The 56,024-nt window shown below is 69.0% G+C and carries 56 protein-coding genes and 1 tRNA gene (1 of these 57 running past the window's edge); 27 read left to right on the top strand and 30 right to left on the bottom strand.

The features are described 5' to 3' along the window. Nucleotides 1–428: 428 nt before the first annotated feature. The 4 genes from ACGFJ2_RS33475 (at nucleotide 429) to ACGFJ2_RS33490 (ending at nucleotide 2,540) form a co-directional block, all read left to right on the top strand. Nucleotides 429–833, top strand: a complete 405-nt coding sequence (locus ACGFJ2_RS33475; RefSeq protein ID WP_357944555.1) for a hypothetical protein — start codon at nucleotides 429–431, stop codon at nucleotides 831–833. Nucleotides 834–1,213: 380 nt separating this feature from the next. Next, nucleotides 1,214–2,041 (top strand): putative protein N(5)-glutamine methyltransferase, encoded by an 828-nt coding sequence (locus tag ACGFJ2_RS33480; protein WP_393476261.1) that lies wholly within the window; start codon nucleotides 1,214–1,216, stop codon nucleotides 2,039–2,041. Nucleotides 2,042–2,187: 146 nt separating this feature from the next. Continuing rightward, nucleotides 2,188–2,313 (top strand): hypothetical protein, encoded by a 126-nt coding sequence (locus tag ACGFJ2_RS33485; protein ID WP_357944552.1) that lies wholly within the window; start codon nucleotides 2,188–2,190, stop codon nucleotides 2,311–2,313. Between the two features lie 5 nt (nucleotides 2,314–2,318). Next, the gene (locus ACGFJ2_RS33490; RefSeq protein WP_357944550.1) at nucleotides 2,319–2,540 is read left to right on the top strand and encodes a hypothetical protein; all 222 of its coding nucleotides are present in this window, start codon (nucleotides 2,319–2,321) and stop codon (nucleotides 2,538–2,540) included. A 3-nt stretch (nucleotides 2,541–2,543) separates the two neighbouring features. Here the strand turns inward: ACGFJ2_RS33490 and ACGFJ2_RS33495 are convergent, their stop codons facing one another. From ACGFJ2_RS33495 to ACGFJ2_RS33505, 3 genes are all read right to left on the bottom strand, one after another. Then, complete coding sequence (locus ACGFJ2_RS33495) at nucleotides 2,544–3,212, bottom strand: response regulator (RefSeq protein WP_357944547.1); 669 nt, start codon at nucleotides 3,210–3,212, stop codon at nucleotides 2,544–2,546. Then, the gene (locus ACGFJ2_RS33500; protein ID WP_393475126.1) at nucleotides 3,209–5,701 is read right to left on the bottom strand and encodes a DUF4118 domain-containing protein; all 2,493 of its coding nucleotides are present in this window, start codon (nucleotides 5,699–5,701) and stop codon (nucleotides 3,209–3,211) included. Before ACGFJ2_RS33500 ends, ACGFJ2_RS33495 begins: the two co-directional genes overlap by 4 nt. 62 nt (nucleotides 5,702–5,763) lie before the next feature. After that, nucleotides 5,764–6,231, bottom strand: a complete 468-nt coding sequence (locus tag ACGFJ2_RS33505; protein WP_358179421.1) for a group II truncated hemoglobin — start codon at nucleotides 6,229–6,231, stop codon at nucleotides 5,764–5,766. 193 nt (nucleotides 6,232–6,424) lie between these two features. Here ACGFJ2_RS33505 and ACGFJ2_RS33510 point away from each other — a divergent pair, with 193 nt between their 5' ends. Then, a complete protein-coding gene (locus tag ACGFJ2_RS33510; protein WP_358179419.1) occupies nucleotides 6,425–6,667 on the top strand; it encodes a hypothetical protein in 243 nt (80 codons plus the stop codon). Next, nucleotides 6,628–7,017 carry a cellulose binding domain-containing protein gene (locus tag ACGFJ2_RS33515; protein ID WP_393475129.1) on the top strand — a complete coding sequence of 130 codons (390 nt, stop codon included), beginning with the start codon at nucleotides 6,628–6,630 and terminating at the stop codon, nucleotides 7,015–7,017. The genes ACGFJ2_RS33510 and ACGFJ2_RS33515 overlap by 40 nt, the downstream gene beginning before the upstream one ends. A gap of 10 nt (nucleotides 7,018–7,027) precedes the next feature. On the opposite strand, the gene ACGFJ2_RS33520 is transcribed toward ACGFJ2_RS33515, so the two are convergent. After that, nucleotides 7,028–7,675, bottom strand: a complete 648-nt coding sequence (locus ACGFJ2_RS33520) for a class I SAM-dependent methyltransferase (protein WP_393475132.1) — start codon at nucleotides 7,673–7,675, stop codon at nucleotides 7,028–7,030. A 40-nt stretch (nucleotides 7,676–7,715) separates the two neighbouring features. Next, the gene (locus tag ACGFJ2_RS33525; protein ID WP_393475135.1) at nucleotides 7,716–7,907 is read right to left on the bottom strand and encodes a hypothetical protein; all 192 of its coding nucleotides are present in this window, start codon (nucleotides 7,905–7,907) and stop codon (nucleotides 7,716–7,718) included. Between the two features lie 254 nt (nucleotides 7,908–8,161). On the opposite strand from ACGFJ2_RS33525, the gene ACGFJ2_RS33530 reads away from it, so the two are divergent. From ACGFJ2_RS33530 to ACGFJ2_RS33540, 3 genes are all read left to right on the top strand, one after another. Further along, complete coding sequence (locus tag ACGFJ2_RS33530; protein WP_357944528.1) at nucleotides 8,162–8,737, top strand: XRE family transcriptional regulator; 576 nt, start codon at nucleotides 8,162–8,164, stop codon at nucleotides 8,735–8,737. Between the two features lie 68 nt (nucleotides 8,738–8,805). Then, nucleotides 8,806–10,221, top strand: a complete 1,416-nt coding sequence (locus tag ACGFJ2_RS33535; RefSeq protein WP_393475138.1) for an NAD(P)/FAD-dependent oxidoreductase — start codon at nucleotides 8,806–8,808, stop codon at nucleotides 10,219–10,221. A 138-nt stretch (nucleotides 10,222–10,359) separates the two neighbouring features. Continuing rightward, nucleotides 10,360–10,836, top strand: a complete 477-nt coding sequence (locus ACGFJ2_RS33540) for a hypothetical protein (RefSeq protein WP_393475141.1) — start codon at nucleotides 10,360–10,362, stop codon at nucleotides 10,834–10,836. Between the two features lie 11 nt (nucleotides 10,837–10,847). On the opposite strand, the gene ACGFJ2_RS33545 is transcribed toward ACGFJ2_RS33540, so the two are convergent. The 9 genes from ACGFJ2_RS33545 to ACGFJ2_RS33585 all read right to left on the bottom strand — a co-directional run bounded on the left by ACGFJ2_RS33545 (nucleotide 10,848) and on the right by ACGFJ2_RS33585 (nucleotide 19,749). Further along, the gene (locus tag ACGFJ2_RS33545; protein WP_393475144.1) at nucleotides 10,848–11,543 is read right to left on the bottom strand and encodes a hypothetical protein; all 696 of its coding nucleotides are present in this window, start codon (nucleotides 11,541–11,543) and stop codon (nucleotides 10,848–10,850) included. A gap of 381 nt (nucleotides 11,544–11,924) precedes the next feature. Then, the gene (locus ACGFJ2_RS33550; protein WP_357944518.1) at nucleotides 11,925–12,470 is read right to left on the bottom strand and encodes a hypothetical protein; all 546 of its coding nucleotides are present in this window, start codon (nucleotides 12,468–12,470) and stop codon (nucleotides 11,925–11,927) included. Nucleotides 12,471–12,620: 150 nt separating this feature from the next. Next, the gene (locus ACGFJ2_RS33555; RefSeq protein ID WP_357944515.1) at nucleotides 12,621–13,076 is read right to left on the bottom strand and encodes a hypothetical protein; all 456 of its coding nucleotides are present in this window, start codon (nucleotides 13,074–13,076) and stop codon (nucleotides 12,621–12,623) included. A gap of 300 nt (nucleotides 13,077–13,376) precedes the next feature. Further along, nucleotides 13,377–13,613, bottom strand: a complete 237-nt coding sequence (locus tag ACGFJ2_RS33560) for a hypothetical protein (protein WP_357944513.1) — start codon at nucleotides 13,611–13,613, stop codon at nucleotides 13,377–13,379. Between the two features lie 335 nt (nucleotides 13,614–13,948). Further along, nucleotides 13,949–14,025 (bottom strand) — tRNA-Met (locus ACGFJ2_RS33565). A 54-nt stretch (nucleotides 14,026–14,079) separates the two neighbouring features. Continuing rightward, entirely contained in the window at nucleotides 14,080–17,043 is a 2,964-nt protein-coding gene (locus ACGFJ2_RS33570) for a UPF0182 family protein (RefSeq protein WP_393475148.1), read from the bottom strand. A gap of 132 nt (nucleotides 17,044–17,175) precedes the next feature. Continuing rightward, nucleotides 17,176–18,222 carry a PDZ domain-containing protein gene (locus ACGFJ2_RS33575; RefSeq protein WP_357944507.1) on the bottom strand — a complete coding sequence of 349 codons (1,047 nt, stop codon included), beginning with the start codon at nucleotides 18,220–18,222 and terminating at the stop codon, nucleotides 17,176–17,178. A 10-nt stretch (nucleotides 18,223–18,232) separates the two neighbouring features. Continuing rightward, entirely contained in the window at nucleotides 18,233–18,658 is a 426-nt protein-coding gene (locus ACGFJ2_RS33580) for a molybdenum cofactor biosynthesis protein MoaE (protein ID WP_393475151.1), read from the bottom strand. Nucleotides 18,659–18,675: 17 nt separating this feature from the next. Then, nucleotides 18,676–19,749, bottom strand: a complete 1,074-nt coding sequence (locus ACGFJ2_RS33585) for an NAD-dependent epimerase/dehydratase family protein (protein ID WP_357944621.1) — start codon at nucleotides 19,747–19,749, stop codon at nucleotides 18,676–18,678. Between the two features lie 79 nt (nucleotides 19,750–19,828). Between ACGFJ2_RS33585 and ACGFJ2_RS33590 the strand changes: the two genes are divergently transcribed. From ACGFJ2_RS33590 to ACGFJ2_RS33600, 3 genes are read left to right on the top strand one after another with little or no spacing between them, the layout of a single operon-like run. Next, nucleotides 19,829–21,082: a zinc-dependent metalloprotease gene (locus tag ACGFJ2_RS33590; RefSeq protein WP_357944503.1), complete on the top strand. Its 1,254-nt coding sequence runs from the start codon at nucleotides 19,829–19,831 to the stop codon at nucleotides 21,080–21,082. Further along, the gene (locus ACGFJ2_RS33595; RefSeq protein WP_357944500.1) at nucleotides 21,079–21,639 is read left to right on the top strand and encodes an NUDIX domain-containing protein; all 561 of its coding nucleotides are present in this window, start codon (nucleotides 21,079–21,081) and stop codon (nucleotides 21,637–21,639) included. Before ACGFJ2_RS33590 ends, ACGFJ2_RS33595 begins: the two co-directional genes overlap by 4 nt. A gap of 35 nt (nucleotides 21,640–21,674) precedes the next feature. Continuing rightward, nucleotides 21,675–22,664, top strand: coding sequence for an endonuclease/exonuclease/phosphatase family protein (locus tag ACGFJ2_RS33600; RefSeq protein ID WP_357944498.1), 990 nt, complete (start codon nucleotides 21,675–21,677; stop codon nucleotides 22,662–22,664). A gap of 30 nt (nucleotides 22,665–22,694) precedes the next feature. Here ACGFJ2_RS33600 and ACGFJ2_RS33605 read toward each other — a convergent pair whose 3' ends face one another. The 3 genes from ACGFJ2_RS33605 to ACGFJ2_RS33615 form a co-directional block, all read right to left on the bottom strand. Continuing rightward, nucleotides 22,695–23,279 (bottom strand): DUF2064 domain-containing protein, encoded by a 585-nt coding sequence (locus ACGFJ2_RS33605; protein WP_358179409.1) that lies wholly within the window; start codon nucleotides 23,277–23,279, stop codon nucleotides 22,695–22,697. Next, complete coding sequence (locus ACGFJ2_RS33610; protein ID WP_225300554.1) at nucleotides 23,276–23,791, bottom strand: M48 family metallopeptidase; 516 nt, start codon at nucleotides 23,789–23,791, stop codon at nucleotides 23,276–23,278. The genes ACGFJ2_RS33605 and ACGFJ2_RS33610 overlap by 4 nt, the downstream gene beginning before the upstream one ends. Nucleotides 23,792–23,859: 68 nt before the next feature. Next, nucleotides 23,860–24,666, bottom strand: a complete 807-nt coding sequence (locus ACGFJ2_RS33615; protein WP_393475156.1) for an enoyl-CoA hydratase/isomerase family protein — start codon at nucleotides 24,664–24,666, stop codon at nucleotides 23,860–23,862. Between the two features lie 137 nt (nucleotides 24,667–24,803). Here ACGFJ2_RS33615 and ACGFJ2_RS33620 point away from each other — a divergent pair, with 137 nt between their 5' ends. Together ACGFJ2_RS33620 and ACGFJ2_RS33625 are read left to right on the top strand one after the other, a co-directional pair. After that, nucleotides 24,804–26,372: a hypothetical protein gene (locus ACGFJ2_RS33620; protein ID WP_393475159.1), complete on the top strand. Its 1,569-nt coding sequence runs from the start codon at nucleotides 24,804–24,806 to the stop codon at nucleotides 26,370–26,372. A gap of 61 nt (nucleotides 26,373–26,433) precedes the next feature. Then, the gene (locus tag ACGFJ2_RS33625; protein WP_393475162.1) at nucleotides 26,434–27,768 is read left to right on the top strand and encodes an ABC1 kinase family protein; all 1,335 of its coding nucleotides are present in this window, start codon (nucleotides 26,434–26,436) and stop codon (nucleotides 27,766–27,768) included. 177 nt (nucleotides 27,769–27,945) lie between these two features. Here the strand turns inward: ACGFJ2_RS33625 and ACGFJ2_RS33630 are convergent, their stop codons facing one another. The 4 genes from ACGFJ2_RS33630 to ACGFJ2_RS33645 all read right to left on the bottom strand — a co-directional run bounded on the left by ACGFJ2_RS33630 (nucleotide 27,946) and on the right by ACGFJ2_RS33645 (nucleotide 31,314). Beyond that, nucleotides 27,946–28,395, bottom strand: coding sequence for an enolase C-terminal domain-like protein (locus tag ACGFJ2_RS33630; RefSeq protein ID WP_393476265.1), 450 nt, complete (start codon nucleotides 28,393–28,395; stop codon nucleotides 27,946–27,948). A 247-nt stretch (nucleotides 28,396–28,642) separates the two neighbouring features. Next, nucleotides 28,643–29,068 (bottom strand): hypothetical protein, encoded by a 426-nt coding sequence (locus ACGFJ2_RS33635; RefSeq protein ID WP_393475165.1) that lies wholly within the window; start codon nucleotides 29,066–29,068, stop codon nucleotides 28,643–28,645. Continuing rightward, entirely contained in the window at nucleotides 29,065–29,967 is a 903-nt protein-coding gene (locus tag ACGFJ2_RS33640; protein WP_393475168.1) for a dihydrodipicolinate synthase family protein, read from the bottom strand. The genes ACGFJ2_RS33635 and ACGFJ2_RS33640 overlap by 4 nt, the downstream gene beginning before the upstream one ends. A 3-nt stretch (nucleotides 29,968–29,970) precedes the next feature. Then, nucleotides 29,971–31,314: an MFS transporter gene (locus tag ACGFJ2_RS33645; protein WP_357944478.1), complete on the bottom strand. Its 1,344-nt coding sequence runs from the start codon at nucleotides 31,312–31,314 to the stop codon at nucleotides 29,971–29,973. Between the two features lie 285 nt (nucleotides 31,315–31,599). Here ACGFJ2_RS33645 and ACGFJ2_RS33650 point away from each other — a divergent pair, with 285 nt between their 5' ends. Continuing rightward, nucleotides 31,600–31,842, top strand: a complete 243-nt coding sequence (locus ACGFJ2_RS33650; protein ID WP_393475171.1) for a hypothetical protein — start codon at nucleotides 31,600–31,602, stop codon at nucleotides 31,840–31,842. On the opposite strand, the gene ACGFJ2_RS33655 is transcribed toward ACGFJ2_RS33650, so the two are convergent. Beyond that, nucleotides 31,799–32,431, bottom strand: coding sequence for a TetR/AcrR family transcriptional regulator (locus tag ACGFJ2_RS33655; protein ID WP_393475174.1), 633 nt, complete (start codon nucleotides 32,429–32,431; stop codon nucleotides 31,799–31,801). The genes ACGFJ2_RS33650 and ACGFJ2_RS33655 overlap by 44 nt on opposite strands. Nucleotides 32,432–32,502: 71 nt before the next feature. Here ACGFJ2_RS33655 and ACGFJ2_RS33660 point away from each other — a divergent pair, with 71 nt between their 5' ends. The 4 genes from ACGFJ2_RS33660 to ACGFJ2_RS33675 all read left to right on the top strand — a co-directional run bounded on the left by ACGFJ2_RS33660 (nucleotide 32,503) and on the right by ACGFJ2_RS33675 (nucleotide 35,360). Then, on the top strand, nucleotides 32,503–33,102 hold the full coding sequence (locus ACGFJ2_RS33660) for a hypothetical protein (RefSeq protein ID WP_393475177.1): 600 nt from the start codon (nucleotides 32,503–32,505) through the stop codon (nucleotides 33,100–33,102). Nucleotides 33,103–33,362: 260 nt separating this feature from the next. Continuing rightward, nucleotides 33,363–34,550, top strand: a complete 1,188-nt coding sequence (locus ACGFJ2_RS33665; protein ID WP_393475180.1) for a sensor histidine kinase — start codon at nucleotides 33,363–33,365, stop codon at nucleotides 34,548–34,550. Then, entirely contained in the window at nucleotides 34,514–35,170 is a 657-nt protein-coding gene (locus ACGFJ2_RS33670; RefSeq protein WP_357944467.1) for a response regulator transcription factor, read from the top strand. The genes ACGFJ2_RS33665 and ACGFJ2_RS33670 overlap by 37 nt, the downstream gene beginning before the upstream one ends. A 7-nt stretch (nucleotides 35,171–35,177) precedes the next feature. Further along, on the top strand, nucleotides 35,178–35,360 hold the full coding sequence (locus ACGFJ2_RS33675; protein WP_358179401.1) for a hypothetical protein: 183 nt from the start codon (nucleotides 35,178–35,180) through the stop codon (nucleotides 35,358–35,360). A 198-nt stretch (nucleotides 35,361–35,558) separates the two neighbouring features. On the opposite strand, the gene ACGFJ2_RS33680 is transcribed toward ACGFJ2_RS33675, so the two are convergent. The 5 genes from ACGFJ2_RS33680 to ACGFJ2_RS33700 form a co-directional block, all read right to left on the bottom strand. After that, nucleotides 35,559–35,753, bottom strand: coding sequence for a hypothetical protein (locus ACGFJ2_RS33680; RefSeq protein ID WP_357944464.1), 195 nt, complete (start codon nucleotides 35,751–35,753; stop codon nucleotides 35,559–35,561). Between the two features lie 44 nt (nucleotides 35,754–35,797). Next, nucleotides 35,798–36,067 (bottom strand): WhiB family transcriptional regulator, encoded by a 270-nt coding sequence (locus tag ACGFJ2_RS33685; protein ID WP_185068409.1) that lies wholly within the window; start codon nucleotides 36,065–36,067, stop codon nucleotides 35,798–35,800. Between the two features lie 125 nt (nucleotides 36,068–36,192). Further along, nucleotides 36,193–36,459, bottom strand: coding sequence for a hypothetical protein (locus ACGFJ2_RS33690; protein WP_357944461.1), 267 nt, complete (start codon nucleotides 36,457–36,459; stop codon nucleotides 36,193–36,195). 96 nt (nucleotides 36,460–36,555) lie between these two features. After that, nucleotides 36,556–37,440 carry an acyl-CoA thioesterase II gene (locus tag ACGFJ2_RS33695; protein WP_364004828.1) on the bottom strand — a complete coding sequence of 295 codons (885 nt, stop codon included), beginning with the start codon at nucleotides 37,438–37,440 and terminating at the stop codon, nucleotides 36,556–36,558. Between the two features lie 281 nt (nucleotides 37,441–37,721). Further along, nucleotides 37,722–39,785: an ATP-dependent DNA helicase UvrD2 gene (locus ACGFJ2_RS33700; protein ID WP_393476268.1), complete on the bottom strand. Its 2,064-nt coding sequence runs from the start codon at nucleotides 39,783–39,785 to the stop codon at nucleotides 37,722–37,724. Nucleotides 39,786–40,033: 248 nt separating this feature from the next. Here ACGFJ2_RS33700 and ACGFJ2_RS33705 point away from each other — a divergent pair, with 248 nt between their 5' ends. Then, entirely contained in the window at nucleotides 40,034–40,840 is an 807-nt protein-coding gene (locus ACGFJ2_RS33705) for an alpha/beta hydrolase (protein WP_357944457.1), read from the top strand. A 65-nt stretch (nucleotides 40,841–40,905) separates the two neighbouring features. Next, nucleotides 40,906–41,154 carry a glutaredoxin domain-containing protein gene (locus ACGFJ2_RS33710; RefSeq protein WP_357944454.1) on the top strand — a complete coding sequence of 83 codons (249 nt, stop codon included), beginning with the start codon at nucleotides 40,906–40,908 and terminating at the stop codon, nucleotides 41,152–41,154. Between the two features lie 198 nt (nucleotides 41,155–41,352). Here ACGFJ2_RS33710 and nudC read toward each other — a convergent pair whose 3' ends face one another. After that, on the bottom strand, nucleotides 41,353–42,327 hold the full coding sequence (gene nudC, locus ACGFJ2_RS33715; protein WP_393475188.1) for an NAD(+) diphosphatase: 975 nt from the start codon (nucleotides 42,325–42,327) through the stop codon (nucleotides 41,353–41,355). Nucleotides 42,328–42,463: 136 nt separating this feature from the next. Between nudC and ACGFJ2_RS33720 the strand changes: the two genes are divergently transcribed. The 4 genes from ACGFJ2_RS33720 to ACGFJ2_RS33735 are packed head-to-tail and all read left to right on the top strand — an operon-like array spanning nucleotide 42,464 to nucleotide 47,948. Further along, nucleotides 42,464–43,603 (top strand): siderophore biosynthesis protein, encoded by a 1,140-nt coding sequence (locus tag ACGFJ2_RS33720; protein ID WP_393475191.1) that lies wholly within the window; start codon nucleotides 42,464–42,466, stop codon nucleotides 43,601–43,603. Continuing rightward, complete coding sequence (locus tag ACGFJ2_RS33725) at nucleotides 43,600–45,180, top strand: IucA/IucC family protein (RefSeq protein WP_393475194.1); 1,581 nt, start codon at nucleotides 43,600–43,602, stop codon at nucleotides 45,178–45,180. The genes ACGFJ2_RS33720 and ACGFJ2_RS33725 overlap by 4 nt, the downstream gene beginning before the upstream one ends. Beyond that, the gene (locus tag ACGFJ2_RS33730; RefSeq protein WP_393475196.1) at nucleotides 45,181–46,851 is read left to right on the top strand and encodes an IucA/IucC family protein; all 1,671 of its coding nucleotides are present in this window, start codon (nucleotides 45,181–45,183) and stop codon (nucleotides 46,849–46,851) included. It abuts the gene before it with no gap. Then, on the top strand, nucleotides 46,848–47,948 hold the full coding sequence (locus tag ACGFJ2_RS33735; protein WP_393475199.1) for a type III PLP-dependent enzyme: 1,101 nt from the start codon (nucleotides 46,848–46,850) through the stop codon (nucleotides 47,946–47,948). The genes ACGFJ2_RS33730 and ACGFJ2_RS33735 overlap by 4 nt, the downstream gene beginning before the upstream one ends. Nucleotides 47,949–48,042: 94 nt before the next feature. Here the strand turns inward: ACGFJ2_RS33735 and ACGFJ2_RS33740 are convergent, their stop codons facing one another. Both ACGFJ2_RS33740 and ACGFJ2_RS33745 read right to left on the bottom strand, forming a co-directional pair. Further along, nucleotides 48,043–51,297 (bottom strand): ATP-dependent helicase, encoded by a 3,255-nt coding sequence (locus ACGFJ2_RS33740; protein ID WP_393475202.1) that lies wholly within the window; start codon nucleotides 51,295–51,297, stop codon nucleotides 48,043–48,045. After that, nucleotides 51,291–54,470, bottom strand: a complete 3,180-nt coding sequence (locus ACGFJ2_RS33745) for an ATP-dependent helicase (protein WP_393475205.1) — start codon at nucleotides 54,468–54,470, stop codon at nucleotides 51,291–51,293. The genes ACGFJ2_RS33740 and ACGFJ2_RS33745 overlap by 7 nt, the downstream gene beginning before the upstream one ends. A gap of 265 nt (nucleotides 54,471–54,735) precedes the next feature. Between ACGFJ2_RS33745 and ACGFJ2_RS33750 the strand changes: the two genes are divergently transcribed. Next, entirely contained in the window at nucleotides 54,736–55,398 is a 663-nt protein-coding gene (locus tag ACGFJ2_RS33750; protein WP_393475208.1) for a class I SAM-dependent methyltransferase, read from the top strand. Nucleotides 55,399–55,576: 178 nt separating this feature from the next. After that, a protein-coding gene (locus ACGFJ2_RS33755; RefSeq protein WP_393475211.1) for a helix-turn-helix domain-containing protein crosses the window boundary here: on the top strand, nucleotides 55,577–56,024 show its start. 650 nt of this gene lie beyond the right edge of the window; the window shows 448 of its 1,098 coding nt (coding positions 1–448); its start codon is at nucleotides 55,577–55,579; the stop codon falls past the right edge of the window.

Genomic DNA, 56,024 nt, shown 5'->3' on the forward strand with positions numbered 1-56,024 from the left:
TGTTTTCGTTGTGTCTTTATCTTTTCAGCCGCCCGGCCCGGTGTCAAATTGACCCGACCCGCTCCGACCTGCTGGAATAAAGACCGCCCCGTTTCCGGGACAACCCCTCTAACTTACCAGACCATCCGGACAGATGCGAATCAACCGGACGAACCAGGAAGAAGTGGGATGTGCCGGGCACTGCCTTGGTTCCATGAACCCTTGGCCGCCCTGCCTGAGCAACTCTAGCAGCCGTCCACGCCTGCTTCGTGCCGTACAGGTAATCATGAGGTCCTTCCCTGCCCTCCAGATGCTCAAACCCGTCGAGTCGCCGACCGGATCCACGGCGGGAGGGTGACATGGCGGAGACAAGCCGAAAGCAAGTCATCCGCAATCGGTGGCGTGTACGAAGTATGTACGAGCAATCTGCGCCCTCGGAGGTGTCCGCAATGACCCGCTCGGAGTTCGATGACATCCGCGCCTTCCTTGCCGACGATGCGACTCATGCTGGAGACCTCCTCCGAGTCGCCCGGACACTGATCGACGACCTCGAGCATGCGCGCATGCGTGAGGCCGTCCTGCGGACGTACTACTTGCGCCTGCTCACCGCCGCCCGGGCGACGGTGGCCGCCGAGACGGTGGGCGCACCCGATCCCCTGGCCTTCATCAAGCACGAGCTCGCCGAACGCGGTCAGCTTCCCGAGGATGGGGAGGCCGTGCAGCGCATCCTGTCCGACGCGCGTACGGCGGCCGCCTTGCTGACCTGTCTGGAACAGCAGCAGCCGGCTCAGGTCCGGCCGAGGGGCATGCGACTGCGCCGCTGTGTCGGCACCGCTCGCACGCTCCCCCGCTGAGCAGCGACTCCGCAATGCCGCTTGGCCGCTGAGCCGCCGGGCCGCCGGGCAGGTTCGCGGAACCCCCAGGACCCTGACCGATCCCATGGACCCCATGGGTCCGACAGGGACCTGAAGGACCCCAAGGCCCGACAGACCTGGCGGACCTGACGGATCCGACAGACCTGGCGAAGCACGGACGGCTCTCGGAACCCAGACGAAGAGGCCGCTCGCGTGCCGAACAGGACGTCCGGTAATGTTGCCGTCCCCAGCGATGGACCCGATCGAGGAGGTGAGACCCATTAACGCTGCAGCAGGCTGGGTGCTCCCGCCTCATGATCGTGCGGTCCACCTGACATAGGTGACCGAGGGAGCGCTCATTGGCTTTCCGAAAGGCGCTCATGTCGGTTTTTCCGTCACCTGTCCCCCCGTCCGCCATCATCACCAGGCTCCGGGCCGCCGGCTGTGTCTTCGCCGAGGACGAGGCGGAGTTGCTCATCTCAACGGCGAGGACGCCGGACGAGCTCGCCACCATGGTCGACCAGCGGGTCGCCGGGCTGCCTCTCGAGCATGTTCTCGGGTGGGCGGAGTTCTGCGGGCTGCGGATCGCGGTGGATCCCGAAGTGTTCGTGCCGCGCCGCCGTACCGAGTTTCTCATCGACCAGGCCGAGGCCGCCGCGGCGAGCGGTCCCTCCCCCACCGTCATCCTCGATCTGTGCTGTGGCACGGGCGCGATGGGCGCGGCATTGGCCGCGGCCCTCAGCAAAGAAGCGGCCCCTGACAAGAGAGGGGTCGAGTTGCACGCCGCGGACCTGCACCCCGCCGCCGTACGGTGCGCGCGCCGCAACCTGGCCCCCATCGGCGGTCAGGTGTACGAGGGGGACCTCTACGAGCCGTTGCCCGCCACGCTGCGCGGTCGCGTCGACATCCTGATCGCCAGCCCTCCCTATGTGCCCACCGAGGCGATCCGGTTGCTGCCCTCGGAGGCCCGCGTCCACGAGCCGCTGGTGGCGCTCGACGGTGGCGCCGACGGGCTCGACGTCGTGCGGCGGGTGATCGCGGAGGCGCCGGCGTGGCTGGCGCCGGGTGGTCATCTCCTGGTCGAGACGAGCGAGCGCCAAGCGTCGCGGACGGCCGAGGACATGGCCGCCGCCGGGCTGACCCCGCGCGTGGCCGGCTCCGAGGACCGGTACGCCACCGTCGTCATCGGCACTAGACCTCCCAAATAGTCACCACGCGCATGCTGCCCAGGTGACCAGAAGACGACCGCTCACTTACCCAGACTTGGCCGATCGGCTGCGAGACTGCGCATATGTGGCAGCGATGGTTCAACTGGGCAGCAATCGCCCTAGTCGGCGGTTTCAGCCTCATATGGATGGGTGTCGTCATTTACGTTGAAGACACCCCAGTCCTCTGGATGCGCGTCGCCCAACTGGTCTTCGGTGCCGCGCTGGCCGCTTGGGCCGTACGCAAGACAACCCTGATGATCACCAAGGCGTGAGTCTCATGAGCGATCAACTCTATGAAATCAGTCATGACATGGGGGATGACGTACAGCTCTCCGCCACCGCCATGTACCTGGACAGACTCCCGCAACGGCACAGGATCCTCGAGATCGATGACGAGGCCGCGCGGAGCATCTCCAGATGGGTGAACGAGGAGGACGACCGTGAGTCCGACGCCTTCGCCGATCCGCTGGAGGACTCCTTCTTCTTCGAGCAGGAGTAGGGACTAGGGCTGGAAGCGATAGCCCATTCCGGGCTCTGTCAGCAGGTGCACGGGATGTCCCGGGTCGCGTTCCAGCTTGCGGCGCAGTTGCGCCATGTACTGCCGCAGATAGTGGGTCTCCTTCACGTACGAACTCCCCCACACCTCGTTGAGCAACTGCCGCTGGCTGATCAACTTGCCGGGATTCCTGGCCAGCAACTCCAGGAAGTGCCACTCCGTGGGCGTGAGGCGTACCCCGCCCGAGACCGTCTTCGTGGCGAAATCGATCACGTGCTCCCCCACCCGGACCGTCGCGGGCTCGTCGGCGGCCGTTCCGGTGCGGCGCGTCACCGCGCGGATCCGCGCGAGCAATTCGTCGATCCCGAACGGCTTGGTCACGTAGTCGTCGGCCCCCGCGTCGAGGGCGTCCACCTTGTCGGGGCTGCCCGTCCGGCCCGAGAGCACGATGATCGGCACGCTCGTCCAGCCGCGCAGCCCCTGGATGACGTCCACCCCGTCGAGGTCCGGCAGTCCTAGGTCCAGAATGACCAGGTCAGGATGCCAGTCGGCGGCCTGGCGCAGGGCAGCGGTGCCGTCCGGCGCGACGGCTACCTCGTAGTGCCTGGCCACCAGGTTGATGCGCAACGCCCGCAGGATCTGCGGTTCGTCGTCCACCACCAGCACGCGAGTCAAAGAGCCCTCCGCAACGAGACGGTCATGGTCAAGCCTCCTCCGGGCGTCTCCTCCGGGGTGAGCGTGCCGCCCATGGCCTCCGTCAGCCCCCGGGACAGCGCCAACCCGAGCCCCAGACCCACGCCCTGCCGATCTCCCAGCCGCTGGAACGGCAGGAACACCCGCTCCTGCGCCCCTGGCGGAATCCCGGGTCCCCGGTCGATGACGCGGATCTCGACGTGCTCGCCGTACGCGCTCGCGGAGATCACCACCTGGCCACCGGGCGGGCTGAAGCGGACGGCGTTGGACATCAGGTTCACCAGCACCCGCTCCAGCAGCGCCGCGTCGGCCATGAACTCCGGTACCTCGCCGGTGAACCCGTCATGGACGCGCGAGCGCAGCGGTCCGAGCTCGGCGATCGCCTGGGGGACGACGTCCTCGACGGCCAGCGGTTCCAGCGTGACGCCGAGCACGCCCGCCTGCAGGCGGCTCATGTCGAGGAGGTTCGACACCAGCCGGTCGAGTTTGATGAGCGACTCACCGGCCGTGGCCAGCAGTTCTTCGCGGTCCTCGGGGGTCCAGTCGACCTCTGTGCCGCGCAGGCCGTCGACCGCGGCCCTGGCCGCCGCGAGCGGGTTGCGCAGGTCGTGGCTGACGGCCGCGAGCAGGGCGGTACGCATCCTGTCGGCCTCGGCCAGCGGCCTGGCCCGGTCGGCCTCCGCACGCAGGCGTTCCTGCCGCAGGGCCACCGCCGACTCCGCCGCGAACGCCTCGAGCACCTGCCGGTCGGCCGCGTCGAGCAGCCTCCCCCGTACGGCGAGCACCAGGTCGTCGTCGATGGGCACGTCGGTGTCGGCGTGGCCCGGCGAGGTGGACGGCGGCCCCCCGGCCGTGGCCGCGACATGCCATGAGTCGCCGTCGCGCTCCAGCAGCGTGACGGACTCCAGGCCGTACACCTCCTTGAGCCTGGCCAGCAGGGACGGCAGCGCCGCGTCGCCACGCAGGACGTGGCCGGCCAGCGTGGACAGCACCTCGGCGTCGGCGCGTGAGCGGGCGGCCTCCCTGCTGCGGCGGGCCGCCTGGTCGACGACCGTGCTGACCATCGCGGCGACCAGCACGAAGGTGGACAGCGCGAACAGGTTCTCCGGCGCGGAGATCGTCAGCGTGTGGAGGGGCGGCGTGAAGAACCAGTTCAGCAGTGCGAAGCCGAGCACCGCCGCCGTCAGCGCCGGCCACCTGCCGCCCACCAGCGCGACGGCGACCACCAGCAGCAGGAAGAGCAGGATCTCGCTCGGCAGCGTGAGCCGCTCGGCGAACGTCAGCATGACGGCCGTGAGCAGCGGCACCGCGAGCAGCGCCAGCGCCCAGCCGGCGATCCGCCGGTCCCGGTTCAGCGCGGCCGGCGAGCGGGCGGGACCGCGTACGCTCCGAACCGCCTCGTGCGGCACCAGGTGGACGTCGATCGAGCCGGACAAGGCGGTCGCCGTGACGCCCACGCCGCGCGAAAGGATCTGCGCGAACCGGCCCCGCCTGGACGCGCCGAGCACGAGCTGCGTCGCGTTCGCGCCGCGGGCGAACTCCAGCAGCGCGCGCGGGACGTCGTCGCCCACGACCTGGTGATAGGTGCCGCCCAGGCTCTCGACGAGCGCGCGACGGCGTACGAGCGTCGCCGGCTCGCCGTCGGACGCCGGACCGTCGGGCCTGGTCACGTGTACGGCCAGCAGGTCGACGCTCTTGGACCTGGCGGCGATCCTGGCGGCCCGCCTGATCAGCGTGTCGCCCTCGGGGCCCCCGGTGAGCGCGACGACGACTCGTTCGCGGGCCTCCCAGGTGCCCGCTATGCCATGGTCCGCCCGGTAGCGGATGAGCTGGTCGTCCACCTTGCCGGCGACCCAGAGCAGGGCCAGCTCGCGCAGCGCGGTGAGGTTGCCGACGCGGAAGTAGTTGGACAGGGCCGCGTCGACCTTGTCGGGGGCGTAGACGTTGCCGTGCGCCATCCGGCGGCGCAGCGCCTCGGGGGACATGTCGACGAGCTCGATGCGTTCGGCCCGGCGTACCACCTCGTCGGGGACGGTCTCGCGCTGCGGGACGCCGGTGATCTGGCGTACCACGTCGTTGAGCGATTCGAGGTGCTGGATGTTGACGGTGGAGACGACGTCGATGCCCGCGTCGAGGATCTCGTCGACGTCCTGCCAGCGTTTGGCGTTCTTCGAACCCGGGACGTTGGTGTGGGCCAGTTCGTCGATCAGCGCGGCCTTCGGCGCGCGTTCGATGACGGCGGCCACGTCGAGTTCGGTGAACGTGGCGCCTCGGTGGACGAGCGTTTTGCGGGGGATCGTCTCCAGCCCGTCGAGCAGGGCGGCCGTACGGGCGCGATCGTGGGTCTCGACGAAGCCGACGACCACGTCGCGGCCGCGTTCCCTGGCGCGGGCCGCCTCGGCGAGCATCGCGAACGTCTTGCCCACGCCGGGGGCCGCGCCGAGGTAGATGCGCAGCCGCCCGCGTGTCATGCCTCGCTCCCCGGTGGTAAGTCTGTGACCTCCAGGCTACGACCAGGGACGCGACGGCCTGTCTACGGCTGGTACGGCGGAGCGACGCCCCAGCCCCAGTGGGGCACCGGAGCCCTGGCCGGAGGCTTCGCGCCGGGCTGGGAGTTGTGCACCGCCAGCCGGGTGCCCCACTCGATGTAGCCGGCGAAGGCGGCCCTGAACTCGGGGTCGTCGGGCAGTCCGACCTCGTCGGCGGCGTCCATGAGCAGGTTGACCCACCTGCGCCGCTGCGGCTCGGTGATGGCCTTGCCGAGGTGCTGGGAGAGCATGTGGGGGTAGCCGCCGCGCTCCTTGGTGTAGCGGTCGGGGCCGCCGAACACCTCACCGAGCCACATCGCCACGTATCGGGGATGGCCGGGGTCCATGTGCGCGAACAGCGGCCCGATCAGCTCGTCCTTCTTGACGTGCTGGTAGAACACCTCGGTGAGCCGCTCCAGCGCCTCCACCCCGCCCGCCCACTCGTAGAGGCTCGGCACTGCTTCGTTGTCCATGTAATCATGTAAGCATCAGGTCGAACAGGTGGTCAATTCACGGCGATGGCCCTGAAAGTTACCCGCCGTTCCGGGCAAACGCCGCAGGTCGCGGGACCTCCAGAGCCGGTCGCCTTCCCGCCGCCGCTCCGCGCTCCTACGCTCTCGGCAGACCCACGATCTTCGGGAGCCGACGATGTCGAGGACGAGCGCCTTGCTGGTGGCGATGCTGACCCTGATCGGAACGGTGCCTTTCCTGACCACCACACCGGCCGGCGCCGCCGCCATCAGGATCATCATCGTGGTCATGCACTTCGGGACCAACGACGTGTGGAGCAACATCGCGCCCGCGACGATCCTCAGCGCGCTCACCACGCTGGTGAACCAGATGCGGGCGAGCAATCCCGCGACCAGAAGATGTCCGACCGCTGGTACCCGGCGCTGGCGAACTTCCTGACCCCAGGGGGAAGCACCCCCACCCCGACCCCGACCCCGATCCCGGTAGGTGGTTGCACGGCGACGTTCAAGAGCGTCGGGCAGTGGACGGGCGGCTTCCAGGGTGAGGTCACGGTCAAGAACACCGGGGCCGCGACGACGAACGCCTGGACGGTCCGCTGGACGTTCGCCAACGGTCAGCAGATCACCCAGATCTGGGGCGGCACTCTCAGCGCGAGCGGGGCCGCCGTGAGCGTGCGGAACGTGGCCTGGAACGGCACTCTGGCCGCCGGAGCCTCGGCCACCTTCGGCTTCCTGGCCTCCTGGAACGGCACCAACACCGCGCCCGTCCCCACGTGCTCTCCCACCTGAGCACGCGCCTTCAGCGAGCGGAGGCCCTGATGGCCAGGATGCTAGGGATGGGCTGCTCGCCCGGTTCGTACACCCGCTCGATGGCGAGCCCGGCGTCGATGAAGGCGTTGATCAGATCCGGCAGCGGCACCTGACTCATCCCGACCCGCTCCCTGATCCCGCCCTGGCGCCACCAGGACCCGCGCTGATGCCAGCCTTTGAGGTGATACGTGGGATGGATGATCAGCGCGCCGTCCTCGCGGTTCTCGATGTGCGGGCCGTTGAAGCACGGGTGCACCCCGTAGAACAGCAGCAATCCGCCGGGGCGGAGCACCCGGGCCGCCTCCACGAGCAGTCCGGGGAAGTCGCCGATGTCCGTGGACACCCAGAGCATGGTGACGGTGCCGAACACCCCTGAGGCGAACGGCAGCGCCGTCCCGTCACCCTGAAGCAGCGGTGCGAGGTCCCGGCGGCGGGCAAGGCGCAACTGGTCGCGTGATCGGTCGAGCCCCACGACGGTCCTGCCGGTGGATCGGAGCGCGTCGAGGTAGCGCCCGGTGCCACAGCCCAGGTCCAGGCACGTCCCGTCGCCTGGGCCCAGGAGTTCGGTCACGTCCGCGAGGTTCGGGACGATGAGGTCGTCGTACCACTCGGCCAGGCCGTCATAGCGTGCCGTCATGATCCATTGATACCTCGAAATATGCCTGAACGACGGGCTATTAGCCGCGCGGCTGCCGCAGCCCGCGTATTCCGAGGAAGGCGACAACAGCGCCGACGATGGGGCCGATGATGGCCCAGAGAGTAACGCCGCTCATCACGCTGCCGCCGACGACGCCCAGCCCTTGAAGCGTCCACAGGGCGCCCATCAGGACCAGGAGAACGCCGAGGACTAGGAAGATCCAGGCTTTCACGGCATTTCTCGTTTCTGTCGTGGAGGGGGAAGGCAGCGAAACTGTCGGCTTTATACCGGTCATTATGCTGCGCGAAGATCCTCGCCGCGAGCGGCCTCGGCAAGGTCGTACAGACCCCCCATGTTGATCTCTCGCCCGACCGGGCCAGTGACCGATTCGTTATCTAACGCCCCCTTGTTGGGTCTTCGCAGGCTATGTACGGTCCCTTCATTGCCACTTAACAACTTGTTCAGTCAAATCGATCAAGAGGTTCGATGACGGAGTCGGAGACCGAATACTTAGGTGTACGCATCCGGGCCTACCGGAACATGCGTCAGATGACCGTTCGTGGACTCGCCGCCGAGGCCAAGGCGAGCGCCAGCTTCATCAGCCAGTTGGAGCGGGGGCAGACCAGCGCGAGTATCGGGATGCTGCGGCGGATCGCCGGGGCTCTCGGGATCACGGTGGCCGACCTGTTCAACGAGCAGGACGAGGTCGGACACCGGGTGCTACGCCGCGCCGAACGCCCGGAACTCCCCACCAAACCCGGCACCCGCAAGTACCTGATCTCCCAGCGCCCCCTGCAGAACCTGGAGGTGTACGCCGGAGAACTCGACCCGGGCTCCTCCACCGGGGACGAGCCGTACACCCACGGCGACTCCCAGGAGATCTTCCTCATCGTGCGCGGCCAGGTGACTCTCTGGCTCGGCCCCACCGACGCGGCCACCCCGCACGTCCTGGCGGCCGGCGACAGCGTGGAGTACCGCACGTCGGTGCCTCACCGCGTGGTCAATGACGGCGACGAGACAGCCGAGGTCCTCTGGACGATCAGTCCGCCCACACCCGCGTGACCAACCCTGTCGCGGTGACGAGGTCACGCTCACCTGGCCGACGAAAGTGATGTGGAGGCAGTGCTCACGTGAAAGGCATCCCGCTGACCGAGGACTTCGCCAACGGCGGCGTCTCCTTCTGGTACCGGCAGATCGGCGTGCCGGACCGCCGGGCGGCGCTGCCCGGGTCCCGCTCGTACGACGTGGTGATCGTCGGCGGTGGCTACACGGGCCTGTGGACCGCGTACTACCTCAAGAAGGCCCAGCCCGACGTGCGGATCGCGATCCTGGAACGGGAGTTCGCCGGGTTCGGCGCGTCCGGGCGCAACGGCGGCTGGCTGTCGGCGGAGTTCGCCGGCTCGCGCAAGCGGTACGCCAAGGCCCGGGGCCGCCAGGCGATGATCGACCTGCAGCACGCCATGTTCCGGTCGGTCGACGAGGTCATCGAGGTGACCCGCCAGGAGGGCATCGAGGCCGACATCCACAAGGGCGGCCTGGTGCACGTCGCGACCAACCCCGCCCAGCGCCGCCGCCTGCGCGAGGAGCTGTCCTCGCTGCGCACCTGGGGGTACGGGGAGGACGACCTCAGGGTGATGTCCCGGGACGAGCAGCAGGAACGCCTGCAGGTGGCGGGGACCCTGGAGGCCACGTACTCGCCGCACTGCGCCCGCATCCAGCCCGCCAAGCTGGCCGTCGGACTCGCCTCGACGGTCGCCGCGCTGGGTGTGGACATCTTCGAGAACACCACGGTGACCGAGATCCGCCCCCGCCAGGGCGGTATGGCCTCGGCCGTCACCTCGCGCGGCATCGTCTCGGCCGAGTACGTCATCCGCGCCACCGAGGGCTTCACCGCCAGTCTCGCCGGACAGCACCGGCAGTGGCTGCCGATGAACAGCTCCATGATCGTCACCGAGCCGCTGCCGGCCGAGGTGTGGAAGCACATCGGCTGGTCGGGCAACGAACTGCTCGGCGACGAGGCCCACGCCTACATCTACGCCCAGCGCACCGCGGACGACCGGATCGCGATCGGCGGGCGCGGCGTGCCGTACCGGTACGGATCGCGCACCGATTCCCGAGGCGCCACGCAGGCGCAGACGGTGGCGCTGCTGTGGCGGATGCTGGTCAAGCTGTTCCCCGCCGCGGCCGACGCCCGCGTCCAGCACTCGTGGTGCGGCGTGCTCGGCGTGCCGCGCGACTGGTGCTCCACGGTGCACCTCGACCACACGACCGGCCTCGGCTGGGCGGGCGGTTACGTGGGCAGCGGCGTCACCACCACGAACCTGGCCGGCCGTACGCTGCGCGACCTGGTGCTGCGCCGCGACACCGAGCTGACGGCACTGCCCTGGGTGGGCCGCCAGGTCAGGCAGTGGGAGCCGGAGCCGCTGCGATGGACGGGGGTGCAGCTCATCTACGCGCTCTTCAGGGCGGCGGACCGGCACGAGAACGACCGCGGCACCACGACCTCGGCCTACGCCCGCATCGCCAACCTCATCTCAGGCCGCTGACCTACGTCAGGACGACTCTTGCCCCGGCTCTCCCACCTGGCGTACGCCCCGTCGGTCTCCCTGCCCGCCGCCGGTTGTCTCGTCGCGCTCCGCGGGGCCACAGTGGCAGGCGCCGACCACCTTCCCGAAGGGCCCGTCATGAGCGACACGCCTTCCACCGATGATCGCAAACGGAGCGATTCGTTCCCCGATTCCATCGGTGCGTTCCTCGCCCTTTACGTGATTCTCACGCTGATGTGGGCGACCGGCTCATGGCTGGCCAAGAAGTACGACTGGGCCGACCACGGCGGCTTCCAAGCACCGCTCGGTCATCTCGTGGCCACCTTCGTGGGTGGCGCGATGAGCACTTTCACCCAGTTCTCCCTACCCGTGCTCCTGTGGCGATTAGGGCGGTCGATCCCCCGCTGTGCATACAGCCGCCTGAGCACCGGACTCCTACTCTGCGGACTCGCCACCTTGAGCTTCATGCTCTGGGTGCCCCACGGCGGCGGCCCCGTCCAGACCTGGCCTCAGTGGCTCTTGATCGGGGTTTCGGTCGGTTCGACGTTTTGCGGTCTGGCAGGTCTCGGACACTGTGCATTCCTTGCCCGTAAGACGCGCGAGGCAGGCGATTAACCCTCCGCACGCTAGCGGCCATGCATATACGCGACGACGCTTGAGATGATCAGCAGAACAAGGGCGACTATTTGCACGATCGTCAGCCATTGCGGCAGCGAGTCCCACCTGATCGCCATGACCAGCAATACCGCCGAAGGGCCGATCACCAACATCGCCCCCGTGGAGTCCGCGAATTCATCGAGCAGAAGAACGCCAACACCACCGATGAGCACAGCGGCAATCGTCAGGACGACAGCGAGCACGGTGGCGATGGCGCCCCAGGCGATGCCATCACCCAGACCGGAAATGGAGTTCCACGCCGGCCCTGATATCCACGGCCACAGAAGCCATATGACGCACGCCACGACGATGAACGGCGCAAGAGTGCGAAGAATCCGAATCAACCACGTGATGACCTTCACGGGGCCGAGCATCGTCGCGATGCCTATAGCGGATACGAGGGCGATGAACCACCAAGGCGCTTGTGCTCTTATCTGAAGCAGTATGTTCCAGACGGCCCCAACCCAGTCGCCTATCCCACTGGGATGAGGATGCTCCGGATCTTCGGTGAGAAACCATACGTCGCCGACATCGAAGCTGATGATCTGCATGGTGTCGGCGACGATTCCGAGCAGGCCGACGACGCCCAGTGTTGCCAGGAAGCGCCACCACCGAGGGACGTTGCCGTTGGGGGGTATGCGATCATCATCGGCTATATCGGTCACAATGCGCCTGTCTTCGGGGGATTGGCGACAGAGCACTCCAAAGCGGTGCACATCATGCGAACTCGCGAGGAGTGGTTTCCGCGGGAGGCTCGCGTCTTCGCGTTCATATCCCTTCGTAATGGCAGCACAGCGGAGAGTGATCCTATCCTGCCCCGTCCATGGCCTCTGCCGTCAAGGGGCACCGCGTCGCGATGGGCAGGAAGTGCGATGTCGCCACACGATCCGCCAGCGGGCGCAGACGATCCTGTATGGAGGTTGTCCGAGCCCGGTTATCCGGAAGTCGCGCTAGTACGGGAAAGCGAAAAGGCCCTTCAGGATCAGATCCAGAAGGGCCTCTTGCCTGGTAGCGGGGGCAGGAATTGAACCGGCGGCCTGACATGGTCAGAGTCGCTCACGCAGCCGCACGTACTCACGGCCGGCCTCGGTGATCGCGACGTACCGCTTGAGGTCGAACTCCTCGTAGGTGTGCCCGTAGTCCTGCGGAATCGCGTTCAGCCCTCGCGGGTCGACCGGCTCGACGAACCCCATGGCGTCGAGCCGTTCGAGCTCCATCTGCAGCTTTCTGTCCTGCCGGAATTGCGCGGGCACGGGCCCCTCCGCCGCGAGCCGCCGCAGATGACCCCACTCATACTTGGTCACCAGCCCACTCAACGCCACCTGCAGCGCCCGCAGCTCGGACTCCAGCACGCGCTGCTTGGCCTCGGCCCTGTCCAGCCTGGCGCTGACGCCGCCCGCTCCGATCGAGAGATCGGTGATGGAGTACGACGAGGCCGTGAGGCAGACCCCGACCAGCAGCCCGGCTGCCAGCACCAGCTCGTGCACTTCGAGCCGCTGCGCCATCAGGCCGAACGGGATCGCCGCGAGATAGGCCAGGTAGGCGATCGTCAGCAGCACCGCGAGGCCCGCACTGATGCGCCGGATCATCATGCCTCGAGTGTGCGCCCCTTGGCCTGCCGGTGGAAGAAGGGTTGGCCACCGTGACACACGAGGAACAACGGTGATGGCTCAGTGCCCTGGACGGACCTTCCTGGAATCCGCCTGCCTGGCGATGGGCGTGCGGTTGGGAGTGCTGACCACTCAGGACGCTGCCCAGAAGTACCAGCCCTGGTCATCGAAGCAGGGATGGGTCTGTGTCCCGCCTGCCTGCACACCGTTCCTCCAGTATTCGCAAATTCCCTGAGTGGAATAGGGGCCGTACCAGTGACCCGCCGTTTCCTTGGCCTGTGCGGGACTGACGGAGATCAGCAGAGCCGAGAGGCCGCCGATCGCGGCAATGGCAATTCTTCCGGTCACGTTTCGCTTCATTTCTCCGCTTCCTTCCAGTCGTTTCATCGTCATACGGCCGGCTACGTCAAGCGCGGAACCGGTATAGGCGACCACTATTTGCCCAGCAGAGAAGCGACCGCCCATTCGGTTCCACGCGATTGAAGCCAGACGTATTTCTGGAGGTGCCGACAATTTCGGCACCCATGTTGCGTCATTCACGCTAATGTTCAAGAAGGCTTGGCGCCAGGTAACCAGCAGGACATTCATAGGGCATTTCGCCGCTGACAGGAGCAGTTCGTGAGAGCTCGTGTCGGCGTGCGGGGGTTCAGTGCAGAGCCCGAACGGGGTCTGTCACTGATCTTGGGACGTGGAACGATCCGGTAGTTGATCGTGTGCGGGGTCTGTTCCGGGATGCGTTGAGGAGTTGCTCCCGCATTGGGCGGGGATTGTGGTCGAGGTCGTGGAGCGGGTCGCGGGGTTGGCGAGCGTGCATGCCCGATGCTGAGCCGATGAGGGAGTGTGCCCGCATTGCGGTGTGGCGTCGGGCCGGGTGCATGACCGGTACGTTCAGCGGCTGGCCGACGCCGCGCCGAGCGGGATCAAGGCCGTGCCGGCGGTGATGATACGGCGTTTCAAGTGCATGAACACCGGGTGTGCGGCGGCGACGTTCGCCGAGCAGGTCGAGGGCCTGACCAGTCCGTACGTCCGATTCACGCCGCTGCAACGCAGGGTGTTGACGTCTGTGGCGGTGAGCATGGCCTCGGCCGGGCTCCCGGTTGGCGGCTGACTGGAGGTGCCGGTCACCAAGGGCACCCTGTTGCGACTGGTCCGATCGCATCCCGAGCCGCCGGTCGGTGCGGTGTGGGTGGTGGCGGTGGACAACGTCGCCCTGCACCACCGAAGCGGTGTTCGCGGGGTTTTGCGCGCTGCAGGCGTGCCTGTGGAAGGCGTCCGGAGCGAAGCGGAGGCTCTTCAGGGGTCGCGGCTCCGGGCGCGACTGGAAGCAGCGCCTGAGCTCCGAGAGCACCAGACGAAGCCCTTGTGCACCGCCCCAAGTAACACAGCCCGAGCGAAGCGAGGCCCATTGTGGCTAGATGCGAAAAGGCCCTCCGGGATTATCCCGGAGGGCCTTTTCGACTTGGTAGCGGGGGCAGGATTTGAACCTGCGACCTCTGGGTTATGAGCCCAGCGAGCTACCGAACTGCTCCACCCCGCGTCGGTGTGTGTCTAAAGACTATAGGCGGCACGGGGTGGACGCAAATCGAAGAGGCTACGTACCGCCTGTCGGCGTGGGGGTTGCGGTGGGCGTCGGGGTGGCGGAGGTCGACGGTGACACCGTGGGTGACGCCGACGGAGAAGCCGTAGGTGACGGCGTCGGAGTGGTGGCGGTGGACGGCAGAGCGCCCAGCCCCTCCAACGCCTTCAGCGCGTCTTGCAGCCGCTTCTGGGCCTTGCCGTACTCGTCCCAGTTGGGCGGGCTTGACTGCAGGGCCTTCTGGGCGTCGTTGTAGGCGCTCTGCGCGCTGTCGATCGCCGACTTCAGAGCAGTGGTGTTCTGGTTGGGTTTGGCCTGCTCATTGTTGGGCGTCGTCTGCTGCTGCTCTCCGCCGAAGACCTGTTTCAGCGCGTCATCGAGGGTGCGGGCGACACCGATCTTGCTGCCGAACGACACCAGTACGCGCTGCAGGATCGGATACGGCTCCTGACCCCCACCCGCGGCGACCTGGATGTACACCGGCTCGATGTACACCAACCCCCCGGCATAGGGCAGAGTCAGCAGATTTCCGTATCTGACCGACGAGGCACCCACGCCCAGCAGGTTGAGTTCGCCGGCGAATCGGCTCTGGAAGGCGTTCTGTGCCTGTCCGGGGCCCGGAATGGGGGTATTGGATGGCATGCGCAGGATGCGCAGCTTGCCGTAGTCAGGGCCGGCCACCGAGTCGACCGCCATGAAGGCCGCCAGGTTGGGCCCCGATTTCGGGACGAACGTCGTCGTCAGCGAGAACGTCGGCGTTGGGCTCTGGTCGGGCATCGTGGTGGTCACGTAGTAGGGCGGCTGCTTGGTGTTGGTGTCGCCCTGTGACGGGTCGCTCGGGACGTTCCAGAAGTCCTGGCCGCTGTAGAAGGCGGCGGGGGTGGTGATGTGATAGCGCGACAGGATGTAGCGCTGCACCTTGAAGAGGTCTTCCGGGTAGCGGACGTGGGCCTTGAGGTCGGCGCTCATCTTCGCTTCCGGCTGGATGATGCCGGGGAAGGCCTTGCTCCAGGTCTTGAGCACCGGGTCCTTGTCGTCCCAGGCGTACAGCGTGACCGTGCCGTCGTAGGCGTCGACGGTGGCCTTGACCGAGTTGCGGATGTAGTTGACCTTGTCCTGCGGCTGCTGGGCGACCACGCGGCGGTCGGTGTTGCGGTCGCGGGTCATGTCGCCCAGGCTCTCGCTCTGCGCGTAGGGGTATTCGTTGGAGGTCGTGTAACCGTCGATGATCCAGGTGATCCGCCCGTCGACGATCGACGGGTAGGGGTTGCCGTCGAGGGTCAGGAACGGCGCGACCTTCTGGACTCGTTCGCGCGGGTTGCGCACGTAAAGGATCTTGGAGTTGTCGTTGACGTCACCCGAGAGCAGGATGTTCTTCTCGCCATACTTGGCCGCGTAGACCAGCCGGTTGAGGAACGAGCCGACCGGGACACCGCTCTTGCCGGTGTAGGTGGTGTTCTTCTGCTCGGTGCCGCCCGTTTCCGGGTAGTCGAGCTCCTGCGGGTTGTTCGGGTTGCCGCCCGCGATGACGTATTCGCCGGACGCCGGGCTCTCACCGAAGTAGACCCTCGGCTCCTTCAGCTTCGTCGTGTTGACCAGCGGGCCGACGACCGGCATGTCCTTGGCGTCGTAGTCGGGCAGGCCACCGGGGTCGGTGACCTCGTTGCCGGGCGCCGCCACGATGCCGTAACCGTGGGTGTAGACGAGGGCGTTGTTGATCCAGTTGTTCTGGCCCTCGGGTGCTCCGAGCAGCTCGCGTACGCCGACGACGTGGTCGACCTGCTTGCCGCTGGCATCGGGATAGCGGTCGACGTCGAGCTGGGCGGAGAAGCCGTAGAAACCGCGGATGCGCTGGGTCTGCTCATACGTCGCCGAGACCAGCGCGGGGTCGAGCAGCCGGACGCCGGACACAGAGGCGTCGCCGCCGGTCTGGACCTTGGTCGGGTCGGCCTCCGCCGTGTAGGGCAGGATCTCCGTCTTGTCGACGTTGTACGACGCCCGCGTGGCGTCGATGTTGCGCTGGATGAACGCCGACTCCTTGAGCTGCTGGTTGGGCTTGACCTGGAACTGCTCGACCAGCGCCGGGTAGACGCCGCCGATCAGGATGGCCGAGAGCACGAGCAGGCCGAAGGAGACGCCGGGCAGCATGCCGCCGGGCCGTATGACACCGGCGAAGAACAGAGCGGCGCAGATCAGCGCGATGATGGCCAGGATGGTCTTGGCCGGGAGCACCGCGTTGACGTCGGTGTAGGAGGCGCCGTGGACGAAGCCGCGGTCGGAGAAGACCAGCCCGAAGCGGTCGATGTAGTAGGCGACGGCCTTGAGCAGCACGAACACGCCGAGCAGCACCGACAGGTGGGCACGCGCCGCGCGGGAGGCGTGCACGCCGGGTGACTGCAGCCGGAAGCCGCCATAGAGGTAGTGCGTGATCCCCGCCAGGATGATCGAGATGATCACGGCGGTGAACAGGAAGTTGAGGATCATCCGGATGAACGGATAGTCGAACATGAAGAACGAGACGTCCATCTGGAACTGGGGGTCCTTCGTGCCGAAGGGCACCCCGTTGATGAACTGCAGCCAGGTCTTCCACTCCCCGGCGAACGACGAGCCCGCGAAGAGCGCGAGCAGGCCCATGCCGACGATGAAGATCAGCTTGCGGTGGGGGTCGAGCGCCATCCGATAGCGATCGGCGCCGCTGCCGCCACCGAACATGGCCGGGCCGAACATCGGCCGCATCCGGAAGGCCAGCAGCATGTTGCCGCCGGCGATGCCGACCATGAGCACCGCTCCGACCAGGAACAGCACAATCTCCGTCAGGAGCACGCCGGAGAAGACAGAGGTGTAGTCGACTCCAGGGTCGACCGTGTCGAACCACAAATAATCGGTATAAATACCGGAAAATAGGAAAAATAGCGCCACAATCGCCACGAGCGCGATCGCAACTGGAAGAAGCAGTCGCGGTCGGCGGGGCAAACGCATTGCCCTGCCGCCGGCTCCTGGGGTCCGGAAGCTCAAGGCCAACCCCTCGTCGTGATGAACAAACGGTCCGTGTCTGGCAACCTACACCGCTGTGCCAGCCGTACGGCTAACGGATGGCATTCGCCAGAAGTTTCATCCAGCAGCGCAAGCGGGCACATCGCCCTTGCCGGTGCGCAGTGCCTCAAGCGCGCCCACCGCGGCGTGCAGCGTCTCGGCCTTCACCAGGCGGAGCCCGTCGGGGACGGCCTTCATGGCCTCGGCGCAGTTGTCCGGCGGGGTGAGGAACACGGTCGCGCCGGACTTGCGGGCGCCGACCATCTTCTGGGCGATGCCGCCGATGGGTCCGACCTCGCCTGACGCCTGGATGGTGCCGGTGCCGGCGATGTCCTTACCGCCGGTGATCTCGCCGGGGGTCAGCTTGTCGAGGATGCCGAGCGAGAACATCAGCCCGGCGCTCGGCCCGCCGACGTCACCCACGTTGATGTCGACCTTGAACGGGAACTTGTAACTCTCCTGCATGATCACGCCCACGACGGCCTGGCCATCATTGTCCGCCACGGTAGGCACGCTGACCTGGCTCTTGTCCTTGCCCCTCGTGACGGTGAAAGCCACGGCGTCGCCGGGCTTGTGCGCCTTCACGGCGTCGCTGACGGTCTTGACGTTCACCACCGGCTTGCCGTCGACCTCGCTGATCTCGTCGCCCTGCTTCAGCTTGCCGTCGGCCGGCTTGCCCTTCTGCGTGGACGCGACCGAGACCTTCATGCCGAAGGGGATCTTTAGCTCGGTCAGCGCGGCCGCGGTGGCGAAGTCCTGGGAGTTGGTCATCTCGACCGTGTTCTCCTCCTCGACCTCCTTGGGCGAGCGGGATTTGGGGAAGATGGTCTCCTCGGGAACGACCGCGACCGTCGGATCCACCCAGCCGCGCAACGCGGTCAGCAGATCGATCCTGCTGCTCGGCCCACCCTGGTAAGCCACCGTGACCAGGCGCAGCGCGCCCTTCGTGGGAAAGGTCTGATGCCCGCTGATCGTGATCACGGGCTTCTTGTCGACCTCACCGATGGTGTTCTCGGTCGGCCCAGGACTCAGTACGACGTACGGCACGGGCAGGAAAGCCCCTGCGACACCGAGCGCTAGCACGAGGAAACCCGCAACCAGCAGGGTCAAGGCGCGTCGCGACATGAAGACGAGCTTATTGGCAGGCGCCGACCCACTCGGCCGACCCGTCGGCGAAGATTTGGTGTTTCCAGATCGGAACCTGGGACTTGAGGTCGTCGATCAGCCTGCGTGACGCCTCGAAAGCCTCGCCCCGGTGGGGGCAGGCGACCGCGACGATCACGGCGATGTCGCCGAGCTTCAGATCGCCGACCCGGTGCACGGCCGCCAGGGCGGTGACCGGGAAGTCGGCGGCCACCTTCTCCGCCACCTGCCGCAGCGAGTCGAGGGCCGAGGGGTGCGCCGAGTAGGAGAGCCCGGTCACGGGCTTGCCATGGTCCTGCTCGCGTACGGTGCCGACGAAGAGTGTGGTGCCCCCTGCCGCGTGATCCTCCACAGCGGCCAGCACCTCGTCCACCGAGAGCGAGGTCTCGCGAATCCCGAGCAACCGGATGACGTCCACGAACAGAGCCTACATAGTCACAGGCGGCGCTTCTTGCGCACCTGACGGACGATGGCGGCGGTGCCGATGACCGCCACCGTGGCGCCCGCGGCGGTGAGCGTGGCCTCCTTGACCGGCAGCCGCCTGCCGACCACGGTCGTCCTGTTCTCGCGCAGCTCCAGGAGCTGCTCGAACACGGTCTCGTTGGTCCAGGCGGGCTTCCAGCCAGCCTCACGCAGCGCCGTGCAGTCGACGACCCACGGATAGACGACGTAGTGCAGGTCCGTCGCGGGGGCCGGGGTGATGCCCAGCCGGTGCAGGCGCTGCGCCGTTCCGAAGGTGAGGCCGGCCGGCAGCTCGAAGCGCCGCAATCCGGACAGCTCCTCGACCTGCTCCTGCTCCAGCCAGCCGTCGGAGCCGACGGCGGCCACGCCCGTCACCACGCCGCGCGCGGCCAGCTCCAGCGCCGTGATCAGGTCATCGACGTGGCAGAACTGCCAGCGCGGCGAGCAGCCCTTGACGGTGAGCAGCCTCGGCGACTCGAAGTGGCGGGTGATGACCGTGTCGATGCCGGGGCCGACCACGGCCGCGGGCCTCAGCACCGTCACCTCCAGGCCGGGGTGGCTGCGCGACGATCTGCGTACGAGCGCCTCGATCTCCAGATAGTCGCCCACGACCCCCGTGTCGGGTTCGGCCGCGACCGGGGACTCCTCGGGCAGGGGCACGTCGTTCTCGGGCGCGGCGCCGTACACCATCGCGCTCGTGACCAGCACGACGCGCCGGACGCGCGCGGCGGCGCTGGCGGTGAGCACCGTTTGCGCAGCTCGCAGATTGTACGCGCGCCGCTCGGCGGGATCGGAGTCGACAGCGTAGTCACCGGCCAGGTGGACCAGGACGTCGATGTCGGAGATGCGGTTCGCCAAGAGCGGATCTCGCACGTCGATCACTCTCCACGTGGCTTCCTGGACGTCACCGCGTTCCTCGTCAATGGCCACCACCCTGCGGAAATCCGCGGAGGATACGAGCTTTGCGAGCAGCTCGCGGCCGATGCCCGAGGCGGCACCGGTGACGGCGACGACGGGGTGGCGCGGGCGTTTCGAGGTAGGCACCAGGTCCTCACTTTGCACTGATCCGCCGTAGGACGACTAACGTGGCGGATGTGGACTCCTCCATCCTGCACGAGGTAGAGCGGTGACTGACCTGCCAGGTCGCGAAAACGACCCCAACGAGAACCCGTTCGCCATGTTCGGCAACCCTGAGCAGATGGCTCAGGCGATGCGCCAGTTCGCCGACATGCTGTCGGCGCCCCAGGGCTCCGGCCCTGTCAACTGGGACATGGCCAAGAACATCGCCCGCCACGCCGTGGTCGCCGAGAGCGATCCGAGCGTCATGGAAGGCGAGCGCCGCCAGATCGTGGAGGCGCTGCGCCTGGCCGATCTGTGGCTCAACGAGGCGACGGCGCTGCCCAGCGGCGTGTCCAACCCGCAGGCGTGGAGCCGGTCCGAGTGGATCGAGAACACCGTCCCCGTGTGGCGCACGCTCTGCGAGCCGATCGCCGCGCGCATGGTCGAGACCATGGGCGGTGCGCTCGGCGGCGCGGGCCTGCCTCCGGAGGCCCAGCAGATGGCCGGGCCGCTGATGGGCATGCTCAAGCAGATGGGCGGCATGATGGTCGGCCAGCAGATCGGCCAGGCCCTCGGCTCGCTCGCCCGCGAGGTGATCGGCACCACCGACATCGGCCTGCCGCTGTCCGACACGGCCGCGCTGCTGCCCGGCGGCATCGCGTCGTTCAGCCAGGGCCTCGACAATCCCGCCGACGAGATCCGGCTCTATCTGGCGCTGCGTGAGGCCGCGCACCACCGGTTGTTCCAGCATGTGCCGTGGCTGCGGGCCAACCTGCTCGGCGCCGTCGAGGAATACGCCAGGGGCATAACGGTCGACACCTCGGCGCTCGAAGAGCAGATCCGCGGGCTCGACATCAACAACCCCGAGGCCATCCAGGAGGCGTTGAGCGGCGGCGCGCTGCTCAAGCCCGAGGAGACCGAGCGGCAGAAGGCCGCGCTGGCCCGCCTGGAGACGATGCTCGCCCTGGTCGAGGGCTGGGTGGCGACCGTGGTCGACGACGCCGCGGAGGGCAAGCTCCCCTCGGCCGTCGCCCTGGCCGAGACCGTACGCCGGCGCCGCGCGACTGGCGGTCCGGCCGAGCTGACCTTCGGCACGCTCGTCGGGCTGGAGCTGCGGCCCAGGCGATTGCGCGAGGCGGCGGCGCTGTGGCGGGCGCTGAAGGAGGCGCGCGGCGTCGACGGACGCGACGCGCTGTGGGGTCACCCCGACCTGCTGCCGCACGCCGAGGACCTCGACGACCCCGAGGCGTTCGTCCGCGGCGAGGCCGCCTGGGACATCTCCAAGCTGGAGGCCAAGCCCGACGAGGACGACCAGAGTTGAGCCTGCGCCAGGACGCGGTGGCCACGCTCTCCGACTGGACCGCGCCGTCGCCCGGCGAGGAGTCGCTGCGCGCCGAGTTCCTCGATCACCTGCGCACGCACGACGACGCGATGCTGCGCGAGTGCGTGCCGGGCCATCTCACGGCGACGACCGCGGTGCTGTCGCACGACGGCGCGCGGGTGCTGCTGACGCTGCACCCGAAGGCGGGCATGTGGCTGCCGATGGGCGGACATTGTGAGATCTCCGACACCTCCCTCGCGGGCGTCGCGTTGCGCGAGGCGGTGGAGGAGTCGGGCATTCCCGATCTGGAGCTGTTGCCCGGGCCGCTGGCCCTCGACAAACACCAGGTCTGGTGCCATCCCCCGCACAGCTGGCATCTCGACGTGGAGTACGCGGCCGTGGCCCCGGCGGGCGCCGAGGCGGTGATCAGCGAGGAGTCTCTCGACCTGCGCTGGTTTCCGATCGACGAGATCCCGGAGCTCTCCGACGAGGCGACCCGGCGGTTGGCCGCACGTGGCCGCGTGGCGCTGACGGCGGACTCACGCGCGCTTGGTTAGAGTCCGCGTGGGCCGTACCGTTCCGAGGGGGTTATGTGCACACCGAGAGCTCAGTCGGCGGCACGATCGTTACACCCGCCCGCAAACGGCGTAAGTTCCCCGGCACCACGCTGACCTGGCTGGCCCTGACGCCGTTCGCGGCCTGGGCACTTACCAGGGTGACGGGGCTCGAACGCGGCTCGCTGGCCACCCAGCTCATGACCGCCACGCCGTACGCCGCCGCGGGCTCGCTCGTCCCGCTGCTGATCGCCGCGCTCAGCCGCAAGCGCGCCGCGACCGCGGTGGCGCTGCTCACCACGGCCGCTTTCGGCTTCGCCGTCCTGCCCAGGGCCCTGGGTACGGCCGACACCACGGCGGGCCGGCCGTTCCGGGTGCTCACCATCAACATGCTGTTCGGCAGGGCCGACCCGCAGACGATCCTCGACCTGGTGCGCCGCTACGAGCCTGACGTGCTGAGCACCCAGGAGCTCACGCCCGACGGCGTCGAGGCGCTCGACGCGGCCGGGCTGTCCGGGTTGATGCCCTACCGGGTGCTGCAGGAGGAATGGTCCGCGAGCGGCAGTGGGCTCTACTCCAAGCATCCGCTCAAGCCGATCTACAACCTGGTGCCGCCGGTCGGGCACAACATGCCCGCGGCGATGGTCTCGCTGCCCGGCGGCAAGCCGGTGGAGTTCGTGGACGTACATCCCTTTCCGCCGCTCGGCCCCCAGGTGACCCAGTGGATCGAGGCGCTGGACGGGCTCCCCGCGGCTTCGGGTGACACCGTGCGCGTCCTGGCGGGCGACTTCAATGCCACGCTCGACCACACACCCATGCGCCGGCTGCTGTCCCGCGGCTACAAGGACGCCGCCGCCCAGGTCGGGGCGGGGCTGATCCCCACCTGGCCGGCCAACAAGCGGGTGCCGCCGATCATCACGATCGACCATGTGCTGGTGGACCAGCGGGTGGGCGTGAAGGAGGTCAGCGTGCACACCGTGCCGCGCACGGACCATCGGGCGGTGTTCGCGGAGCTCAGCGTGCCTTGAGTTCTTGGGTTCGCTTTGGGTTCGTGGAGCTCAGTACGCCTTGAGCAGTGCCCTGAGGTTGTCCCAGCCCTCCAGGCCGGGGTCGAGCCGGGTGAGGTCTTCGGGGGTGCGCAGGCGGTGCCAGCCGGGGCCGGTGGCCACCATGCGGCGGCCGGGCGCCTGGGCGCGCAGGGTCGTCACCGGGTCGGGGTCGTCGAGGTCGGGGTCGGCCCAGTCGGGCATGGGCAGGCCGCAGGCCAGCGCCACGGCTCCGCCGTCCTCGGCCGGACAGAGCGTGATCTGGGCGCGGCCGAGCTCGCGGAAGAGCTTGCCGACCAACAGGGGCGGCAGGTCGGGCGCGTCGGCGCCGATCACCACCGCCTGATCACCGTCGAACCGGCTCATGATGGCCTTGAGCGGCTCGTCCTCGTCGATCGTGAGCACTTCGGTGCCGGGCCAGACGATCGCGTCGAGCCCCGGGACGCTGGTGACCAGGACGGGGGTGACGAGTTGGAGTCCGGCGACCATCTCGTAGGTGTCCTCGGCCATGGCCTCCAGGAACTCGTCCGGATCCATGCCCTCGGGAGCGGCCTGCGCCATGCTCTGCCGTACGAGGACCGCGGCTATGCGCGTCAACACTCCTCCGGTGCCGTGTGGGCGGCGGCGGAGAATCCTTCGAGGAACCCACGCGCCCGCTCCGCCTTGGGATATTGTTCGACCAGCGCCCAGAACCTGGCGCCGTGGCTGGGGACGAGCAGATGTACGAGCTCGTGGATGATCACGTAGTTGATGACCCACTCAGGTAGACCCTTGAGGCGGGTCGAGATCCGGATCGTGCCGTTCTCCGGGGTGCATGATCCCCATCGATGCTGCTGATTGTCCACCCAGCGCACACTGGCGGGCATGGCCCTGCCGTGGAGATACTTCGCCGACAGCTCTTTGGCCCGCTCCAGGAGGGCCTCGTCGGTCGGTCTTCGCCGGTTCTCCTTGGCCGCAAGCCGATCGAGCATCCGGCTCACCCATTCATCAGCGTCTTCGCCGCTCAGCCAGGCGGGCAGGAGCACGATCGTCTTGTCGCCGTCGCGGTAGGCGGAGACCGTACGCCGGCGACGAGAACTGCGACGGACCTCGACTGTCTCGGGGGGCACATATGCACGTTAGCCGAGACTGGCGAAATTCCACAGAGGGGGAGAGGTTGTTTCTGCTGGTCAGATGATTAAGACCCGGTGAATTTGGGCATGCGCCTTTCCCGATGCGCGGTCAGTCCCTCGATCATGTCGGCAGATGCCATGGTCACCGGCTGCGCGAGAGACTCCCAGCGCAGAGCGGCGTCCAGGTGTTGATGGTCCTGGTTCAGGGCGACCTTGGTGAGTCTTGTGGCAATCGGGGCGTTCTGCGCGATGGTCTGGGCGATGGCCTCTACTTCCGACATAAGGTCATTTTTCGGGAAAGATTGATTTATAAGACCTTTAGCGGCGGCTTCCGGTCCCATGACCGTGCGGCCGGTCAGCAGCATCTCCCTGCCGAGGGCCTCCGCCCTCCTCGGCAGCAGGTACGTGGCCGCCATCCCGGGATGCAGACCGAGCTTCGTGAACGGGGCCAGCAACTTTGCGTCGTCGGCGGCGTACACGAGATCGCAGGCCAGCGCGACGCACAGACCCGCCCCCACTGCCGGGCCGTTGACGGCGGCGATGGTCGGCACCTCGAGCTCGATGATGGCCAGCCACGTGCGGTAGAAGGCGAGCATCCAGTCACGCAGCCTCGGCACCGTCTCCACCCCGCGTTCCCCCAGCCAGGACAGGTCGCCGCCGGAGGAGAACGCGGTGCCGGCACCCGTGACGATCACGCAGCGGACGCCCGGGTCGACGGCCAGGGCGGCCATGGTCTCGCGCCACTCGTCGGTCATGCCGTCGGTCATGGCGTTGCGTCTGTCGGGGCGGTTGAGGGTGATCAGTACCGTTCCGTCGTCTCTGCGGTCCACCAGGAGTTCGTTCGTGGGGGTTGTGGGGTTCGTGGCGTTCATGGGCTGAGCGTAACGGCGGGGAGTTGTCCACAGGAGGTGCGATTGTTCGGCGCTCGGGGCCTTGGTGGCGGAGAGTTATCCACAGGCGGCTCGTAAGGCGCTCGGGATCTTGGTTCGGGGTGGCAGTCTTGCCCGCCATGAGGCCACGTGTGAAGCCCGCCCTCCGGCGGATCGTCCGCGACGAGCAGACCCTGCAACTGGGGGCGCATCCCCTGCGGGCCGTCCTGGTGACGGGTTCGGTCCACCGGTGGGTGTCCGGGCTCGACGGCACCCGCGACCTGGGCCAGGTGCTGCGTGACGGCGCCGCCGCCGGTCTTGCCGAGGCGGACTGCCGGGCGATGCTGGATCGACTCGCCGAGCAGGGGGTGCTGGAGGACGCGGCGCTCCCACCCATTCGCCTGTCTCTCGGGGAACGTGATCGCCTGGCTCCCGACCTCGATGCCCTCGATCTGGGCGGCGGCTCGTTCGCGCGGCGGCGGCGGGCGCGGGTACGGGTCTACGGGGCCGGGCGGGTGGGGGCGCAGGTGGTGGGGCTGCTGGCAGCGTGCGGGGTAGGGGCGATCCGTGTCTTCGACGAAGGGCCGACCCGGCCGTGCGACCTCACGCCGGGTGGGCTGACGTGGTCGGAGCTGGGCATGAGCCGCCAGGACGGGGCGGTGGCGCTCGCCCGCCGCCTCACCTCCGGCAGCCCACCGCCGCCGGCCCCGGCGCTTCCGGGCCCGACGGCTCCGGGCCCGACGGCTCCAGGCCCGACGGCTCCAGGCCTGATGGCTCCAGGCCTGATGGCTCCAGGTCCGGCTGCCCGAGGTCGGGCGACTCGAGCCTCCGCGGCGCCTGCCCCGACGGTCCGAGGCACGGCCGCTCCAAGCCCGGCCACCCGAGGCCCGGGGGCGGGGGCGACGTCTCAAGGCTCTGCGGCTCCGGGCCCGGCCGCCCGAAACGACACCGCCCGAGGCCCCGCGACTCCAGGCCCGGTGTCCCGAGGCACGGCGGCTCTGGGCGACGTGGCCGAGGGACGGGCGGGTGGGCCCGGTGGGCCAGGCGGGCCGGGTGGGACCAATAGGCCGGGTGGACCGGCGGTTGGGACCGATGGGACGGATGGGGCAGGTAGGCGAAGTAGGAATTCGTCGCGTTCCCGTGCGGCGGCCCAGCTGGCGGACGGCGCCGCGCTTCCCGGCACGCCCTCGATGCCGTCGACCGACGCGCGGGCCGGTGGCCCTCACCTGGGTGACGGCTCCGACCGTCCCGATCTGGTGATCCTGGCCCCGGTCACCCCGCTGGACGGCGTACTGGTCAACGACTTGACCGTCCTGTCCATCCCCCACCTGCTCGTGTCCGCCTTCGAGGGCCACGGCTCCGTGGGACCGCTCGTCCTCCCCGGCGAGACCGCCTGCCTGCACTGCCTCGACCTGGCGCGCCGTGACACCGACCCGGCGTGGCCCATCGTCACCGCGCGACTGGGCGGCTACCCACCCGGCGAGATCGCCTGCGACGCGACCCTGGCCACGCTGGTGGCGGCCGCCGCGACGGGCCACGCGCTCGCTTACATCGACGGTCGCGACCCTGTTGTGACCAACGGCACACTGGACGTCATGCCTGATTGGCAGTGGAAAACCAGGTCATGGACCCAGCATCCGCAATGTCGTTGTATGCGAAACGATCCGTATCGCCCAGAATGGTCATGTCAGTCGCAAGCGATGGGCTGACGCAGTACGGGGAACCTCGAAGGGGGGAAGCGGTGTCTCAGCCACGATGCCGCGCTTCAGTGTGAGCGATCTGCCGCGCCGCGCCGTAACGCGTTCCGCCAAGCTGGCCACTCTTCCACTCGGCTACGCCGGCCGCGCCGCCCTGGGGCTCGGCAAACGGATCGGCGGCAAACCGGCCGAGATCGTCGCCCAGGAGATCCAGCAGCGCACCGCCGAACAGATCTTCAAGGTCCTCGGCGAGCTCAAGGGCGGAGCGATGAAGGTCGGGCAGGCACTGTCCATCTTCGAGGCTGCCTTGCCTCAGGAGATCGTCGGGCCCTATCGCGCCACGCTCACCAAGCTGCAGGAATCGGCCCCGCCGTTGCCCGTGGCCACGGTCCACAAGGTGCTCGCCGAGCAGCTCGGTGACGATTGGCGCAACTACTTCGAGTCGTTCGACGACCGGCCGACCGCCGCCGCCTCGATCGGCCAGGTGCACCGGGCGGTCTGGCATGACGGCCGCGACGTGGCGGTGAAGATTCAGTATCCGGGTGCGGGCAAGGCCCTGCTCGGCGACTTCGCCCAGCTGTCGCGGCTCGGCAAGCTCTTCGGCGTGCTGATGCCCGGCCTCGACATCAAGGCGGTGCTGGCCGAGTTGCGCGAGCGCATCGCCGAGGAGCTCGACTACCTGCGCGAGGCCGAGGCCCAGCACGCGTTCGCCCTCGGTTTCATGGACGACCCCGACTTCCACGTTCCCGACGTCGTCGCCGCCAACGAGATGGTGCTGGTCACCGAGTGGATGGACGGCACTCCCCTGTCCCAGGTCATCGCCGACGGCACCAAGGAGCAGCGTGACCACGCGGGGCTGCTCTTCGTCCGCTTCCTGTTCTGCTCACCGGCCCGCGTCGGCATGCTGCACGCCGACCCGCACCCCGGTAATTTCCGCATACTCGACAACGGCAAGCTGGGCGTCCTCGACTTCGGAGCCGTCAACCGCTTGCCCGACGGCTATCCCAGATCCTTCGGGCAGCTGACCCGCATCTTCAACCAGGGCGACATGGACAGCGTGGTCGCGGGCCTGCGCGCCGAAGGCTTCATCCGCCCAGAGATCGAGGTGGACGGCGACGCCCTGCGCTCCTTCCTCTCCCCCTACGTCGAGCCGACGGCGGTCGAGGAGTTCACCTTCAGCCGCGAATGGTTCCAGGCCCAGGCGGCCAGCGTCACCGACCTCCGCCCCACCAACGTGGTCCGCCAGCTCAACCTGCCGGTCTCCTACGTGCTCATCCACCGGGTGCACGCGGCGGGCGTCGGCGTCCTCTGTCAACTGGGCACCACGGCCCGCTTTCGAGACGAGGTGATCCGCTGGGTCCCGGGTTTCGCCGACGACCCCGACGACGAGGCGCTGCCAGTCAGCTGAGCCCAAATGTGACCATCGCTCGCCGTTCATGACGGTGAGCGATTAGCCACACGTAGCCGGTCAGCCGAGTCCAGCTGCGGCTGCTCGCCGTACATGACAGCGAGCAGTCAGCCACCCCGTAACCGGTCAGCTGAGCCCAGCTGCGGCCCCTCGCCGTACATGACGGCGAGCGGTTCGTCACACGTAGCCGGTCGAGCCGTCGGGGCGGATGGGCAGGGCGCGCTCCCAGTGGACGTAGTCGTCCGCCTTCAGCGCGGCCTCGTCGATCTCCCCCACCCGGCCGGGCCGATCCGGGCGTAGCTCCAGATAACCGTCCACGGGCAGGTACGGCACCGGACTCCAGGTCTTCTCGCAGGGCTTGTACTCCGGCATCTTCAGCCCGTGATGCGAAGCGGCGAAGTGCACGTTCACCGCTGTCGCCAGCGGGCCCATCGGGTTGTGCGGGGCCACGCTCACGAAGTGCGCCTCGGCGATGGCGGCGATCCTGCGTATCTGCGCGAGTCTGCCGCTGACGCAGATGTCCGGCTGGATGATGTCGGCGCCCCCGCCGCCAGCAGGGTGAGGAAGTCCTGCGGCAGGAACAGGGACTCGCCGGTGGCCGGGGGCACGTCGAGCTGGGCCGCAAATGCCCCCAGGCCGGCCGGATGGGCTACTCGCACCACAGCGGGTCGTGCGGGGTCAGCGCTTTCCCGAGTTGGATCGCCTGGCGCGGCTCGAAGATCCGGGCGTGCGCGTCGAAGGCGTACTCCCGCTCGGGCGGGCTGATCGAGCGGATCTCGGCGAATTAGTCCACCGCCTCCCGGCAGACGTTCCCCCAGCGCCCGGCGTGCAGGTCGCGGCGGTACAGGCTGAGTTTGAAGGCGGTGAAGCCGTACTACTCGTTCAGCGATTGCGTGAGGTCGCGGCACACCGACGGGTCGGGGGCGGTGTAGACGCCGCAGTAGACCGGGACGCGGTCCCGTACCTGCCCGCCGAGCAGCAGGTACACCGGGAACCCTGCGGCCTTCCCGGGGATGTCCCACAACGCGTGGTCGATCGCCGAGATCGCGGCCAGCCTGATCGCGCCCGGCGGGAACCGGGCCTCCTGGATCAGCCTGCGCACCACATACTCGACTCGCCTTGGATCGACGCCCTTGATCTGCTGGAACATGTACTCCAGCACCGGGAGCTGCGCGTAGTCGGGGCCGTGGTTGTACGCCTCGCTCCAGCCGGTCACCCCTTCGTCGGTCTCGATCTTCACGAGCAGGCGCGGACGCTCTCCGACACGCCGCATGTACGTCTTCAGCGCGGCGACCTTCATGTCCTCCCTCCCCAAACCGCCAGCACGGATGCCACTTCCTCCCGTACGGCCGGCGGCAGCAGGCGGCTCGGTGGACGCACGTCGCGGCGACACAGGCCGAGCTGGGCCAGCGCCTCCTTGACCACCGACACGTTGTCGGCCGAGGCGTCCGCGCCACGTAACTCCTCGAACCGCCGGATCAGGTCCCACACCTCCATGACCGCCGGATAGTCGCCCGCGCGCAGCGCGTCGCGCATCCGCAGCGTCAGCTCCGGGGCCGCGGTGACCAGGCCGGAGGTGAAGCCGCGGGCGCCGACCGCCCAGTAGGCCGGTGTGTACGGTTCGGCAAGCCCGCACAGCCAGACCAACCGGTCCAGTCCGGCGTCACGGGCGACAGAGGCGAAACGCACCGGATCCGGGACGGCGTACTTGACGCCGATCACGTTCGGGCACGCCTCACTGAGGCGCGCCACCTGCGCGCCGGCGACGCGCGGGCTGCGAATGTAGGGGACGATGCCCAGGTCGGGGAGCGCGTCCGCGATCTCGCGGTGGTAGTCCACCCAGCCGTCCACCGACAGGTACGGATGGACAGGCTGGTGCACCATCACCATGCGTACGCCGTGATCACGGGCGTGGCGAGCGGCCTCGATGGCACCGGGGACGTCGAGGCCGACCCCGGCGAGCACGGTGGCGTCGTCTCCGACGGCGGCCACAGTGGACTCCAGCACCTGGCGCCGCTCGTCCGGGGTAAGGGCGTAGAACTCGCCGGTGTTGCCGTTGGGCGTGATCACGTTGACGCCCGCGTCGACGATCCTTCGTACCAGTTTGGCGTTCGTGTCCAGGTCGACGGCGCCGCCCGCGTCGAACGGCGTTACGGTGACGGCCACGACGTCGGCCAGTTTCTCGGTCAGGTCAAGCATCGATCAACCCCTGCTCTCTGCGGGCGTATCCGGTGTCGCACCCTCGTTGAGCGGCCGGATCCGCACGACGAACCCGTAGATCAGCGTGCCAAGAATCGCCATCGCGCCCGCGAAGAGCATCGGCCCGGTGTAGGAGTTACCGCTGATCGTCAGGAAGACGCCGATGAGGATCGGGCTGATGATGTTGCCGATCTGCGAGCCGAAGTTCTGGAAGCCCGCGACCGAGCCGACCACCGTGGATGACGGAGCGACCTCGGCCGGCAAGCTGAGAATGGCCGCACCGGCGAAGGAGTGGGCACAGTTGCTGACGGACAGAAGAACCATGACAGCCACGTTCCCTGGGACGAACGTCGTCAGCGCGATCGTGGAGGCGAGCAGCATCCCGCTGATGATCGGGATCTTGCGGGCCCGGGCGATGGGGACACCGCGCCGTACCAGCCAGTCGGAGAAGGCTCCGCCCGCGACCGTGGCGGCCACACCGAGCAGCGCCGGGATGGAGCCGAACACGCCGAGTTGGAGGATGGTGAATCCCCGGTCCTCCACGAGGTAGCTCGGATACCAGGTGAGGAAGAACGCGCCGGTGGCCGAGCGGCAGATGTAACCCAGCACCAGCCCCCATACCGTGGGGTAGCGCAGCAGGGACAGCCAGCGCATCGGCGTGCCGGTCTGGGGCACGGCCGCGTCGCCGCTCTCGATGTAGTCGAGCTCCGCCTGGGACATCTTCGGATGTTCCTGCGGCGAACGGTAGATCTTCAGCCAGCCGATGACCCACACCAGGCCGGTCAGGCCGATCACGACGAAGGCCGTACGCCACCCGAAAGCGGCGATGAGCCCCGTGACCACCGGGACGGACAGCGCGACGCCGACCTGCTGTCCGGTGTCGAACAGGCTGGAGGCCAGGGCGCGTTCCCTGCGCGGGAACCAGGCGGAGACCACCTTGATGTTGGCCGGCTGCACCGGCGCCTCACCGATGCCGAGACCGAGCCGGCAGATCAGCAGCGTGCCGAACCCACGGGTCAGGGCGGTGGCGGCGGTCCACAGCGACCACCACACGACGGCGATCGGGTAGACGACTCGCGGGCCGAAACGATCGAGCAGCCAGCCGGAGGGCAGCTGGAAGATCGCGTACGTCCAGAAGAAGGAGGAGAGCAGGATGCCTTTCGTGGTCTGGTCGAAGCCCAGGTCGTGCTGCATGTACGTGCTGGCGACGCTGAGGCTGGACCGGTCGAGGTAGGCGATCGTCAGACCGGCGCCCGAGAGCGCGATGATGGTCCAGCGAAGCCGCGACCGTGCGGGCCGCGCTGTCGCAGGTACGGTCTGGGCGGGCATGGCGGAGTTAGACTGCATTCAAGCTCCATGCTGCAGGTCAGTGCAGTGGCCACGCCGGACCGGCCGGAATGCGTTCCCGGCGGCGCCGCGCCAACGGCGTTCCCGAGGTCCGTGCGGTCCGGTGTGTGGTTCAAGGAAGCGGAGCCGTTGCGCCGGTGTGGTCCGTGTCCTCGGGCCACATCGGACGACCCCCTCACGATCTCCCTTCTTGTCAGGGGAAAGTCCCTGAAGTCCTAATTCACGCGACTGTAACCTAGATTCCGATCATATACGAGATGCGATGTAAGATATCTTTTGAGAACCATGAGCGCATCGCGGGTGTTCGCCGGGCAGGCCAGGTCCATGTCCTCGCGGGGCACGGTCGCCCTGAAGGTGATCAAGCACGCGATACTGACCGGCGCACTCCAGCCCGGCCCGGGCCCTGTACGTGGGCTGCGGCGACCCGGCACCCTGGACGCCCTCCGCGACCAGACCGCCCTGATCTCCGCGGCGGCCAGGAGGGTTAACGGGGACCGGGCGGCTCGGCCGATAGGCGCAGGCCTCTGAGCAGGGCGCTCACCCCGTCGGCGAGCACGCGCGCGCCCTCCTCCCGCGAATCCAGGAACCAACCGGGCAGCGGACTGCGCAGCGAGCAGGTGAGCTCGATGCTGACGAGGCCGTGGATCGTGGTCCACACCAGGTAGGCCATCCGGGTGGGCTCTGCTAAACCCGCCATGGCCTCGGTGAGCAGGCTGAATGTCCGCCCGAGCGCGTCCTGTCGCAGCTCCGGCGACGGGTCGAAGTCAGGCAGCGGCCGCTCGAACATCAACGCGTAGAGCGCCGGATCGGCCAGCGCGAACTCTCGATATCCGCAGGCCACCGCCATGATCCGCTCGTACGGCTGCGAGTGGCCGTCGAGCGAGCTCAGCAGCGCCTCTCGCAGAACGTCGAACCCGTACCGATAAACCGCTTCCAGCAGCCCCGCCCGCCCACCGAAGCACGTGTAGATGCCCATCGTGGACGTCCGCGCCTCGTCGGCCACGCGCCGGAGCGTCAGGTGCGCCGCCCCATGCTCGCGAAGAACGCGCATGGCCGCAGCGAGCAGGTCGCCGCGCAACTCGCCGACTTCTTTCGAGGTGCTTACGTCTCTCTGCACCCTCCTTACCCTAACGGGCGATAACGCACATCATAACGAGCGTTATCACCCATCGAGATAGGGGCTCTGACATGCGTTCATCGACTCTTTACCACGCCACCGCCATGGCCGGGTTCGCCTGCGCCGTACTGCTGGTGATCAACGTCTTCCGCCGCGCGGGCCTGCTGCCGGAGACAACGCTCACCCACGCCATCGCCCCCTTCGGGGCGTTGACCGGCTTACTCGCGATCACCGGCCTCTTCCTGCTCATTCGCGGTACGGCCGGCGCTCTCGGCCTGATCGGCTACCTGCTCAACGCCGCGGGCCTGGCCGGGGCCTACGCCATCGAGTACACCCTGCACTACGTCTTCCCGCTCCTGGGCAGCGCCAAGGTGGCCGAACTGCTGGCCGGAGGCACCGGGCAGGCATTCCTCATCACCTCGGTCGTACTGCTGGCGGGGGTTCTGACCTTCAGCATGGCGGCGCTGCGGGCGGGCAGGCTGCCGGCCCTCGCGGTCGTGCTCTACGCGGCCGGCATGATCCCCGGGGCACTACGGAACGTGGTCCCGCTCCCGGTCTATCTGATCGGCCTGGCGGTGGCGGCCGCGGGAATCGCCTGGATGTCGGCCCGCCTGTGGTCGGCCCAGGAGGACCCGGCGCTCCTGCCCGCTGGACGACGGATGCCCGCTTAGTCCGCCAGTGACATTCGGGACGGTCCCGGCCCCGGCAGGAGGCCGGGGATCGGACTCCACCGACGGTAGGCATCTGCCCCAAGGCCGTCACCTGACGGACAGCCGGTCCTGGCGCTGGAGCACGTGTGGCCAGGTCTGGTGGAGCGCTTCCTCCCGGCTCTTTCCGTCGGCCTGCGCCCACCACGAAGGGGGGATTTCTCCCCCTCCGTGGTGGGGCTGCGCCTACCGCCTACACGGTGCCAAGCGGGCAGACTGCTGAGGTGAGCAGGATTCAGCGCGTCTTCCGAGCCCCCGCCGGGCTGCTGGTGAACGCCGCCACGGGTGTGGCGGCGTGGCTGCTTCTCCTCCTGCTGGCGGGGTGCGCACTGCTGGTCCCTGTGGGCGGGCTCGGCCGGCCGCTGCTGGCCCGCGTGCTCGTCCTGGTCCGGGCCCTGACCGGTTTCCAGCGCGCCCGAGCGGCCCGGACGCTCGGCCACGAGATCGTGGAGGCGCGTCGGCGGGACCGCACCGCGCGCGACGTGGCCTGGCTGGCCGTCCACGCCGTCGTCGGACCGGCCTGCCTGATCACCATCGGCCTGGTCTCCTTCGGGGCGGTACTGTCCTTCGCCGGCGTGATCGTTGGCCTGCCCACGGCGTCGCCGACGGGGTCCATCGGGTTACCCAGCGGGGTGATAGCGCTCGCCCTTTTGCTGGCCATCCTGGCCTTCACGGCGATCACGCTCGTCGCGGTCCCGTTGCTGCACACCCTCCAGGCACGCCTGACCGAACAGCTGCTGCGGCCCACGTCCTCCCTGGCGGGACGGGTCAGGGAGCTGACCGAGTCCAGGGCGGCGGCCATCGACGCGCAGGCCGCCGAGGTGCGCCGGATCGAGCGCGACCTGCACGACGGCGCGCAGGCCAGGCTCATCGCGGTACGGATGAACCTCGGGTTGGCCAAGAGCGCAAGCGACCCTGATCAGATCCGCGAGCTGGTAGGAGAGGCGTGGGAATCCGTCGGGCAAGCCCTCATCGACCTGCGCGACCTGGTGCGCGGCATCCACCCGCCGGTGCTCGCCGACCGAGGGCTCACGGGCGCGATCCAGGCCGCCGCACTGCTCTGCCCGATCCCGGTGGAGATCGACATCGACCTGCCCGCCCGTCCGGCGCCGCCCGTCGAGTCCGCGGTCTACTTCGCAGCCGCCGAAGCCCTGACGAACGTGACCAAGCACAGCACCGCCGCCAAGGCGTGGGTACGGCTGCGCCACGAGGGCGGCATCCTGCGGCTGACCGTGGGCGATGATGGACGCGGCGGCGCCGATCCGGCGGCCGGGACCGGCCTCGACGGCATCCGGCGCCGCCTGTCAGCCTTCGACGGAACACTCGCCGTACACAGTCCCCCCGGCGGCCCAAGTCAGCTCACCATGGAGTTACCGTGCGCGTTGTCATCGCAGAAGATCTCGCACTCCTGAGAGACGGCCTGGTCCGCCTGCTGTCGGCGCACGGCTTCGAGGTGGTCGAGGCCGTCGACAACGCGCCGATGCTGCTCGACGCACTCATCCGGCACCAGCCGGACGTGGCCGTGATCGACGTACGGCTGCCGCCGACACTGACGGACGAGGGGCTGCGCGTCGCTCTTGAAGCGCGCAAGAAGCAGCCGGGGTTGCCCGTTCTGATCCTTTCGCAGTACGTCGAGCAGCTCTACGCCCGCGAACTGTTGTCCGACCATGCCGGCGGAGTGGGCTACCTGTTGAAGGACCGGATCGGCGATGTGGAGCAGTTCGTCGACTCGGTGCGCCGGGTGGCGGCGGGCGGCACCGCTATGGACTCCGAAGTGATCTCCCAACTTCTCACCCGCCGGGAACGGGATCAGCCGCTCGGCGAGCTGACCCCGAAGGAGCGCGAGGTGCTCGCGATGATGGCCGAGGGCATGTCCAACGCCGCGATCGCCGGCCGCCTGTTCGTCACGGACAAGGCGATCGGCAAGCACACCAACAACATCTTCGCCAAGCTGGGACTACCGCCGTCCGACGACCACAATCGCCGGGTGATGGCGGTCCTTGCCTACCTCGAAGCCGAACCCGGCCAGTAGCTGCCGGGTGCTGGACGCCAAACCGCTCGACAACATCGCCAGCACCCGGCGGATTCACGCCGTTGTCGCCCGCGGTCGGTTCACCTCGCCCGAAGAACGCGCGAAGATGCTCGCCGACGTCGAAACGGGCGCGAAGGGCCCGACGACCGTAGCGACCCCGATCAGTGGTTGCGGATGCGTCGGCCCCTGAACGCGACGCGAGCCAGGCGCTGGATGCGTCGATCCCTGAACGCGAACAGCGGCCGGGCGCTGGATGCGCCCGGCCGCTCACTCACTCCGCGTGGATCAACGGAACAATTGGCTGGCTAGATCAACTGCGTGGAAAAACCGCTGGATCAACTAAGAGCCCGCAACGGGAGATCCTGCGCCGGCGGCAGGATCTCCCATGTCAGACCCCCTGGCCAAGAGCCCGGTTGAGGCGCTCGTTCGCCCGCTCGACATCGCGGCGTGCGCGCTGCACACGACGGATGCGGGCGGCGAGACGCTGCTCCTCGGCTTCGCGGTGGAGGGTTTGTATTCGGTCATTTACCAGTTCATGGTAGAGATACGGCACCTTGAGGCTCCTCGTGGAGAACGGGTTCATCTGTCTGTCTGCTTTCTGCTCGATGGGGACGGGGGGATTGTGGGTCAGGCAGCGACCGGGTGCTTCCGCGGACGACCGCGGGGCCGCTTGCGGGGAACAACGGCTCCCCGGAGGATCAGTTCGCCGCCCCAGACGCCCCACGGCTCCTCGCGCTCGAGCGCGCGAGCCAGGCAGGCCTTCTGGATCGGGCAGCCGCCGCAGAGCGCCTTCGCGAACTCCACGTCCTCCGGCGACTCTGCGAACCACAGGTCAGGGTCGGTACGACAGGGGATTTTGGCTTCGTCGATCAGGTCCATGATCGTCTTCGCCCCCATCACGTTCTCCTTCTGATCGATCTTTTTGATCTCGGTCGGGCACCTCGTGGGTGGTCGGGGATCACGGACAAACAAAGAGGCCGCGGATCCGTCTGCGGATCCGCGGCCTGGAGGCTTGTTGCCGGTCAGGTTATGACCGGCACATCCCTCCAGGGATGCGGACCACGCAGTCCACCCTTGGTGATCTGCTGGGTCGGCAATTCACTGGCTGCTGCCACGTACACAGGAGCGCTCGGCGCGGCCGCTGCATAGCGGGCATGCGCGAACACGGCGGGCTCCTGGCGACGGGCAGACTTCTGCTGCCGCGGCTTGGCCGGCCCATCGGCGAGCCTCACCAGGTCACGACATGCGAAGGCGAGCCACGGCGTGGCCGACATGTTGATGCTGATCACTGGGACTCACCTCCACTCTGGGATCGTCGGGCAGGACCGCCCGACTCGCTTGACCATGACCCTAAACCGGGAACCCGAGACCCGGCAACATATTTTCTACCTGCGATTTTGTGACTTTGTCACGCGGATCATGGCCTCCTGTACGACGGAGACGACGAGGTCACCGGACGCAGTGAACATCTCACCCCGCGCAAGCCCCCTCGCTCCTCCGGACCAGGGGGACTCATGTGCGTAGAGCAACCAGTCGTCCGCCCTGAACGGCCGGTGGAACCACATCGCGTGGTCCAGCGAGGCCCCCATGACATCGGACGCGCCCCACGCCATGCCGTGCGCGAGCAGGATCGTGTCGACCAGCGTGAAGTCGGACGCGTAGGCGGCCAGCACCACGTGCAGCAGCGGATCGTCGGGGAGATCCGCGTCGTAGCGGAACCACACGTTGGTCTCGGCGCTGCGCAACTCGGGGTTGCGGTGCGCCTCCCACGTCAGGGGCGAGGCATAGCGCGCGTCGACCGGCCGCGGCCGAGACAGCCACTCCTTGTATTCGGAGTTGTCGCCGACGATCTCCGCCATCCGCTCCTGAAAGGTCGGAAGCGTCGCAGGATCGGGTACGACCGGCATCACGGACGCCTGATGCTCGACGCCCTCCTCGAAGACGTGGAACGACGCGGACATGGTGAAAATGGCCTTGCCATGCTGGATCGCCTGGACCCTGCGCGTGGTGAACGACCGCCCGTCACGCAACCGCTCGACGTTGTAGACGATCGGGATGGACGGGTCGCCGGGGCGGATGAAGTAGGCGTGCAGCGAGTGCACGTTCCGGTCGGAAGGCACGGTACGACCGGCGGCGACGAGCGCCTGCGCGGCCACCTGCCCGCCGAAGACGCGCTGAATACGCTCCTCCGGGCTACGGCCACGGAAGATGTCGAGCTCGATCTGCTCCAGGTCGAGCAGGTCGAGCAATTCCTTCAACGCCTCGTTCACGAATCCCCCTACCAACCACCATTAGCCCCTAAGTCTGGCGTGTCCCTACACCTCCCACCAACCCGGCACCCCTTTACAGCTGATCTCTTCCAGAGAACGGGTACGCCACGCGAATGGAGCAACCGGCTGAAGGCCGCGGCGGACCACGGACACGGCCAAGGGACGCGACGTAACGGCGGGCCGCCGGGGAAGCTGGTAACCGTATCCCTGGAGGGCCCTCAGCCATGTACGGGGGTTGGCGCCTTCCCGTGCCTGCCGTACAAAAGCCGTATTAAAAAGGCTCACGCGCGGCACAGCGCGAGCACGGCATCCCCGTAGCGGTCGAGTTTGACGCGGCCGATGCCCGTAATAGACAGAAGGTCCTGCTCGGTGACCGGCGCGCGCTCAGCGATGGCCTGCAGTGTCACGTCGGTGAACACCACGTACGGCGGCAGCTTGGCCTCCTTGGCGGTGGCGGCGCGCCAGGCCTTGAGCCGCTCCAGCAGCGCCTCGTCGTAATCGGCCGGACAGGTGACGCACCGCCCCAGCTTCTGCTCCGTGGCCGCCACCAGCGTCTTGGCGCACACCCGGCAGCTGACCGTAACGGCGACCGACCGCCGCTCACGTGTAACCGAACCGGAGCCAACACCGACGCCGACGCCGGACCCGACAGTGGCGGCGCGCGCGGGGCGGCCGGTGAGGCCGTCGAGGAAGCGGGACGGGCGGCGTCCCTTGCGGCCGCCGGGCGCACGTGCCAGGGCCCAGGAGATCGACAGGTGCTCGCGCGCCCGCGTCACCCCCACATAGAGCAGGCGCCGCTCCTCCTCGATCTGCTCCGGCGTCTCCGCGTAGACGATGGGCAGCATCCCGTCCGTGACGCCGACCAGGAAGACCGCGTCCCACTCCAGTCCCTTGGCGGCGTGCAGGGAGGCCAGGGTGACGCCCTCCACGGGCGGGGCGTGCTGCTCGGAGGCACGCCGCTCCAGCTCCGCGACGTAGGCGGCGAGGTCGGCGCCCTCAGCGGCCATGTCCTCGGCGAGGTCGGCCAGCGCCTTGAGCGACTCCCACTTCTCGCGCGCCTTGCCGCCGCCCGGGGCCGTGGGCGTCAGGCCGACGCCCGCCAGGATGTGGTGGACCTCCGTGGCCAGCGGTTCCTCGGAGGCGGATCTGGCGGCACCGCGCATCAGTACGACGGCGTGCCGCACTTCGGGGCGTTCGAAGAAGCGCTCGGCGCCGCGCAGGACGTAGGGGATCTCGGCCTTGGACAGGGCCTCCTCGTACGCCGCCGACTGAGAGTTGACGCGGAACAGCACGGCGATCTCGCGGGATTGGACGCCCTGGTCGAGCAGCTTCCTGATCGCCCTGGCGACTCCGGCGGCCTCGGCCGGCTCGTCGTCGTAGTCGGCGAAGACCGGCCGGGGGCCGTCGGGCCGCTGGGCGACGAGTTCGAGGCGGTGCGGGGAGCGGCCCTTGGCGATGACCAGGTTGGCCAGGTTCACCACCTGAGGGGTGGAACGGTAGTCGCGGACCAGCTTGACGACGGCGGCCTTCGGGTGCTCGACGGCGAAGCCCGTGAGGTAGCGCGGCGAGGCACCGGTGAAGGAGTAGATGGTCTGGTTGGGGTCGCCGACCACGCACAGGTCGTCGCGACCGCCGAGCCAGGTGTCGAGCAGGAGCTTCTGCAGCGGGTTGACGTCCTGGTACTCGTCGACGACGAAGTAGCGGTATTGCTGGCGGATCTGCGTGGCGACCTCCTGGTGCTCGGTCATCACCGCGGCGGTCAGCTCCAGGATCGTCTCGAAGTCGACCAGGTGCCGCTCGCGCCTGATCCGCTCGTACGCCTCGTAGAGCCGGGCCACCTCTTCGGCGGGCACCGGAGGCGTCCTGGAGGACTTGGCGGCGGCCGCGGCGTAGTCTTCGGGGCCGACCTGGGTGACCTTGGCCCACTCGACCTCCGCCGCGATGTCCCGCAGCTCGGACCGGTCCGGATTTTTCCGGATCTGGCGGCAGGCTTCGATCAGGATCGGCAGCTTGGATTCGATCACCGAGGGCGCTTCGCCGCCGATGACCCGCGGCCAGAAGTAGGTGAGCTGCCGCAGCGCCGCGGCATGGAACGTCCGCGCCTGCACCCCCGGCGCCCCCAGCGCCCGCAGCCGCTGCCGGAGCTCCCCCGCCGCCCGTGTGGTGAACGTCACCGCCAGCACGCTGGGGGCGTCGACGACCCCGCTGCGTACGGCGTGGGCGATCCTGTGGGTGATCGCCCTGGTCTTACCCGTGCCCGCACCTGCGAGAACGCACACGGGACCGCGTACGGCCTCGGCCACCTCGCGCTGCTCCGGGTCGAGGCCGGACAGGACATCGTCCACGTTGGTCACCTGTCAATCCTCCCAGCCAGTGGCGGTGAAGGGCTCCATTCTGGCAACATGCCGCCCGTCGTCCGAATCGTGCAAAGATGCAAAGAACTGGTCTCTTCCCCCACAATGGGGCCCGACCAACTGCATGGGGGAAAGGGCAGGCCGTGCGAACTGCGGTGCTCGTGAGCGTTGTCGCGCTCGCTGCCGTCACGTTGACACCGATGTCGGCGCAGGCAACGAAGGACCCGACACCGAGCCCCGTGTCGACCACGTCCCCCGACCCGTACGGGCTCAGTGGTTTATCCACCGAGACCGTCTCGTACGGCTCGCGCCGCCGCCAGGACATGGACGTGTGGTGGACCTCGGACGGTACCAAGCGACCTGGCGTCTTCCTGATCCACGGCGGCTGGTGGTCCAGCGGCGACAAGAAACAGATGACCGAGATCGCCCGTAGTTACGCTGATCTCGGCTACACGGTCTTCAACATCAACTACCGGCTCTCCGGCGAGGCGTCGTGGCCCGCGCAGCGGATCGACGCTATGGCCTCGATCGCCCTGGCGCGCAAGCACGCCGAGCGCTGGTCGTTCGACCCGAACAACTACGTCGTGGTGGGCTTCTCGGCGGGCGGGCACATCGCCGCGGCGGTCGGCACGTACGGCGACGGGCAGCGGGGGCTCAAGGGCGTGGTCGGGCTCTCGCCGATCATCTCGCCGCTGCGCGCGTACGCCGACGGCGCGACCTCCACGGACCCGTACAAGCGCAAGCTGCGCGCCTCGGCGATCAAGCTGGCCGGGGGGTGCCTGCCCAGGGGCAAGTGTTCGCGCGTCTGGGCCAGCATGGAGGTGGCCTGGCACGCCAGCCACAACGATGCGCCGGTGCTGACCGTGCACTCCACGGACGAGTTCGTGCCGCCGGCGCAGAGCCAGCTGCTCAAGGAGATGCTCGGCCAGGTCGGCGTGCCTGTGACGATCTTCACCTCACCTGGCGTCGCGCACAGCGCGCCTCTCTACCGCGAGGTGGGCGTGGCCGAGCGGGTGCAGGAGTGGATCGCCGATCGCATCGGCTAGGGATTACCCGGGGCGTCCAGGTTGTTGCACCGACCGCCTGCTTTACGCCTCGAAGGGATGTCCACATGGCGCTCACGGTCTACAGCACCACCTGGTGCGGTCCCTGCAAGCGACTCAAGTCGCAGCTCACCCGTGAGGGGATCAGCTTCGACGAGATCGACATCGAGCGGAACCCCGATGCCGCCGAGTTCGTGATGAGCGTCAACAACGGCAACCAAGTGGTGCCCACTGTGGTGATCGAGACCCCCGCTGGGCGGGTGGTCCGCACCAACCCGTCGGCCCGCGAGGTGAAGGCGCTTCTCGAGGCGGCCTGAGGTCTTTGTCTGATGGGCTCGGGCCCCAGCGGAGAAGCTGGAGCCCGAGAAGAGTGGCCTAGCATGGCCACGAGAGCCTGGGCGGTTGGTGCGCCCAGGCCTCCTAGTTCAGGTGACTGTCGAGCTTGTGCTCCAGGAGCTTGATGTCGACCTTGAGCTGAAGCACCGCGCTGAGTATGGCGCCGCTCGCCGAGTGACTTACCAGTCCCCTGAAAGCGGTCCCCCGTACCAGGTCTCGATGAGGCGGCGGGCGATCGAGACCGGTGGCGGCAGGCGGACCTCGCCCGACTGCAGGGCCTCCACCAGCTCCTCGCGGGAGAACCAGCGGGCCTCGGCGATCTCCTCCGCGTCGGGGGTGAGGGTCGTCGTGGTGGCGTGGGCGAAGAAGCCGAGCATCAGGCTGCGCGGGAACGGCCACGGCTGGCTGCCGAGATAGCGAGGGTCGACGACGGTGACGCCCACCTCCTCGGCCACCTCGCGGATCACGGCGTGCTCCAGCGACTCCCCCGGCTCCACGAACCCGGCCAGGATCGACAGCCGTCCCTCCGGCCACTGCGGGCCGCGGGCCAGCAGGCAGCGGTCGTCCTCGTCGCGGACGAGCATGATCACCGCTGGGTCCACGCGCGGGAAGTGCTGGCTGGAGTCACGCGGGCAGACCCGGATGTGGCCGCCCGCCTGCACGTCCGTACGGCTGCCGCAGCGCGGGCAGAACTCGTGCGTCGAGTGCCAGGCCTCCAGCGCCACCGCGTAGACCAGCATCCCCGCGTCGCGGTCGCCCAGCAGGCCGCCCACCTGGCGCAGGCCCGCGACGACCAGCTCGCCCTCGGCCGTGTCGCGCAGGCTCATCGGCATCGTGACGCGGCCGTTGACGTCGCCGGCCCGCGAGCCGGGCAGCGGCGCGGCGACCGCGAAGTAGGCGGTCCCGTCCTCGACTCCCAGCAGGTAGCGCTCGCCCGGCGGCGCCTCCGATGGCGCGTAGAGGACCGCGTGCACCTCGTCGCCGGCGCGCTTGACCAGCGTCCGGCCGTCGTCGATCACCAGCACCTTGGTCGCCGGATCCGCCCAGGCACGCTCCAGCCAACCGACGTTCGCCCGCAGCGCGGACGACCTGTCGATGGTGCCGCGCGCGAGGAGCAGCGGTCCGATGAGTTGCTCTTCCGCCCTCGTCTGCACGGGCCCCACCCTTCCCAAATCCCATGTCATCCTATGACCGCCACCGAATGTGGGGTCTGGTATCCGGGATGATCTCCCAACGGCTAGGATCAGCGAGTTAGGTTAGGCTTACCTGATTCTCCGGGGGTATCTCGCGTTGCGGCTCTACCTGACCGCGCTCAAACCCACCGATTCGGTGACTGATGGGTTCCTGCCCGCCGCCGAAGCCCTGGGCTGTCGTGTGACGATTCTCACCGACCAGCCGGAGCGGCATCCCGGTGCCGTCGGGTGCGACGTACGGGATCCGCGGGCGGTGATCGACGCGATCGAGCAGCTCGGCCGGCCGGACGCGATCTTCTCCAACTCCGACCACCTCCAGGCGGAGACCGCGCTGGCGGCGGCCTACTTCGGGCTGCCCGGCAAGGACTGGCGGGCCTGCCTGGCGGCCAAGAACAAGTTCCTGATGCGCCGCCGGCTCGCCGAGGCGGGGGTCGAACGGGTCTCGTCCGTACGGCTGGCGCCCGGTGACCCCGTGCCCGGCGACCTGCCGTACCCGCTGGTCGTCAAACCGCGCGAGGGGGTCGCGAGCGAGGACGTGCTGCTGGTCGAGCGGGACCTGGCCGGAGCGGTGGCGAAGGTCAGGAAGCGGCGGCCCGGCGAGGCGCTGGTCGTGGAGGAGTACCTGGAGGGGCCGCTGCGCACCCTGGAGACCCTCGGGGACGCCGAGAGGGTACGGGTGCTCGGCGGATTCCGTACGACGCTCGGGCCGTTGCCGCACTTCATCGAGGAGCGGCTGGACTGGACGCCGCCCGATGGAGCCCGTGAGCACGTTCTGGGCGCGTTGGCGGCGCTCGGGGTGGGGTTCGGCGCCTGCCACACCGAATACATCGTCACCCCGGCCGGGCCGCGCATCGTCGAGGTGAACTATCGGGTGATCGGCGACCACTGCGACTTCCTGCTGGCCGACGTGCTCGGGGTGCCGGTGTTCGAGTGGATCCTGCGGGTGCATCTGGGTGAGGCCGTGCCTGCTGTGCCGGATACGTCCAGGTACGGCAGCGCGGTCAGCCTGGTCGCCGACCGGTCGGGGACGATCACGGCGGCGCCGGGGGCGGAGGAGTTGGTCTCCCAAGGCGTACGGCTGTGGCACCGGCCGCTTCGGGCGGTGGGTGATGTCGTCGAACAGACCCATACGAACCGCGACTATCTCGGCGTCCTCCGGGCCGTCGGTCCGGACCGGGCGCGGGTGGACGCGGCCATCGAGGACTTCCGTGCGGCCAAGCCGTGGATCGTGGGATGAGCACGGGCGAGGCCGCGGATCGTGAGAGGCGTACGCGGGAGGCCGCGAGCCGTGGGATGAGCTCGCGCGAGGCGTATTTGGCCAGGCGAGTGCTGGACGCGCTGCTGCGCGAGGACTACGGCGGGCTGTCGGCGCGGGTGGCCAGGAGCCGTGACGGCGTGGAGCTGGAGCTGGCCGGCGGGCGCCGGGTACGGCTGGTGCCCGGGCTGCTGTTCCAGGACTTCGTGGTCGGTTCCGACGAGCAACTGGGGCTGGCGGAGGTGCTCGGCACGCTGGCCGAGGTGGCCGATCCGGCCGACGCGCCGGGCGTGGCGGCGTTCGCCGAGGAGTGCGCGCAGGCGCTGGCGGCGCTGGAGCTGCACGACGTACACAGGGCCGAGGTGCTCGCCCGGCGGCCGTCCTACGAGTCGCTGGCGGCGTTCGTCGACCATCCGGTCTATCCGACCTCCCGGGCGCGGCTGGGCGTGCCCGCCGCCGCGCTGCCCGCGTACGCGCCCGAGTTCGCGCCGTCGTTCGAACTGCGCTGGGCGGCCGTGCCCCGCCGCCTGCTGACGCCGGGCTCCACCGCCGTGCCGACGCCGTTTCCGGCCCATCCGCACGCGACCCACGAGGCATGTCCGCACGCGATCCAGGAGCTGCGGGCCGACGAGGTGCTGTTTCCCGTTCATCCGCTCACCGTCGACGAGGTACGGAAGATCGACGGGGTGCGGCTGCTCGGCGAGCCGTGGCTGACCGTGCGGCCCACGCTGTCGATGCGGACCGTGGAGCTCGACGCTCGCACCCACCTCAAGCTGCCCCTGCCCACCAGCACCCTGGGGGCACGGAACCGGCGGTCGATCAAGCCCGGCACCCTGCGCGACGGCGCCATGGCCGAGCTGCTGCTGCGGCGCCTGGCCGACCCTGACGTGCTGGTCGCCGACGAACAGACCTACGCGCACGCCGGGCACGAGTATCTCGCCTGGATGGTTCGGCGGCTGCCGGAGGGGCGGATGGTGCCCGTCGCCGCGTTCAACGCCCCCGGTGTGCTCCAGGAGGTGGGCGACGTGCTGCCCGGCTATCTGCGCCTCCTGCTGCGGTGGAACGTACGGCTGTTCGTACGCTACGGCGTCGCGCTGGAGGCCCATCAGCAGAACCTGTCGCTGGTGTTCCAGGACGGGCGGATGAAGCTGCTGGTCAAGGACAACGACGGGCTGCTGGCGTCCCCTTCGAGGCTCGCCGCGGCGGGTGTCGAGGTGCCCGCGTTCGCCGACGAACGGATGCTCACGGACGATCCGCACGCCCTGGCCGACGTGTTCGTGACCATCACGCTGCACCTGGCGGCGGCGGCCGTCGTGTTCGGGGCCCTGCCGCCCGACCGGGCCGCCGCCCTGCTGCGCGACACGCTGGCCGAGGCGTTCGACGAGTACGGCGACGACCCCATGGCCCGGCTGCTGCGGGCCAGGACGCTCGACGCGGCCAGGCTCACCGGCAAGTCGATGATCACCGCGGGGACTCTCGTGGCCAAGGAACGCTCCGGGGCCCGGGACATCAACAAGTTCTACGGCACCAGCGGGCCCAACTATCTGAGGAGAGCTTGAATGCACGGTCTGGTCCTCGACTCGCCGGCCAACCAGGTCTCGGCGGTTCCGCCGACCTCACCGGCCTCATCACCGGCCGCGCTGGCGGAGGAGGCGACGCTGGGCGCCCTGCTGCGGTGCTGTGTCCGGGAGGTGGCCGGGCCGCGCGGCCTGGTCTGGCCCGCGCCGCCGTACCTGCTGCTGAGGGTCGGGGGCACGCTGCTGCGGGTCCGTACGTACGGCGGAGCGGCGTTGCGCTTCGACGGCCGGCCTGAGCGCCTGGACCGTGGTGCCTGGCGGCCTCTCACGACCGACGAGCTGGTACGGCTGGCGGAGGCCGACCTGACCGGGCAGGCGGCGCCGGACTTCGATGACCCGGACTTCACCAGGCCGGACTTCGATGGCCCGGCAGCCAACGGGCAGGCAGTCAGGGGGTCGACCCCCAACGGTGAGTTCGCCGGGCAGGTGGCCGCGAGCCGTGACGCGGTCGCCGCGATCCTGGCGGCCAGGGCCGAGGCCGTGGCGCCCGCCGATCCGTGGCTGGCCTCCGAGCAGGCGCTGGTCTACGGGCACCGGTTCCACCCGAGCCCCAAGTCGCGAGGTGGCGCCGACTGGCTGCGGTTCGCGCCCGAGGCGCACGCCGAGTTCCCCGTACGGCTGCTCGGTGTCCGCGCGGACGTGCTCGCCGAGGAAGGCGACGCCTCGGCCCTCGACCTGCTGGGCGAGGCGCCGTCCGGCTACCGGCTGCTGCCCGCCCACCCGTGGCAGCTGGACCTGCTGCGCCCGGCGTACGGGGCCGAGCTGATCGACCTGGGCCCCGGCCCGGTGGCCGTGCCGACCTCGTCGGTGCGGACCGTCTACGCGCCCGCGGCGGAGTCGTGCCTGAAGTTCAGTCTCGATGTCCGCATCACCAACTGTGTACGCAAGAACGCCTGGTACGAGCTGGCCGGAGCGGTTGAGCTGACCTCCCGCCTGACGCCGGTGTTCGAGGCGGTCTCGGCCACGCATCCGGGCACCCGGTGGCTGCCCGAGCCGGGCTACCGCTCGGCCGCGCTCGGCACCCGCCTGCTCGAAGGGCTCGGCGTGATCGTCCGGGCCAGCCCGTGGTCCGTGTGCTCCCCCGGGGTCACTCCGGTCCTGTCCGGGGCCCTCGCGCTCGAGGCGCCGGCCGGCGATCCGCTGGCGTGGTGGACGGCCTATGTCTCGGTGGTGGCGCCGCCGGTGCTGGAGCTGTACTTCACGCACGGGGTGATCCTCGAACCACACCTGCAGAACGTCCTCGTCGGCCTGGACCCCTCGGGGCTGCCCGTCGAGGCGGTCTTCCGCGACCTGGAGGGCACCAAACTGGTCGCCGGCCGTCACTCGCTCAACGGCGTACCGGCGAAGGTGGCCGAGGCCCTGAGCTACGACGCCGAGCGCGGCTGGGCCCGCGTTGTCTACTGCCTGCTGGTCAACCATCTCACCGAGATCGCCGCCACGCTGGCGGGCGACGACGACGAGCTGCTGCGCGAGCTGTGGCGGATGGCCCGGGACGTGCTCGCCCGCCACGCCGGGGCGCTCGGCTGGCCGCTCCCGCTGTCCGATCTGCTGGCCGGCGCGCCGCTCCCGGCCAAGGCGAACCTGACGGTCCGCTGGTCCAGGGCCGCCGACCGGACCGCCGGATACGTCCCGATCGCGAACCCGCTCGCGTGATCACGACGAGAGTCCGCGAAGCCGCCCTGCGGCTCCGTGACGCGCCCGCCTACCTCTACGACCTGCCCGCGCTGCACGACCACGCCTCGGCGGTACGGCGGGCGTTGCCCGGCGTCGAGCTGTACTACGCCGTCAAGGCCAATCCCGACACCGAGCTGCTCAGGACACTGGCCGAGCACGTGGACGGCTTCGAGGTGTCGTCCGGCGGCGAACACGCCCACGTGTCGGCCCTCTTCCCCGGCAAACCCGGCACGCCTGGCACGACCGGCAAGCCGCTGGCCCTCGGTGGGCCCGGCAAGACCGACGCCGAGCTGCGCCTGCCCTGCCACCGCCTGCACGTCGAGTCGCCCAACGAGCTGCGCCGCCTGCTCGCCACCGGCCGCGAGACCGACGTCCTGCTCCGGCTCAACCCGGACCTGCCGGTCGAGGGCGCGTCGCTGACGATGAGCGGGCCGTTCGGCATGGACGAGGCGGGTGTACGCGAGTGCCTGCCGCTCTTCACCGACCGCGTACGACTGCGCGGCCTGCACAGCCACCTGGCCAGCGGCCTGGACGCGCCGGAGCTCCTGCGGCTGGCCGAGACGCTGCTGGACACCGAGTACGACGAGGTCAACCTGGGCGGCGGCATGGCGGTCTCCTACGCCGCGCCGGAGTCCCGGTTCGACTGGGCGGCCTACGGCGCCGGACTGGCGGCGCTGCAGCGGGCCGGGCAGCGGGTGCGGATCGAACCGGGGCGGGCGCTGACCGCGTACTGCGGCTACTACGTCACCAAGGTCGTGGACGTGAAGCGGGTACGCGGTGAGGCGTACGCGATCGTGCTGGGCGGCACGCACCACCTGCGTACGCCGGTCACCAAGGGGCACGACCAGCCCTTCACGGTGCTGCCCACAGGCTCCGGTCCTGCTCTGGCGGATGAGCCGGTGACAGTGGTCGGTCAGCTGTGCACCCCGAAAGACGTTTTCGCCCGAAAAATTGGGACTTCGCTGCGGGTGGGGGACACGGTGGTGTTCGAGATGGCCGGGGCCTATGCCTGGAACATCTCCCACCACGACTTCCTGATGCATCCCAAGCCGGGCTTCCACTACTTGCGGGACTAGGCCCGTCACACGACGGTCACGGTCCCTGTGACGGCCCGCGGTGGCGGGGGTCCTTCTGGAGATACCCCCTCCGGGGAGCGGAAGATGCCGGGACCTAGGAGATGGGAACCGCCTCTATAAGCGCGACCAGGCCGTCGGCATCAAGCAGGTTCACCGGGCGGACGGTCTGATTCATCCGGACATAGTGGAAAGCCGCCCCCACCTGCTCCAGCGGCACCGCCGCCAGGTGTGACCAGGCCAGCCGGTAGGCGGCCAGCTGCACCGAGGCGGCGCGGGCGGCCTTGCCGCGTGGTGGCGCGCCGGTCTTCCAGTCGACGACCTCATAACGGCCGTCGGGCAGCTCGAAGACCGCGTCCATCCGGCCGCGCACCAGCCGGTCGGCGATCATGGTCTCGAACGGCACCTCCAGGTCGAGCGGCCGGCGCCCGGCCCATTCGCTCTCCTCGAAGCGTTCCTGCAGCTCCGCCAGCCGTACGTCGGCCTCTTCCAGCTCGTCCACCAGGTCCAGGTCGAAGTCGTCGAGCAGGCGCTGCTGGTCCCAGCGCGTCTCCAGCCACTTGTGGAACGACGTGCCACGACGAGCCAGCGGCGCGGGCTTGACCGGGACGGGACGGCGGATCCTGCGGGCCAGTTCGCGAGCGTCCTCGGCCAGCGTGACCAGCGACGACACGGTCAGCTTCGAGGGCAGCTCGACGGTGGTGGAGCCGCGCCGCCGGTGCAGCTCGCGCTCGCGCAGCAGCAGGTCGGTGTCGCGCTCCCAGGCGCGGACGCGTTCCTCTTCGAAGGCGCGCAACGGCTCGTCCTCGGCGGGGGCGAGCGTGCCCGTCAGCGCGTCCTCGACCAGCCGCGCCCCGTCCAGCACCGACTCATAGCGCAGGCCCTCCGGCGTGACCGGCCACACGGCCTCGGCGGGCTCGGCCAGCAGCGGGTTGGTCGCACCGGCGGCGAGCTCCGGCGCCCAGAACGCGACCCGGTCGCTGGTGTCGCGGATCTCCAGCAGGAAGTCCGACGGCTCCAGCGGCTTGGAGGCGCTCCCCCAGCGGTAGCCGGAGGCGATCAGGTGGTAGTGGGCCCGGGTGACGGCCACATAGGCCAGCCGCCGTTCCTCCATCAGATCGCGGTCACGGCAGCCCTCGTCGAACGCGGCCAGCTCCTCCTTGGTGAGCCCCGTCAGGCGCGGCAGGTCGGCGACGTCGCCGCGGAGCGGGTAGGGGAGCTTGCGTGGGTTGTCGGTCCAGCGGCTGTTCATGACCGGCGTCGCGGGGAACATGCTGCCGGTCGCGATCGTGCCCTTCGAACTGACCAGCTGCGACAGTCCGGGCACGACCACGATCGGCCACTCCAGGCCCTTGGAGGCGTGCACGGTCATCAGCTTGACGCTGTTGCTCTCGCCGACCCGTCCGGCCTCCAGCCCGAACTCCTCGGTCTCGGCCGCCTGCAGATAGGCCAGGAACGCGCCGAGCGTCGGATCCTCCGCGTCGCCGGCGAATCTGGCGGCCGCGTCCTGGAAGGCATCGAGGTCGGCCCTTGCGGCGAAGGCGCTGACCGTGCCGCCCCGGGCCGCCACCTCGATGTCGAGGCCCAGCCGCCGCTCCACCTCCGTGATCAGGTCGGGGAGCGGCTGGGCGGTGTGCGCCCTGAGTTGCCGCAGCTCCTGCGCCAGCGCGACGAGCCGGGTCCTGGCCAGCGGCGAGAACGCCTCCAGCCACGCCTCCCTGTCGGGCAGCTCGTCGAGCGCGTCGATCAGGCTGCCGCGCTCCTCGGCCAGGTCGGCGACCACCTGGTCCAGCGGGTCCTGCTCGTGGCGCGTCTCACGGGCCTCGCGGGTCAGCTCTCTGGCGTACTCGCCCAGAACCCGCATGTCGGCGGGCCCGACCCGCCAGCGCGGTCCGGCCAGCAGCCGGGCCAGGGCGTCGCCGGCGGTCGGGTCGTACAGGACTCTGAGCGTGGCGACGATGTCGTTGACCTCGGGCACGGTCAGCAGCCCACCGAGACCGACCACTTCGACCGGGATGTCGCGCTCTTCGAGCGCTCTGCGCAGCGCGGGGAACTGCGACCGCTTACGCGCGAGGATCGCCACATCCTGGGGTTGTACGGCGAGCGTCTTCTTGCGTTCCTTCTCGCCCCAGGGCAGGCCGTCGGGCGCGAACTCCTGACCGAGGATCTTGTGGATGCCGTCGGCGATCCACTTCGCCTCGTCCTCCGCGGTCTCATGGAAAGCGCAGGTGACGCGCCCCCGGTCGACGCGGTTGGCGCCGGGGACGAGGACCGGCACCTCACGGGCCTCCATGCGCAGCGGCAGCTGGACGCGGGCGGCGACGTCGAGGACACGATCGCCGTTGCGGAAGCTGACGCTGAGCTGGCGTACCGGGGCCAGGTCGCCGGTGCTCGTCCTGAAGTCCTGGGCGAAGCGCCGCAGGTTGCCCGCCGAGGCGCCGCGCCAGCCGTAGATGGACTGGCAGGGATCGCCGACCGCGGTGACCGGGTGGCCGTTGCCGTACAGGGATCGGAGCAGGACGAGCTGGGCGTGGCTGGTGTCCTGGTATTCGTCGAGAAGCACCACGGAGAAGCGGGACCGCTCGATCTCGCCCACCTCCCGGTGGCCGGCGGCAATCCTGGCGGCCAGCGACATCTGGTCGCCGTAGTCGATGACCTCACGGCTGCGCTTGAGCCGCTCGTACGCCTCGACCAGGGGCAGGAGCTGCTTCCTCGCGGCCTGGACGTTGATCGGCTTGCGCTGGGCCACGGTCGTCCGGCCGGTCAGCGCGGCGTACCTCTCATCGAGCCACTCACCGATCCGCCGCACGTCTGAGGCGGTGCGCAGGTGCTCGGACAGCTCGCCGGCCAGCTCCAGGACGGCGGCCGTGACGGACGGCGGGCCGAGCTCGATCTTGTCCATCGGCCCGTCGTACATCGCCACCACCCTGGACGCCAGCTGCCACGAGACGGCGGGCGTGACCAGGCGCATGGTGGGTTCGAGGGCCTCGCGCAGGGCGTGGTCGGTGACCAGACGGGCGGCGTAGGCGTGGTAGGTGGAGACGGTCGGCTCGTTGTCGAGCAGGCCCGGCTCGACCAGGCCGGCCTCGGCCAGGCCGTTGAGCCGTTCGCGGACGCGGGTGGCCAGCTCGGCTGCGGCCTTGCGGGTGAAGGTCAGGCCGAGCACGTTCTCGGGCTTGACCAGGCCGTTGGCCACCAGCCAGACCACGCGCCCGGCCATGGTCTCGCTCTTGCCCGAGCCCGCTCCGGCCATGACGACCATGGGTTCGAGCGGGGCCTCGATGACGCGGGACTGTTCGGAGGTGGGGGGCAGGATGCCGAGCTTCTCGGCCAGCTCGACCGGGTTCAGCACACCTGTCCCCCGTTGTCGTTGACGGGGCAGCTGGACCTGGCCGCGCAGGTGCGGCAGCCGTCGTTGACCTTGGCCTGGAAGAACGGGCCCGACATGCCGATCGCCACGGTGTCGACCAGGTCCTTGGCCCAGCCGGGGTTCTTGTCGTCGGCCAGCGCGCCCTGCGTCTGCTCCAAGGCGTCGTTCTTGCCCGCCGCCTTGCCGACCTGGACCAGCGCGGCACCGCCCGGCTCGGTCATGCCGTGCCGGGCGAACGCGCCGAGGAGCGCGGCCAGCTGGTAGACGCCGAGCTGCGGGTGGCGGTCGAGCTCGCCCGCCTTGGGCTTCGCGCTGCCGGTCTTGAGGTCGATGATCACCGCGCGGTTCTCCGAGTCGCGTTCGACGCGGTCCACGCGGCCCTTGATCTGTACGCCGTCGGAGACCGTGGCGGTGAACGCCTCTTCGAGGGCGACGAGCTCGCGTGGGTTCTCCTGGTGCCAGCGCCAGAACTTGGTGATCATCTGCTCGGCCACCTGGCGCTGCTTGCGGTTGAACCAGACGCCGCCGAAGTCCAGCTCGTTCCAGATCTCGTCCAGGCGCTTGCCGAGCAGGTCCTCGCTGGGCAGGTCGGTGGCGGCGAGCACGGCCAGAGCGTGGATGACAGTGCCGAGGCCCTGGGCCGAGCTGGTGCCGGCGGCGCCGACGGCCGTCTCCAGCAGCCATCTCAGGCCGCACTTGGTGAAGCTCTCGACCGCCGAGGGCGAGATCCTGACGATGTCGTCGGGCCAGCTCAGGGGGCGGTCGTCGGTCATGGGGGTGAGGGCGTACCAGTCGTTGGGGTGTGCGCCCTGGACTCCGGCCGCGGCCAGGCGGGCGAGCTGGGTGGCGGCCTTGTGCCGGATTTTTCCCGATTTAGTGGGATCGGTTACTGCGCTGCGGAGATCCGCCACGAGCGCGGACATGTTCAGCCACCGCGCCCGGTCGTCCACCGTGGCGGCCTCGACGGCGCCCGGCATGAGCTCGCTGAGGAACCTCGACGGCCGCTCGTCGGTGTCCTCCCCGCCCACGGCCGTGACGACCAGCCTGCGCCGGGCGCGGGTGACGGCCACGTAGAACAGCCGCCGCTCCTCGGCCAGCAGCTTGGAGGCCAGCGACGCCGCGTTGGGCTTGCCGCCCTCGACCAGCTCGACGAGATCCTCCACGCCCAGCAGCGTGCCGCGCAGCCGCAGATCGGGCCAGACGCCCTCCTGCACACCCGCGACCACCACCACGTCCCACTCCAGCCCCTTGGACCGGTGGGCGGTCAGCACCCGGACGGCGTCACCGTCGGGCGCCCGCTCGGCCAGCGTGTCACCCGGGATCTCCTGCGCGGCCAGATCGTCCAGGAACACCTCGGGGCCCGCCTTGGGCATCCTGTCCACGAACCTGGCGGCGTGGTCGAACAGCGCGACCACGGCGTCGAGATCCCTGTCGGCCTGCGCCCCTCTGGCGCCGCCCGACAGGCTGAGCTCGGTCCACCGCTCGGCCAGGCCGCTCTCGTGCCAGACGGCCCACAGGACCTCCTCGGCGCCGGCGTGGTCGCGCACGGCCTGGCGGGCGGCGGCGAGCAGCTTCGCGACGCGTTCGGCGGGGAGTGCCACGTGGGGCTCGATCCGGGTCAGCTCCCGCGCGTCCTTGACGGCCGCGACCAGCAACTCTCCCGAGGTACGCGCATGCGTGACCTCTTTCGCGGGCTCGCTCTCGGACTCGCCAACCGTCGCCTCGTTGTTGTCGGGCGTGGCGGCCAGCGCCTCGTTTTCGGCGATCTTCAGTGCCCGTCGCAGCCGCCGTACGCCGATCATGTCGGTGCCGCCGAGGGGCCCGGTCAGCAGTTCCTCGGCCACCCCCTCGTCGAGCTCGCCCGCGTCGAGGGCGATCCTGAGCATCGTCAGCAGCGGGCGTACGCCGGGCTCCTGCGCGATCGGCACCTCGTCACCGGCCACCATCGTCGGCACGCCCGCGCTGACCAGCGCGCGCCGCAGCAACGGCACCTGACGGGCCGCCGACCGGACGAGCACCGCCATCCGATGCCACGGCACGCCGTCGATCAGGTGGGCCCGCCGCAGCGTGTCGGCGACGACGGCCGCCTCCTGGCTGGTGCTGTCGGCCAGCAGCACGCGTACGTCGCCGTCCTCCATCTCGGGCAGTGACAGCAACTCGCGATGCCCATGGGGACGTCCGGCGGCCATGGCATCCGGCATCGGCGCCGCGGGCAGCCGATCAGCCACCCGCCTGGACGCCGCCAGCAACTCGGCCCCGCTCCGGCGGCACATCCGCAGCGCCACCACCGGCGCGTCCCGCCCGTCACGGGCCGGGAACCGCTGCGGGAACCCCAGGATCCCCCGCACATCGGCCCCCCGGAACCCGTAGATCGACTGGTCCGGATCGCCCACCGCGATCAGGTCACGCCCGTCACCGGCCAGCTGCCGCAGCAGGAACTCCTGCGCCGGGTCGGTGTCCTGGTATTCGTCCACGAAGACCACGTCGTGCGCCGCCCGCTCCCTCCGGCGCACCTCCGGGTCGGCGAGCACGCCCGCCGCCGCCCTGATCAGCTCGGCGTAGTCGAGCGACGGTTCGGGGTCGAGGTCGAACCGCACTTCGTACCGCTCAAGGAACCGGCCGGCCGCCACCCAGTCCGGCCTGCCGTACTGCCTGCCGAGCTCCTGCAGCCGTGGGCCGCCGAGCCCGCGCTCGCCCGCGCGCGACAGGAAGTCGCGCAGCTCCTCCGCGAACCCGCGCGTCTTGAGCGGCTCGCGCAACGCGACCGGCCAGTCGCGCGCGCCGTCCTCCAGCTCGCCGTGCAGCAGCCGCCGGATCTCCAGCAGTTGCTCGGGCCCGGTGAGCAGCCGCGGCGGCGTCTCACCCGCCAGCACCGCCTCCCGCCGCAGCAGCGCGTAGGCGTAGCTGTGGAAGGTGAGCGCCAGCGGCGTCCTGGTCGTGCGGCGCAACCGCCCGGTGACCCGTTCACGCAGCTCACCGGCCGCTTTGCGGCTGTATGTCAGGATGAGGACGCGTTCGGGATCCACCCCGCGCCGCTCGATCCGGTCGACCACGCTCTCGACGATCGTCGTGGTCTTGCCGGTGCCGGGACCGGCGAGCACGAGCAGCGGCCCGCTCCGGTGCTGAACCACGGCACGCTGGTGCTCATCGAGCACAGGGGCCGCAACAGGTCCCCCGCTCCCACGCCGCACCAACCGCCAGGTCTGAGCACTCACAACACTAGATTCCACCAGACCACAGGGGTAGATCGTGCCGAGTTGACCTCTCTACCACGCGATCGGCCAACGCTACCGGCGTAAATGTCACCACACCCAACGACACGCCGCAGGGGCCCGGCGTGGAGTTTCGCGACATATCTTGACTTGCCCACAATGCGATATATCGTGACTTGTACAGCGTGGCAGAGAGGAACGACACGTCATGACCAGAACCGACAAGGGCTACAAGGGCATCGGCATGGAAGGCTCGATCGCCCGCTGGTACGCGAGAAACACCGGCAAGGACCCGTCGAGGTTCGCGGAGCAGGCCCAACTGGTCCTGGAACACGCCCCGGCAAGCGGCGACATCCTGGAGGTGGCCCCCGGCCCCGGCTACCTCGCCATCAGACTGGCCAGAACCGGCCACTACCGGGTCACCGGCCTCGACGTCAGCTCCTCATTCGTCCAGATCGCCCGCCAGAAGGCCGCCGAGGCGGGCGCCCAGGTCGACTTCCGCCAAGGAAACGCCTCGGCCATGCCCTTCGACGACGAGAGCTTCGACTTCATCGCCTGCTGCGCCGCCTTCAAGAACTTCTCCGACCCGGTCGGCGCCTTACGCGAGATGCACCGCGTCCTACGCCCCGGCGGCTCCGCCTACATCAACGACCTGCGCCGCGACGTCTCCAAGGAGGCGGTCGACGAGGACGTCGCCCGCATGGGCATCGGCCCGGTCAACGCCGTCATCATCCGCTACGTACTCCGCTCGGTCCTTCCCAGGCGGGCGTACGACAAGAAGCAGTTCGCGGCCATCATCGCCCACACGAGCTTCCGGACGTTCACCATCCAGGAGACGCCGATGTCTCTTCTCGTCGAACTGCGCAAGTAGCCCTCGGCCCGGGGCCAGCCCCCGCAGCTGGAGACCTCCGCCCCAAAGCGCATAGCGCCTCAGAGCCGCACGATCTGCACATATGCCAGAGCCGGACAATGTGCTCTTGAGATAACGATTACCCCTATGTTCTCCGAACGATCTGCTAAGCGATGGCCGTCCGTGCGATTATCGCACTATGAAGGATGGCAGAGAGTGGACAGGCGTAGGTGACCGCGTCCGCGAATGCCGGCTCGCGGCTGACATGTCCCAGGAGCAGCTCGCTTCGGCCATGAATCTCGACCGCACAATGATCGCCAAGATCGAGACAGGCGTGCGTCGGATCGACGCGCTAGAACTGGCCAAACTTTCGGCCATCCTCAAGGTCCCGTTGAGCTACTTTCTCAGCTCTCCCCCGCCGGTCGTTTCCCGTCGCACGGAGTTGGCCGACGACACTGTGACCGACGCCACCCGACAGTCCTACCGGTTGGAGATCGCGCTATCCACTTGGCTGTCCGACGTCCAACAGCTCATAGAACTCGGAGAATTGGCCGCTCCACGCATCGAGCGATATCCCGAGACCGTGGAGGACACCCTGAGCGCGCGTTCTGCGGCCTCGTGGGCACGCGGGCGGCTCAACCTCGGGC

Source organism: Nonomuraea sp. NPDC049028, assembly GCF_043197735.1.
Classification (GTDB): Bacteria; Actinomycetota; Actinomycetes; order Streptosporangiales; family Streptosporangiaceae; genus Nonomuraea.

Bases quoted from the DNA above. Each gene is read 5' to 3' on its own strand.
- ACGFJ2_RS33475 (WP_357944555.1), top strand. From the start codon at position 429: ATGACCCGCTCGGAGTTCGATGACATCCGCGCCTTCCTTGCCGACGAT.
- ACGFJ2_RS33480 (WP_393476261.1), top strand. From the start codon at position 1,214: ATGTCGGTTTTTCCGTCACCTGTCCCCCCGTCCGCCATCATCACCAGG.
- ACGFJ2_RS33485 (WP_357944552.1), top strand. From the start codon at position 2,188: ATGGGTGTCGTCATTTACGTTGAAGACACCCCAGTCCTCTGGATGCGC.
- ACGFJ2_RS33490 (WP_357944550.1), top strand. From the start codon at position 2,319: ATGAGCGATCAACTCTATGAAATCAGTCATGACATGGGGGATGACGTA.
- ACGFJ2_RS33500 (WP_393475126.1), bottom strand. From the start codon at position 5,701: ATGACACGCGGGCGGCTGCGCATCTACCTCGGCGCGGCCCCCGGCGTG.
- ACGFJ2_RS33505 (WP_358179421.1), bottom strand. From the start codon at position 6,231: ATGGACAACGAAGCAGTGCCGAGCCTCTACGAGTGGGCGGGCGGGGTG.
- ACGFJ2_RS33515 (WP_393475129.1), top strand. From the start codon at position 6,628: ATGTCCGACCGCTGGTACCCGGCGCTGGCGAACTTCCTGACCCCAGGG.
- ACGFJ2_RS33520 (WP_393475132.1), bottom strand. From the start codon at position 7,675: ATGACGGCACGCTATGACGGCCTGGCCGAGTGGTACGACGACCTCATC.
- ACGFJ2_RS33530 (WP_357944528.1), top strand. From the start codon at position 8,162: ATGACGGAGTCGGAGACCGAATACTTAGGTGTACGCATCCGGGCCTAC.
- ACGFJ2_RS33540 (WP_393475141.1), top strand. From the start codon at position 10,360: ATGAGCGACACGCCTTCCACCGATGATCGCAAACGGAGCGATTCGTTC.
- ACGFJ2_RS33550 (WP_357944518.1), bottom strand. From the start codon at position 12,470: ATGATGATCCGGCGCATCAGTGCGGGCCTCGCGGTGCTGCTGACGATC.
- ACGFJ2_RS33555 (WP_357944515.1), bottom strand. From the start codon at position 13,076: ATGAATGTCCTGCTGGTTACCTGGCGCCAAGCCTTCTTGAACATTAGC.
- ACGFJ2_RS33570 (WP_393475148.1), bottom strand. From the start codon at position 17,043: ATGCGTTTGCCCCGCCGACCGCGACTGCTTCTTCCAGTTGCGATCGCG.
- ACGFJ2_RS33575 (WP_357944507.1), bottom strand. From the start codon at position 18,222: ATGTCGCGACGCGCCTTGACCCTGCTGGTTGCGGGTTTCCTCGTGCTA.
- ACGFJ2_RS33615 (WP_393475156.1), bottom strand. From the start codon at position 24,666: ATGAACGCCACGAACCCCACAACCCCCACGAACGAACTCCTGGTGGAC.
- ACGFJ2_RS33620 (WP_393475159.1), top strand. From the start codon at position 24,804: ATGAGGCCACGTGTGAAGCCCGCCCTCCGGCGGATCGTCCGCGACGAG.
- ACGFJ2_RS33635 (WP_393475165.1), bottom strand. From the start codon at position 29,068: ATGAAGGTCGCCGCGCTGAAGACGTACATGCGGCGTGTCGGAGAGCGT.
- ACGFJ2_RS33640 (WP_393475168.1), bottom strand. From the start codon at position 29,967: ATGCTTGACCTGACCGAGAAACTGGCCGACGTCGTGGCCGTCACCGTA.
- ACGFJ2_RS33645 (WP_357944478.1), bottom strand. From the start codon at position 31,314: ATGCAGTCTAACTCCGCCATGCCCGCCCAGACCGTACCTGCGACAGCG.
- ACGFJ2_RS33650 (WP_393475171.1), top strand. From the start codon at position 31,600: ATGAGCGCATCGCGGGTGTTCGCCGGGCAGGCCAGGTCCATGTCCTCG.
- ACGFJ2_RS33660 (WP_393475177.1), top strand. From the start codon at position 32,503: ATGCGTTCATCGACTCTTTACCACGCCACCGCCATGGCCGGGTTCGCC.
- ACGFJ2_RS33680 (WP_357944464.1), bottom strand. From the start codon at position 35,753: ATGAACCCGTTCTCCACGAGGAGCCTCAAGGTGCCGTATCTCTACCAT.
- ACGFJ2_RS33685 (WP_185068409.1), bottom strand. From the start codon at position 36,067: ATGGGGGCGAAGACGATCATGGACCTGATCGACGAAGCCAAAATCCCC.
- ACGFJ2_RS33710 (WP_357944454.1), top strand. From the start codon at position 40,906: ATGGCGCTCACGGTCTACAGCACCACCTGGTGCGGTCCCTGCAAGCGA.
- ACGFJ2_RS33725 (WP_393475194.1), top strand. From the start codon at position 43,600: ATGAGCACGGGCGAGGCCGCGGATCGTGAGAGGCGTACGCGGGAGGCC.
- ACGFJ2_RS33730 (WP_393475196.1), top strand. From the start codon at position 45,181: ATGCACGGTCTGGTCCTCGACTCGCCGGCCAACCAGGTCTCGGCGGTT.
- ACGFJ2_RS33750 (WP_393475208.1), top strand. From the start codon at position 54,736: ATGACCAGAACCGACAAGGGCTACAAGGGCATCGGCATGGAAGGCTCG.